The organism is Cedecea sp. AS113 (assembly GCF_037152415.1).
Lineage (GTDB): Bacteria > Pseudomonadota > Gammaproteobacteria > Enterobacterales > Enterobacteriaceae > Cedecea.
The window spans coordinates 1-53,197 of record NZ_JBBCMI010000026.1 but is presented as its reverse complement, the minus strand read 5'-3'; the positions used below and the strand labels follow the sequence as shown (position 1 = coordinate 53,197).

General features: G+C 53.2%; 71 protein-coding genes and 1 pseudogene (1 of these 72 cut by a window edge). 55 read left to right on the top strand and 17 right to left on the bottom strand.

Going from position 1 to position 53,197, the window contains the following annotated elements; all coding sequences use genetic code 11:
- Positions 1 to 498: the 3' portion of a DUF2913 family protein gene (locus tag WFN87_RS22075; RefSeq protein ID WP_336819691.1), read on the top strand. 114 nt of this gene lie to the left of the window's left edge; only the last 498 of its 612 coding nucleotides appear in the window; its start codon lies off the left edge, out of view; it ends in the stop codon at positions 496 to 498.
- Here WFN87_RS22075 and WFN87_RS22070 read toward each other — a convergent pair.
- From WFN87_RS22070 to WFN87_RS22055, 4 genes are all read right to left on the bottom strand, one after another.
- The gene (locus tag WFN87_RS22070; protein WP_336819689.1) at positions 495 to 1,436 is read right to left on the bottom strand and encodes an Rpn family recombination-promoting nuclease/putative transposase; all 942 of its coding nucleotides are present in this window, start codon (positions 1,434 to 1,436) and stop codon (positions 495 to 497) included. The two genes, WFN87_RS22075 and WFN87_RS22070, sit on opposite strands and share 4 nt — an antisense overlap.
- Positions 1,437 to 1,581: 145 nt before the next feature.
- A complete protein-coding gene (locus tag WFN87_RS22065) occupies positions 1,582 to 1,782 on the bottom strand; it encodes a hypothetical protein (protein WP_336819687.1) in 201 nt (66 codons plus the stop codon).
- A gap of 53 nt (positions 1,783 to 1,835) precedes the next feature.
- Positions 1,836 to 2,468 carry a recombinase family protein gene (locus WFN87_RS22060; protein WP_079825338.1) on the bottom strand — a complete coding sequence of 211 codons (633 nt, stop codon included), beginning with the start codon at positions 2,466 to 2,468 and terminating at the stop codon, positions 1,836 to 1,838.
- A gap of 375 nt (positions 2,469 to 2,843) precedes the next feature.
- Entirely contained in the window at positions 2,844 to 2,972 is a 129-nt protein-coding gene (locus WFN87_RS22055; protein WP_336819684.1) for a hypothetical protein, read from the bottom strand.
- 258 nt (positions 2,973 to 3,230) lie between these two features.
- Between WFN87_RS22055 and WFN87_RS22050 the strand changes: the two genes are divergently transcribed.
- Complete coding sequence (locus WFN87_RS22050) at positions 3,231 to 3,776, top strand: hypothetical protein (protein WP_336819682.1); 546 nt, start codon at positions 3,231 to 3,233, stop codon at positions 3,774 to 3,776.
- An 81-nt stretch (positions 3,777 to 3,857) separates the two neighbouring features.
- On the opposite strand, the gene WFN87_RS22045 is transcribed toward WFN87_RS22050, so the two are convergent.
- Entirely contained in the window at positions 3,858 to 4,058 is a 201-nt protein-coding gene (locus WFN87_RS22045; RefSeq protein ID WP_057992171.1) for a hypothetical protein, read from the bottom strand.
- Positions 4,059 to 5,068: 1,010 nt separating this feature from the next.
- Between WFN87_RS22045 and WFN87_RS22040 the strand changes: the two genes are divergently transcribed.
- From WFN87_RS22040 to WFN87_RS22015, 6 genes are all read left to right on the top strand, one after another.
- Positions 5,069 to 5,533, top strand: a complete 465-nt coding sequence (locus WFN87_RS22040; RefSeq protein ID WP_119918944.1) for a hypothetical protein — start codon at positions 5,069 to 5,071, stop codon at positions 5,531 to 5,533.
- A 15-nt stretch (positions 5,534 to 5,548) separates the two neighbouring features.
- Entirely contained in the window at positions 5,549 to 5,800 is a 252-nt protein-coding gene (locus WFN87_RS22035) for a hypothetical protein (protein ID WP_143365062.1), read from the top strand.
- Positions 5,800 to 6,336 carry a type II toxin-antitoxin system RelB/DinJ family antitoxin gene (locus WFN87_RS22030; protein ID WP_336819676.1) on the top strand — a complete coding sequence of 179 codons (537 nt, stop codon included), beginning with the start codon at positions 5,800 to 5,802 and terminating at the stop codon, positions 6,334 to 6,336. Before WFN87_RS22035 ends, WFN87_RS22030 begins: the two co-directional genes overlap by 1 nt.
- A gap of 215 nt (positions 6,337 to 6,551) precedes the next feature.
- Entirely contained in the window at positions 6,552 to 6,953 is a 402-nt protein-coding gene (locus tag WFN87_RS22025) for a hypothetical protein (RefSeq protein ID WP_336819675.1), read from the top strand.
- A gap of 157 nt (positions 6,954 to 7,110) precedes the next feature.
- Positions 7,111 to 7,596 (top strand): hypothetical protein, encoded by a 486-nt coding sequence (locus WFN87_RS22020; RefSeq protein ID WP_238795359.1) that lies wholly within the window; start codon positions 7,111 to 7,113, stop codon positions 7,594 to 7,596.
- Entirely contained in the window at positions 7,593 to 8,030 is a 438-nt protein-coding gene (locus WFN87_RS22015) for a hypothetical protein (RefSeq protein ID WP_336819673.1), read from the top strand. The genes WFN87_RS22020 and WFN87_RS22015 overlap by 4 nt, the downstream gene beginning before the upstream one ends.
- A gap of 270 nt (positions 8,031 to 8,300) precedes the next feature.
- On the opposite strand, the gene WFN87_RS22010 is transcribed toward WFN87_RS22015, so the two are convergent.
- The 7 genes from WFN87_RS22010 to WFN87_RS21980 all read right to left on the bottom strand — a co-directional run bounded on the left by WFN87_RS22010 (position 8,301) and on the right by WFN87_RS21980 (position 10,824).
- On the bottom strand, positions 8,301 to 8,879 hold the full coding sequence (locus WFN87_RS22010) for a hypothetical protein (RefSeq protein ID WP_119918939.1): 579 nt from the start codon (positions 8,877 to 8,879) through the stop codon (positions 8,301 to 8,303).
- Complete coding sequence (locus tag WFN87_RS22005) at positions 8,872 to 9,072, bottom strand: hypothetical protein (RefSeq protein WP_143365061.1); 201 nt, start codon at positions 9,070 to 9,072, stop codon at positions 8,872 to 8,874. The genes WFN87_RS22010 and WFN87_RS22005 overlap by 8 nt, the downstream gene beginning before the upstream one ends.
- 63 nt (positions 9,073 to 9,135) lie before the next feature.
- A complete protein-coding gene (locus WFN87_RS22000) occupies positions 9,136 to 9,303 on the bottom strand; it encodes a hypothetical protein (RefSeq protein ID WP_181654469.1) in 168 nt (55 codons plus the stop codon).
- Positions 9,304 to 9,371: 68 nt separating this feature from the next.
- Entirely contained in the window at positions 9,372 to 9,563 is a 192-nt protein-coding gene (locus WFN87_RS21995; RefSeq protein WP_119918937.1) for a hypothetical protein, read from the bottom strand.
- A 154-nt stretch (positions 9,564 to 9,717) separates the two neighbouring features.
- Complete coding sequence (locus WFN87_RS21990; protein WP_119918936.1) at positions 9,718 to 10,011, bottom strand: hypothetical protein; 294 nt, start codon at positions 10,009 to 10,011, stop codon at positions 9,718 to 9,720.
- Between the two features lie 146 nt (positions 10,012 to 10,157).
- Positions 10,158 to 10,427 carry a hypothetical protein gene (locus WFN87_RS21985; protein ID WP_336819668.1) on the bottom strand — a complete coding sequence of 90 codons (270 nt, stop codon included), beginning with the start codon at positions 10,425 to 10,427 and terminating at the stop codon, positions 10,158 to 10,160.
- Between the two features lie 118 nt (positions 10,428 to 10,545).
- Positions 10,546 to 10,824, bottom strand: coding sequence for a hypothetical protein (locus WFN87_RS21980; RefSeq protein WP_336819666.1), 279 nt, complete (start codon positions 10,822 to 10,824; stop codon positions 10,546 to 10,548).
- A gap of 973 nt (positions 10,825 to 11,797) precedes the next feature.
- Between WFN87_RS21980 and WFN87_RS21975 the strand changes: the two genes are divergently transcribed.
- The 3 genes from WFN87_RS21975 to WFN87_RS21965 all read left to right on the top strand — a co-directional run bounded on the left by WFN87_RS21975 (position 11,798) and on the right by WFN87_RS21965 (position 14,452).
- On the top strand, positions 11,798 to 12,664 hold the full coding sequence (locus WFN87_RS21975) for a ParA family protein (RefSeq protein WP_016247547.1): 867 nt from the start codon (positions 11,798 to 11,800) through the stop codon (positions 12,662 to 12,664).
- Positions 12,664 to 13,695, top strand: a complete 1,032-nt coding sequence (locus tag WFN87_RS21970; protein ID WP_336819744.1) for a ParB/RepB/Spo0J family partition protein — start codon at positions 12,664 to 12,666, stop codon at positions 13,693 to 13,695. Before WFN87_RS21975 ends, WFN87_RS21970 begins: the two co-directional genes overlap by 1 nt.
- Before the next feature lie 433 nt (positions 13,696 to 14,128).
- Positions 14,129 to 14,452 carry a hypothetical protein gene (locus WFN87_RS21965; protein WP_336819743.1) on the top strand — a complete coding sequence of 108 codons (324 nt, stop codon included), beginning with the start codon at positions 14,129 to 14,131 and terminating at the stop codon, positions 14,450 to 14,452.
- Between the two features lie 38 nt (positions 14,453 to 14,490).
- On the opposite strand, the gene WFN87_RS21960 is transcribed toward WFN87_RS21965, so the two are convergent.
- The 3 genes from WFN87_RS21960 to WFN87_RS21950 all read right to left on the bottom strand — a co-directional run bounded on the left by WFN87_RS21960 (position 14,491) and on the right by WFN87_RS21950 (position 17,038).
- On the bottom strand, positions 14,491 to 15,765 hold the full coding sequence (locus WFN87_RS21960; RefSeq protein WP_336819742.1) for a Y-family DNA polymerase: 1,275 nt from the start codon (positions 15,763 to 15,765) through the stop codon (positions 14,491 to 14,493).
- The gene (umuD, locus tag WFN87_RS21955; RefSeq protein WP_336819741.1) at positions 15,765 to 16,187 is read right to left on the bottom strand and encodes a translesion error-prone DNA polymerase V autoproteolytic subunit; all 423 of its coding nucleotides are present in this window, start codon (positions 16,185 to 16,187) and stop codon (positions 15,765 to 15,767) included. The genes WFN87_RS21960 and umuD overlap by 1 nt, the downstream gene beginning before the upstream one ends.
- A gap of 179 nt (positions 16,188 to 16,366) precedes the next feature.
- Positions 16,367 to 17,038 (bottom strand): SOS response-associated peptidase family protein, encoded by a 672-nt coding sequence (locus WFN87_RS21950; RefSeq protein WP_336819740.1) that lies wholly within the window; start codon positions 17,036 to 17,038, stop codon positions 16,367 to 16,369.
- 358 nt (positions 17,039 to 17,396) lie between these two features.
- Between WFN87_RS21950 and WFN87_RS21945 the strand changes: the two genes are divergently transcribed.
- From WFN87_RS21945 to WFN87_RS21930, 4 genes are all read left to right on the top strand, one after another.
- Positions 17,397 to 18,077, top strand: a complete 681-nt coding sequence (locus WFN87_RS21945) for a DNA methylase (protein ID WP_336819739.1) — start codon at positions 17,397 to 17,399, stop codon at positions 18,075 to 18,077.
- Positions 18,074 to 18,298 (top strand): hypothetical protein, encoded by a 225-nt coding sequence (locus WFN87_RS21940; protein WP_336819737.1) that lies wholly within the window; start codon positions 18,074 to 18,076, stop codon positions 18,296 to 18,298. Before WFN87_RS21945 ends, WFN87_RS21940 begins: the two co-directional genes overlap by 4 nt.
- 48 nt (positions 18,299 to 18,346) lie before the next feature.
- Positions 18,347 to 18,763 carry a DUF1380 family protein gene (locus tag WFN87_RS21935; RefSeq protein WP_336819735.1) on the top strand — a complete coding sequence of 139 codons (417 nt, stop codon included), beginning with the start codon at positions 18,347 to 18,349 and terminating at the stop codon, positions 18,761 to 18,763.
- A 410-nt stretch (positions 18,764 to 19,173) separates the two neighbouring features.
- Entirely contained in the window at positions 19,174 to 19,680 is a 507-nt protein-coding gene (locus tag WFN87_RS21930; protein ID WP_336819734.1) for an antirestriction protein ArdA, read from the top strand.
- Between the two features lie 588 nt (positions 19,681 to 20,268).
- On the opposite strand, the gene WFN87_RS24195 is transcribed toward WFN87_RS21930, so the two are convergent.
- Entirely contained in the window at positions 20,269 to 20,418 is a 150-nt protein-coding gene (locus tag WFN87_RS24195; RefSeq protein ID WP_000141695.1) for a hypothetical protein, read from the bottom strand.
- Positions 20,419 to 20,488: 70 nt separating this feature from the next.
- On the opposite strand from WFN87_RS24195, the gene WFN87_RS21920 reads away from it, so the two are divergent.
- The 14 genes from WFN87_RS21920 (at position 20,489) to WFN87_RS21855 (ending at position 31,362) form a co-directional block, all read left to right on the top strand.
- Positions 20,489 to 20,719, top strand: a complete 231-nt coding sequence (locus tag WFN87_RS21920; RefSeq protein ID WP_336819733.1) for a DUF905 domain-containing protein — start codon at positions 20,489 to 20,491, stop codon at positions 20,717 to 20,719.
- 70 nt (positions 20,720 to 20,789) lie between these two features.
- Positions 20,790 to 22,799 (top strand): ParB/RepB/Spo0J family partition protein, encoded by a 2,010-nt coding sequence (locus WFN87_RS21915; RefSeq protein ID WP_336819731.1) that lies wholly within the window; start codon positions 20,790 to 20,792, stop codon positions 22,797 to 22,799.
- 42 nt (positions 22,800 to 22,841) lie between these two features.
- Positions 22,842 to 23,273, top strand: a complete 432-nt coding sequence (gene psiB / locus WFN87_RS21910) for a conjugation system SOS inhibitor PsiB (protein WP_336819730.1) — start codon at positions 22,842 to 22,844, stop codon at positions 23,271 to 23,273.
- Entirely contained in the window at positions 23,270 to 23,998 is a 729-nt protein-coding gene (locus WFN87_RS21905) for a plasmid SOS inhibition protein A (RefSeq protein ID WP_336819729.1), read from the top strand. Before psiB (WFN87_RS21910) ends, WFN87_RS21905 begins: the two co-directional genes overlap by 4 nt.
- Complete coding sequence (locus tag WFN87_RS21900) at positions 23,995 to 24,318, top strand: theronine dehydrogenase (RefSeq protein WP_072271145.1); 324 nt, start codon at positions 23,995 to 23,997, stop codon at positions 24,316 to 24,318. The genes WFN87_RS21905 and WFN87_RS21900 overlap by 4 nt, the downstream gene beginning before the upstream one ends.
- 54 nt (positions 24,319 to 24,372) lie before the next feature.
- The gene (gene psiB / locus WFN87_RS21895; RefSeq protein ID WP_336819728.1) at positions 24,373 to 24,855 is read left to right on the top strand and encodes a conjugation system SOS inhibitor PsiB; all 483 of its coding nucleotides are present in this window, start codon (positions 24,373 to 24,375) and stop codon (positions 24,853 to 24,855) included.
- A gap of 421 nt (positions 24,856 to 25,276) precedes the next feature.
- Positions 25,277 to 25,651, top strand: a complete 375-nt coding sequence (locus tag WFN87_RS21890; protein ID WP_336819727.1) for a hypothetical protein — start codon at positions 25,277 to 25,279, stop codon at positions 25,649 to 25,651.
- A 53-nt stretch (positions 25,652 to 25,704) separates the two neighbouring features.
- The gene (locus tag WFN87_RS21885) at positions 25,705 to 25,992 is read left to right on the top strand and encodes a hypothetical protein (RefSeq protein ID WP_336819726.1); all 288 of its coding nucleotides are present in this window, start codon (positions 25,705 to 25,707) and stop codon (positions 25,990 to 25,992) included.
- Between the two features lie 46 nt (positions 25,993 to 26,038).
- The gene (locus WFN87_RS21880; protein WP_086551391.1) at positions 26,039 to 26,383 is read left to right on the top strand and encodes a hypothetical protein; all 345 of its coding nucleotides are present in this window, start codon (positions 26,039 to 26,041) and stop codon (positions 26,381 to 26,383) included.
- A gap of 85 nt (positions 26,384 to 26,468) precedes the next feature.
- Positions 26,469 to 26,732, top strand: a complete 264-nt coding sequence (locus tag WFN87_RS21875; RefSeq protein WP_008324174.1) for a hypothetical protein — start codon at positions 26,469 to 26,471, stop codon at positions 26,730 to 26,732.
- 44 nt (positions 26,733 to 26,776) lie between these two features.
- Positions 26,777 to 27,607 (top strand): N-6 DNA methylase, encoded by an 831-nt coding sequence (locus tag WFN87_RS21870; protein ID WP_336819725.1) that lies wholly within the window; start codon positions 26,777 to 26,779, stop codon positions 27,605 to 27,607.
- Between the two features lie 400 nt (positions 27,608 to 28,007).
- Positions 28,008 to 29,537 (top strand): IS21 family transposase, encoded by a 1,530-nt coding sequence (istA, locus tag WFN87_RS21865; RefSeq protein ID WP_336819724.1) that lies wholly within the window; start codon positions 28,008 to 28,010, stop codon positions 29,535 to 29,537.
- A gap of 10 nt (positions 29,538 to 29,547) precedes the next feature.
- Positions 29,548 to 30,291, top strand: a complete 744-nt coding sequence (istB, locus tag WFN87_RS21860; protein WP_336819723.1) for an IS21-like element helper ATPase IstB — start codon at positions 29,548 to 29,550, stop codon at positions 30,289 to 30,291.
- Between the two features lie 540 nt (positions 30,292 to 30,831).
- Complete coding sequence (locus tag WFN87_RS21855; RefSeq protein WP_194516974.1) at positions 30,832 to 31,362, top strand: antirestriction protein; 531 nt, start codon at positions 30,832 to 30,834, stop codon at positions 31,360 to 31,362.
- A 46-nt stretch (positions 31,363 to 31,408) separates the two neighbouring features.
- Here the strand turns inward: WFN87_RS21855 and WFN87_RS21850 are convergent, their stop codons facing one another.
- Positions 31,409 to 31,885: a transglycosylase SLT domain-containing protein gene (locus WFN87_RS21850; RefSeq protein WP_058673456.1), complete on the bottom strand. Its 477-nt coding sequence runs from the start codon at positions 31,883 to 31,885 to the stop codon at positions 31,409 to 31,411.
- A gap of 431 nt (positions 31,886 to 32,316) precedes the next feature.
- Here WFN87_RS21850 and traM point away from each other — a divergent pair, with 431 nt between their 5' ends.
- From traM to traG, 26 genes and pseudogenes are all read left to right on the top strand, one after another.
- Complete coding sequence (gene traM / locus WFN87_RS21845; protein WP_336819721.1) at positions 32,317 to 32,712, top strand: conjugal transfer relaxosome DNA-binding protein TraM; 396 nt, start codon at positions 32,317 to 32,319, stop codon at positions 32,710 to 32,712.
- Positions 32,713 to 32,896: 184 nt separating this feature from the next.
- Entirely contained in the window at positions 32,897 to 33,595 is a 699-nt protein-coding gene (locus WFN87_RS21840) for a hypothetical protein (protein ID WP_336819720.1), read from the top strand.
- Entirely contained in the window at positions 33,571 to 34,077 is a 507-nt protein-coding gene (locus WFN87_RS21835) for a TraY domain-containing protein (RefSeq protein WP_336819719.1), read from the top strand. The genes WFN87_RS21840 and WFN87_RS21835 overlap by 25 nt, the downstream gene beginning before the upstream one ends.
- Positions 34,078 to 34,142: 65 nt before the next feature.
- Positions 34,143 to 34,493: a type IV conjugative transfer system pilin TraA gene (gene traA, locus WFN87_RS21830; RefSeq protein WP_336819718.1), complete on the top strand. Its 351-nt coding sequence runs from the start codon at positions 34,143 to 34,145 to the stop codon at positions 34,491 to 34,493.
- Between the two features lie 150 nt (positions 34,494 to 34,643).
- Positions 34,644 to 34,949, top strand: coding sequence for a type IV conjugative transfer system protein TraL (gene traL / locus WFN87_RS21825; RefSeq protein ID WP_060446825.1), 306 nt, complete (start codon positions 34,644 to 34,646; stop codon positions 34,947 to 34,949).
- A 14-nt stretch (positions 34,950 to 34,963) separates the two neighbouring features.
- Positions 34,964 to 35,530 carry a type IV conjugative transfer system protein TraE gene (gene traE, locus WFN87_RS21820; protein ID WP_025759824.1) on the top strand — a complete coding sequence of 189 codons (567 nt, stop codon included), beginning with the start codon at positions 34,964 to 34,966 and terminating at the stop codon, positions 35,528 to 35,530.
- Positions 35,517 to 36,260 (top strand): type-F conjugative transfer system secretin TraK, encoded by a 744-nt coding sequence (gene traK, locus WFN87_RS21815; protein ID WP_045911930.1) that lies wholly within the window; start codon positions 35,517 to 35,519, stop codon positions 36,258 to 36,260. The genes traE and traK overlap by 14 nt, the downstream gene beginning before the upstream one ends.
- Positions 36,247 to 37,641: an F-type conjugal transfer pilus assembly protein TraB gene (gene traB / locus WFN87_RS21810; protein WP_058670648.1), complete on the top strand. Its 1,395-nt coding sequence runs from the start codon at positions 36,247 to 36,249 to the stop codon at positions 37,639 to 37,641. The genes traK and traB overlap by 14 nt, the downstream gene beginning before the upstream one ends.
- Positions 37,642 to 37,662: 21 nt before the next feature.
- On the top strand, positions 37,663 to 38,202 hold the full coding sequence (gene traV / locus WFN87_RS21805) for a type IV conjugative transfer system lipoprotein TraV (RefSeq protein ID WP_125885546.1): 540 nt from the start codon (positions 37,663 to 37,665) through the stop codon (positions 38,200 to 38,202).
- Between the two features lie 119 nt (positions 38,203 to 38,321).
- A complete protein-coding gene (locus tag WFN87_RS21800; protein ID WP_016674195.1) occupies positions 38,322 to 38,546 on the top strand; it encodes a TraR/DksA C4-type zinc finger protein in 225 nt (74 codons plus the stop codon).
- 3 nt (positions 38,547 to 38,549) lie between these two features.
- Entirely contained in the window at positions 38,550 to 38,735 is a 186-nt protein-coding gene (locus WFN87_RS21795; protein ID WP_016674194.1) for a hypothetical protein, read from the top strand.
- Entirely contained in the window at positions 38,719 to 39,123 is a 405-nt protein-coding gene (locus WFN87_RS21790; protein WP_336819716.1) for a hypothetical protein, read from the top strand. The genes WFN87_RS21795 and WFN87_RS21790 overlap by 17 nt, the downstream gene beginning before the upstream one ends.
- Positions 39,113 to 39,679, top strand: coding sequence for a conjugal transfer pilus-stabilizing protein TraP (traP, locus tag WFN87_RS21785; RefSeq protein ID WP_336819715.1), 567 nt, complete (start codon positions 39,113 to 39,115; stop codon positions 39,677 to 39,679). Before WFN87_RS21790 ends, traP begins: the two co-directional genes overlap by 11 nt.
- Positions 39,672 to 42,302, top strand: a complete 2,631-nt coding sequence (traC, locus tag WFN87_RS21780) for a type IV secretion system protein TraC (protein WP_336983738.1) — start codon at positions 39,672 to 39,674, stop codon at positions 42,300 to 42,302. The genes traP and traC overlap by 8 nt, the downstream gene beginning before the upstream one ends.
- Positions 42,299 to 42,646: a type-F conjugative transfer system protein TrbI gene (gene trbI, locus WFN87_RS21775; protein WP_011201813.1), complete on the top strand. Its 348-nt coding sequence runs from the start codon at positions 42,299 to 42,301 to the stop codon at positions 42,644 to 42,646. The genes traC and trbI overlap by 4 nt, the downstream gene beginning before the upstream one ends.
- Positions 42,646 to 43,293 (top strand): type-F conjugative transfer system protein TraW, encoded by a 648-nt coding sequence (traW, locus tag WFN87_RS21770; protein WP_008324132.1) that lies wholly within the window; start codon positions 42,646 to 42,648, stop codon positions 43,291 to 43,293. The genes trbI and traW overlap by 1 nt, the downstream gene beginning before the upstream one ends.
- 2 nt (positions 43,294 to 43,295) lie before the next feature.
- Positions 43,296 to 44,282, top strand: a complete 987-nt coding sequence (gene traU / locus WFN87_RS21765; protein ID WP_336819746.1) for a conjugal transfer pilus assembly protein TraU — start codon at positions 43,296 to 43,298, stop codon at positions 44,280 to 44,282.
- A 15-nt stretch (positions 44,283 to 44,297) separates the two neighbouring features.
- Positions 44,298 to 44,927: a type-F conjugative transfer system pilin assembly protein TrbC gene (gene trbC, locus WFN87_RS21760; RefSeq protein WP_336819713.1), complete on the top strand. Its 630-nt coding sequence runs from the start codon at positions 44,298 to 44,300 to the stop codon at positions 44,925 to 44,927.
- The gene (gene traN / locus WFN87_RS21755) at positions 44,924 to 46,777 is read left to right on the top strand and encodes a type-F conjugative transfer system mating-pair stabilization protein TraN (RefSeq protein WP_336819712.1); all 1,854 of its coding nucleotides are present in this window, start codon (positions 44,924 to 44,926) and stop codon (positions 46,775 to 46,777) included. The genes trbC and traN overlap by 4 nt, the downstream gene beginning before the upstream one ends.
- A 31-nt stretch (positions 46,778 to 46,808) precedes the next feature.
- On the top strand, positions 46,809 to 46,997 hold the full coding sequence (gene trbE / locus WFN87_RS21750; protein WP_165723321.1) for a conjugal transfer protein TrbE: 189 nt from the start codon (positions 46,809 to 46,811) through the stop codon (positions 46,995 to 46,997).
- A gap of 30 nt (positions 46,998 to 47,027) precedes the next feature.
- The gene (gene traF / locus WFN87_RS21745) at positions 47,028 to 47,777 is read left to right on the top strand and encodes a type-F conjugative transfer system pilin assembly protein TraF (RefSeq protein WP_336819711.1); all 750 of its coding nucleotides are present in this window, start codon (positions 47,028 to 47,030) and stop codon (positions 47,775 to 47,777) included.
- A gap of 16 nt (positions 47,778 to 47,793) precedes the next feature.
- Positions 47,794 to 48,042 (top strand): type-F conjugative transfer system pilin chaperone TraQ, encoded by a 249-nt coding sequence (gene traQ / locus WFN87_RS21740; RefSeq protein WP_011901838.1) that lies wholly within the window; start codon positions 47,794 to 47,796, stop codon positions 48,040 to 48,042.
- Positions 48,032 to 48,586 carry a type-F conjugative transfer system pilin assembly thiol-disulfide isomerase TrbB gene (gene trbB, locus WFN87_RS21735; protein WP_336819708.1) on the top strand — a complete coding sequence of 185 codons (555 nt, stop codon included), beginning with the start codon at positions 48,032 to 48,034 and terminating at the stop codon, positions 48,584 to 48,586. The genes traQ and trbB overlap by 11 nt, the downstream gene beginning before the upstream one ends.
- Positions 48,579 to 49,007 carry a conjugal transfer protein TrbF gene (locus WFN87_RS21730; RefSeq protein WP_336819707.1) on the top strand — a complete coding sequence of 143 codons (429 nt, stop codon included), beginning with the start codon at positions 48,579 to 48,581 and terminating at the stop codon, positions 49,005 to 49,007. Before trbB ends, WFN87_RS21730 begins: the two co-directional genes overlap by 8 nt.
- Positions 48,994 to 50,364 (top strand): conjugal transfer pilus assembly protein TraH, encoded by a 1,371-nt coding sequence (traH, locus tag WFN87_RS21725; protein WP_336819706.1) that lies wholly within the window; start codon positions 48,994 to 48,996, stop codon positions 50,362 to 50,364. The genes WFN87_RS21730 and traH overlap by 14 nt, the downstream gene beginning before the upstream one ends.
- Positions 50,364 to 53,087: pseudogene (gene traG / locus WFN87_RS21720) on the top strand (conjugal transfer mating-pair stabilization protein TraG); the annotation flags it as partial. The gene traH and the pseudogene traG, both read left to right, overlap by 1 nt.
- Positions 53,088 to 53,197: the final 110 nt, after the last annotated feature.

The following is a 53,197-nucleotide window of genomic DNA, read 5'->3' as shown; positions in this document are numbered from 1 at the left end:
CGCTGGCTGGCGACTGCGTTGAAGCAACGGCGTTTTTCTCGTGATGTGACGCCCGATATCGAGTGGCTTTTGAAACAGGGACGTCAGATGGGCGTCAGCGCCAAGCTGGCCAGCAAGCTGAATTACCTCTGGCGTTCCTGCACCGGTGAGTTGTCCGAGCAGAACGACTTGTTCCGGCTGACGTATGCTCTGGAAACAGCGAAAGATATGCACTGGAACTACCGTCTGCTGAGCGACCGGGAATGGTCCGGCCGGAATGCTGTGGCGCTCAGTGCGGGCGTGAACGGCATTTATCTCTCACGGGCCAACCTCGATGTCGCTTTTGACGACAGCGGCCGACAGATTAATCCGCTTACAGCACGTCTGACGGGTAACGTAGTGGGGGTGATGAAGGTGTTTAATCGCTGTGGCTGGCAGGCAGAGCCTGACTCTGGTACCTCCCTGCCCCACCAGTATTCGCTGATGGCCGGACAGGGAGTGCCAGGAAAAGGGGATTAGTGGCGGATCTGCGCCAGGTCGTCTTCAGTCAGACCGGTCATTTTCATGACGGTATTGCGGTCAATGCCGTTCTGGAGCATGGTACGGGCTATTTTCAGAGTCGCTTCGCGCTCCCCTTCTGAACGGCCTTTTTCAATACCACGTTGTTCACCGAGCTGAATCCCCTTCTCGATGCCCTTCTGTTCAAGCTGCTGTGCGATGGTCATAAGTGCGTCTCCGTGTTGCGGCACACGCTGTGCCAGTTCGCGTACAAAGGCTTCGGCGTCGGATGTTTCGCCTGCCTGTACTATATAGTGTACCAGCGATATCACCTGCGATGAAGACAAGTATCCCGCCAGCAAGATGGGCGCCAGCCGGTCAACCAGTTCTGCCAGGTCCCGCTGGTGAATATGCTTTTGCAGTAAAGTCAGTGCGGCCATACTGCGATGGCCAGCGATTTCATCATCCGGAATGACCGTAACGTCTACCAGTGGGAAAGCGCTGCTGTAGAGTTTTCCTGCCAGCGACGGATCGTCAAACTCATCCAGCCACCGGGTGGAGTACGGATACGGGCTGCGTTTACCCGTATAGAACAGCACCGGTATCACCAGTGGCAGTTTTTTATGCCCTGCCTCCAGGTGTCGCTGCATGGCAGCCACCGCATAGCGTATCAGGCGGAAAGCCATATGTTTGTCCGGCGTTGACTGGTGCTCGACCAGGACATGAATATATCCGTCGCCGGCTGTGGTTTTCAGGCTGTAGAGGACGTCGCTGAAATACTGGCGGAGATCATCCTCAACGAACGAGCCTGATTCCAGCTTCAGTGTGCTGAGATCGCAGACTGCCCGCAGCTCTGCGGGCAGGTGGATTTCCATGAAATCCCGGGCAATATCCGGTTGCGTCAGGAACTGCCTGAACGTGGCATCGTGAGGAGTGGGTGTGCTGTTTTTCTTCTTCATCTGCCCTGGCTCTGAAAAATGACCCGGAGATGTTATCACAGCCCGGAAAAAGCTAATATTGGCGGTGAACGGAATTGTCATTCCTTCAGGGGACTGTGCCGGGGTGGTTCGGTCCCCTTCCTGAACCATTTTTACTCATCATCAATTACTGCCTTAGCAACTTTCTTCCCTCTCTCAGATATTCTAAAGCCTCTTCTCTCCGTCCTTCTGCGGCAGCTGTATATAATGTCGCGATACCGCTGACAGCCTGATGGCGGGTTATACTGCCTTTACTGAAGTCATCCAGAACAGTACAAAGGAATTCCTCCAACAACTCCTGTTCTCTTTGAGATAGTCTTTCAGCCATATTCGCTCCATAAGCTTAATTGTTTGTTCTGAACCTAACGTGAATAAGTATCGTCAATCAGTATCCTGCTTATGATTGCCGTTACAGACCCTGATTACTGTCATCTTTGATACGCCAGCCAGGCGGGCTGTTTCACGCAGTGACTTTCCGTGGGCCAGACGCAGAGTGCGTATCAATTCATGTTTCTGCGCATCGGCCACCCTGCCCCGGTATTTTCCTTCAGCTTTCGCCTTACTGATACCCTCTGACTGACGACGTCGGCGGTCTTCGTAATCTTTTCGGGCAATAGCTGCGAGCATATCCAGCATCATGCTATTTACGGCCTTCAGCATGCTTCGGGTAAAGTCATCACTTACTGTGCTGGAGAGCGCCAGATGGCTGGTCGGTAGATCAAGACTGACGATGGCCAGCTGCTTATCAGTAATTTGCTTTCTGAGTGTCTCCCAGCCTGCATCATCCAGGCGGGTAAGCCTGTCGACCTGTTCTATGAGAATCACATCACCAGGTTCCGCATCACCAAGAAGCCTGATCAGTTCTGGACGGTTCATTGTCGTACCGGAGACATTATCGATATACCAGCCAGCAATACGGTGGCCATTTTGGTTTGCAAATGCCTTCAGTGCATTTTTTGCCCGGCTGGCATCCTGCTCTGAAGTGGATGCCCGGAGGTAACCAAAAACGAACATATTTTGTCCTTCTGGTAACTTTTAAGTGGTCTTGCTTATGATGGTATCACTTATGTGGTAACAATAACATTCGCCGGTATTTTTTGGATGGTATATATAGAGTATACTCCAATGTGACACGCTGACGCGCCCATCGGGCTTGTCCAACCCCTCCCCTGTTCAGATGTAAGCTCTGAACAGACTCACGGTTTCGGCATCAGGTCAACAAAAATAAATACGAACACCAGAAATATTTTGTGGGCAATTTTTCCGATAGTGCCGAAATGTCCAGGTTAGAAAGCATTTTTTTTCATCTCTGGTGTATGTATGAAAGTTAGTGAGTGAGTAATCGATAGAACCGGACAGAATAACTGTTATGTCTAAGTGCCTGGCGAATTAACCCGGAGCCGGGAACAGGCCAGCGCCGATGGCGACCAGTGCGCGGGGATCTGCCCGGACACGTCGCCCGGAACGCGGGGAATCTTGTTCAAAATTACTGTAGCGGTCGCAGCTGAGAATCGACATGGCCAGCGCATCGAGCGCGTTGCCGGTGTTTCAGTGAATTGTTGTTTTACAGTCACTTAGGTTGTTTGCGGTGCGAAAAATATTGGTGAGTATTTTTGATTGAGTCAGTAACGGCGGTGCGCTACGTGAAATCTGCGATTTGGCGGGAGGGTTTTTTACGGGAGATTACTTATATATTTCTAATTTATTAGATTTTAGTTGACCGCATAGTGAACTTCTAATAAATTAGATTTATCAATACTGAGGGGAAATGACGCTATGCCAACTAAACACATCGACGCAGCACAATGGGAACAGATTGAAGAACTGACGTTAGAGCTTTCAAGACAGAGGAATCAGATAGTAAAAGAATCTGAAGTTATGAAGATTATCATTGATAACGGCCTTAGCAAGACAACTAAAGAAGAAATTACTGCACAGCTTGATTATAAACCAAGCTGTAACGTCATTATAATGTACAAAATAAATGGCACACCAGTTATCGAGAGTATGACTAAACCAACAGTCATGGACGTGATTAACAGAAGCCCAGGCATCCCACGTATGATATTTATTTATGGCAAAACATGTTCTGGCAGAAGCACGTTTATTGAGAAATTAAAAGAACAATGGGATATCATCACTTATGATAACTTACCAGATCCTGAGACTGACATAATAAGTCATGCCAAATGTAATTATGAAAATGGTAATTCTGTAGCCGTGGTCATTCCTGCGACGAATCAGATGGCGGCAATGAAAAAAATATTCCAGGAAGAAGAAAAAATATTAAAACTCGGAGAGGTTTTTGAGCATAAAATTTAAACGGATAGCCACCCTCTGAAAGATATTTAATAAGCCTCTTAAAATGGAGGCTTATTAATAAAAATCCAATGAGTGGATATACTATAAAATTCGTATGACCTTTCCCGTGACAATATCTATCTCTAACACCTGAGCATCATAGTGCCACGCCGAACGTCTAGCATTTGCTTCTTTATCAAAAACTTTAGCGCTTTCAGGAAACTTACAAAAATCCCCACCCCCCATCACATATCCCTCACGAAAATCACTGTAGACAATAAATCCATGATTCGTCTTATCCATTTCCATTTCACCTTCGATGTCATTCAACTATGTAATATGATTGCTGCGACGTATTTTTTTAGACAATATAATAAACCGCCTCATTAACATATAAAGTAAAACAATTTCAACGAAAATTATCGTCACTTCGAAAGCAATAAACAAAATCTGGTTGTTATCATAATCAGGAGTGAATCTACCAACAAAAAAAACAGTAGATAATAGAAAAAATGATTTCAACAAAAGAGATGTGAGTTGATTTCGATGTTTACCCAATGCACAAAAATTTTGTGGTTGTACCATTAGCAATAAATTCTGCATGTCAGTATGTGTGTATGCAGTTATAGCATGGTGGTCTAAAACATTCAATGTGGAAACCAATACCCTTTAGACATAAAGAACCGTACCCCCCGCTTTGCAGCGGGGGCGGTTGTACGGCTAAGGACGTAATGCTTTCTGAGTCCTCGGCGCTGCGGGGCTTCCGGCGCAGAACGCCTCCCATGCGCTCTGCGCATCTACCTGATGGACAGAAGACGCTGTATGTCTAACTGCCGGAGGAATTAACAGAGGGAGAGCGAACACGTCACATTCCGGCACATGCAACATTTTGTGGCGTGTTAACCCGGAGCCGGGAACAGGCCAGCGGCACTGGCGACCCGTGCGCGGCGATCTGCCCGGACACGTCGCCCGGAGCGTCGGGAATCTTGTTCAAAATTACTGTAGCGGTCGCAGTCGTTAAGGAAGTTGGCCAACGCCATCGAGCGATTGCCGTCGTTTCAGTGAATTGTTGTTTTACAGTCACTTAGCTTGTTTGCGGTGCGAAAAATATTGGTGAGTATTTTTGATGGAGTCAGTAACGGCAGTGCGCTACGTGAAATCTGCGATTTTGCGGGAGGGTTTACCGGGGAAAATTTACGGAGCAGCCCCACAAAAAACCGCAAAACGTAACGCATGATTGCTTTACACTTTCGGCAACTGGCGCTATTATAATCTGTAACGCAACTTTGCTTTACGATTACCGGGAGCCGGATATGAAATTCAGACGACAGGAACGTTATTCTTATCACTGGACGCCAGCCAAGGAAGCCGCTTATTTACGCAAACCGCAGCGCGTACAGAATAAACTGGATGCCCGGTATCCTCTTATTGCCGACCAGCTTACAACGCCACAGAGTACGCTGGAAGCAGAAAAACAACGCCGTGAAGAAATGAGCCATAAATCAGAAATGAATATGCGAAACTTCCGCGCTAATCAGTGGCGGCAAGCCCGGAAACTTTATTTTTCATGCGATCAGAATACCCGCGCAATTATTAAAAAATCATGGCAGGACGGCGTATATCCGGCTGATCCAACCTATCTGATTTATGTCATAGAGAAACATAACGGTGACTATCAGCGCCGTTGTGATTTCTACGCCAAACAGCACAGAATATTGCGCGAAGAAACCGCCCGGATTTATAACATCCGTGAAAACCAGATTGATTTATTCCAGTAACCGGAGTGACAAACAATGAAACAATCAGTGTCTGAAAAGTTAATTGCTTTCTATTATACATTAGCCTTGTACGGCATTTTCAATATATCCAGATTTACGAAAGAGGATGCAATGAGAATGAAAGATAACATGGGTGAAACCGTCGCCATGATTTACGCTGTATATGCCAAAATGGTGCTGCCATTTATTACTGTCTTTGCGGGTTACATGGCTGTATATCTGACATTCTGCTTCATTCGCCAGATCACAGCGAAAGGGGGTAAATAATGGCAACGGTCAACGTGAACGTGCGTATTGACGCAGAACTCAAGCAAAGCGCCGATGAAGCGATGCAGATCGCCGGAGCCACACCGACACAGGCTATTACCCTGCTGTATCAGTACATCGCTGAGAACAAGCGTCTGCCCTTTGTGGTCACTACCAGCGTGAAAACGCCGGACGATCTCACCAGTGAAGCGCCAGAGCTATTAGCTACCGCGCTTGCGGTGGCGCTCAACATGGAAGCCGGACTTAAAGACGAAGGACGTATGCCCGGTAAAACCATGCTGGAGTATTACAAGCGCCTTGATTTTCTGTTTACCAGCGCCAAAGAAAAGACGGTACAGCCACAGGAACGGCGTGAACTGACACTCGCGATGAACAATTTAAATAAACTGTTAACCGTCATTGTCGATTTTACGGATTTTGGCTACGGCTATGATCTTGTCAGATTACTTCCATCAGAAAAGAACAAATTTAATATTGCAATTTCGACGTTTGAGCGCAGCATGTTTGAACTGATAAACAAAGAGGCAGAAGAATGAATATTCTGAATATTAAATATATCGCCGCTTTCAACGTAGCACTCAGTGTTATTATGACAGCTTTACTTATTGGCTTCGCATCGCGTGGCACAGGCAACTCAGATTTCGGGATTTTAATGATACTCGTCGCTGCTGATTTTATTACCATATTCACGGCAACACATATGATCCTTTCCATATTAACCCAAAATAAACAGAACCAGTAAGGACAGTAAATGAATAAAATTACCCTAGGCGTATTGCTGGCGTTATCTTTTTCTGGCTATGCCGCAACGGAGCAGGTCACATCAACGCTGATTGATAGCTTTAAAATCGAAAGTAACTTCCACTTTCCCAGAGGGACAAATACACTTAACGTACATCAAAATGTCACTGTATACAGCTTTAGCGCAAAGAGTATCGCCGCCATTAAAAAGACACTAGCGGAGATTGAACAGAAAGGATTTTCAACAGCAACCGCAAGCCTGAGCGGTCTGGAGGAAAACCAGAACAGCACAATTATGGTATTCCGGGCAAATAAAGAAGGACAGCCACTTTCGCCGTCAGTGCTGTCAGAAGCATTACAAAAAAACGTCAGCATTGAGAGTAAGTCAGGGCTGGAAGGTATAATAAATTAGGGCTGCCGGAAAAAGGCGCGATCCTCAACATTATCAGAGTCAGGCCAGATGCTTATATGATTGTATTAACCACGATTTAAAAAGCATCATCTGTAGCCTCCGACAGAGGCTACAGAAAACTTAGAGACAGCGTAAGCCACAGGGAGGCCTCAGGAATATGAAACCACAACGCTATCCCTCCAGTATCATCAAAGTCGGTGCGGTGCTGTATAAAGCTTTTGGCTGGGTAGCTGATGAAGGAAAGTGTCATGTTGATGTTGATGAATGGCATGTTCGCTCAATACAAAACCGGACGGTATCAAAATATTTTGGCACTAAAAAGGTTGTGATCAGCCTGGTACAAAAGCTGGATGATATTACCTGGCAAAAAGGGAAATGGCTTACAAACGTTCCGGTGCATTATCGCCAGAAATTTTATGAAAACGAACCATTACCCAATGGCTTTTATACCACACAAAATATGGCTCTACGTTACGCGCTGGAATCCACCTATATGAGTATTAAGTGGTATGAAGAAGAGAAAGCAGCGGGGTTATGGAGCGCAGAGCATGAAGAAGAATATAATGGAGAGCTAAAGCTCGTAAAAATCATTAAATCCAGAATTACGCGACTGAAAAACATCAAATCAGGAGGCAAGGTATGAAGATTAACACAGAAGATAACCTTGAGAACTGCCCGGACTGCGGCGAGGATATGCCTGGCGGGAACGTTCGGTGTACAAGCTGTCAGCGCCAGTACGAAATTGAAAATATGACCGAGGACGATTACCGCGCACATGAAGCCCTGTTCCCGTCAGCCAGCATTGCGCCACAACTGCCCCTCATTACGTATACCGTGGGCGTGAAATCAGTATCAGATATGCTGACTCAACAGGAACAACAGCGGTATAAAAACGCCATACGCGAGGCGATAAAGGCTGCATATCCTGCCTATGACGTTGTGGTAACACTGGACAGCACCATCGGCGGCGCAGACTGTCAGGTGAGTAATGATCCGTATGGTGAAACGGATATAGCGGAACATACGCATTCTATCGCCCACAGTGTCTGGATAGGGGCAGCGTGGCTGGATAAATAAGGGAACAGCCCAAACAGCCGCGAAAGCGGCTTTTTTGTGGCCGTAGGAGAGACTTACCGTAAACCCGGCTTTGCAGTGTGGGGGATTTTACGGCTAAAAAGCCGTAATGCTTTCTGAGTCCTCGCTGGCGCTGCGGGGCTTCCGGCGTAGACGCCTCCCATGCGCTCTGCGCATCTAACGGGGAATTAAACGAGGAGCGTAAAAAAGGCCACTGGCGCGACCTTTTGCAATATTCATATCATTCACCATCAATATAAGTAAACATTTCCACTAATCATTAAGCCAGAGATTCATTATTAAACGCGCTGGTAATTGTGGTTTTCTTATCTTTTTTTCTCCTGTAACAACCACATTACTAAGACTCATATTAATATTAGCAATGTCACTATAAGAAAATAAATCAGATACTATATAATTAATTTCATCAGTAACAGGTGTTGCTTTAAACTGATAACCATCAACATCAAAATGGCTCTCTGTATCTAACTTAATGCCATGAGCAAGTAGCGTCATATGTGCCAGTTCTAAACATTGACGGGTTGCGCGTTCCTGAATTTCTTTTAACGCATTAATGTAGTGTACTGTCAGTTCTTTTAACTCAGATAGTTCGGTTGATGAATAACCGCTGCTTTCAGCCTTTTTTACACCATTAAGAATAGAATTAACTGACCATTGAATTGACGATTCAAATTCAATAATACTTTGAACAATGTCAGCACATTGATAACGTTTCTTATCCTCAGCATCAGGGGTAAATTTACTGTTCAGATTAACAATCCCATGCGCCACTGACTCTGGCTCCAGTGCATTTTCATCAGCAATCAGCTTTTCAGGCTCGTTATTAACCATAAACCACCTCAAATACACCATGACTGGATGATGCCAGTCGAATAAAAACAGAATCACCCTCATCATCTATAACGTCTACACCCGGTAATGTCAGATGTTCCCGGCTAGCCGTGACCGGATAGGATTTACCTGCCGTAAAGAAATTAACCGCTTCGCCTGGCTCTATGCAAATTACAGAGATGATTGTTGCCATGATTGCCGCCTTTATTATTTTGATAAGATCTAACATGCCCCGTTGTATGGGGCTATTGAATGTTTAAATACCAAGTTGTTTTTTTGTATATTCAATATCTATAAAAGGCGTCCAGTTACCTTTGTAAAATTCAGTGGCAGCTTGTTTAAGAGTAATCAAACCAGCTTCAAAGTCTTTCTTTACTGAATCATGAAAACAAGGAATATCAAATGCTTTTTTCTTGATGCTCATATCATTATCCCGCTGTATGTTTAACTTGAGATAATTATAACACTTGCGTTATATAACACAAGTGTTATTTATGGCTTCTTGAATATTTTCGTTTTGCTCGTCAGCATGATCCAGTCACCATTATCTAACCTCGCGACCTCATAACCTTTTGATACCAGATTATTAAGTTGTTGCACTGAATTAATCCCGGCTGCTTGAGCTGCTTTTTCACGATTACCGTCATAGTAATCATTCACCATCTGGACAATAGAAATACGCATAATGACCTCTCATTAAGAACATCAATAGTATATAACGATTGTGTTATATATCAAGAGTAAGCCATCACATTGAACTGAACTGGACAGAAACACCTGAATGTCCAGGTAAGCAAGGAATTAAACGAGAGGCGTAAAAAAGGCCGCTGGCGCGGCCTTAGTTCGGTAACTGGTGCTGTTTCAGTTTGAACAAGCAGTAACGGAAACCTTTACGACAAAAGACTGCGAGGGCAAAACAAATGGTGGCAAGAACAAAAACCATCCCAGCCCTGATCGCCTCACTGCCTCCGAATGAATACATCCATACTGATGCAAAAAGCCTTACAGCGGCATTGATAACTAAAATGAAGCCTGAAAAGCCAAAGAAGAAGAGTCCTAATGCAGCAAAGAGAGTCGTGGTATTTACGGCATAACCCTTTGGTTCTAATATTTCTTTTGGAAATTTTGGCATAAGACTCACCTTTATTTAATTCCAGGACTAAATGGTTAAAGCCATTCTACTAAGCCAGATCTCCCGCTACAAGCGGAACTGGACAGAATTGCTGATGTGTCCAGCTGCCGGACAGCCGTAGCGCGGCCTGTTAAACCTATCGATGCCTACATGAGTTTATGAGCAATAAACCCGACAACAATGGTAAGTGTGATCAGCGCAAAATTTTTAGCCAGCAATAACCATACTTCATCCTTGCTATTTGATGACGGAACGCCCTTAAACAGACCTGCAAGACAAAGTAACCCAATCGCCCATGCGAATGTAATATCCCGTATTCCAAAAGGAACAATAAACCATGACCAGAGAAGTGTTAATGAATACGCTCCATAGATAACACCAACGACCCATAATGCGATTGGTAAAAATACTAGCATTATTCATTTCCTTTTTAATTTTATTGCAGCCATTCTACCTGGCTAGATCCCTCACTGCCAGCAGAACTAGATAGAATTACTATTGTGTCCAGGTAAGCAGAGAAAGCCGCAGCTCGGCTTATTCATCTAGAATCAGGCAGGTCTCGAACAGATTTCCTGTTTCATCAAAACTAAACCAATATGCGTTATAGTCTTTATCTTCGCAGTTTACATAAAGTTTTCCTGTAAAGTTTAAATCGGTGTAGGTTCCATCCTGATTATCTTTGAGTAACCGTCCTTCTTCGGAAACAACATAGAATGGACAGAAAAACTCTAAATCTTTTGTGCAAAAATTTTCAGAAGTGGCGGCTTCGGGTAGTGGTCTTTTCTTATACGTGATATTATTTACAAAACCCATTATTGTTACCTAATGTTTATGGACTTAAAAACCTGAACGGCCAGGTAAAGAGGAAAAGCCGCAGCGCGGCTTATTCGGATTGGATTAGCTTATTGAAATCCTGCGTCACAGTAATAGTTTTGACTGTACCGTATTGTTGAGCAAGGCGAGCCATTACGCGCTGTTCTTCGGTAATGTCATAATGTCATAATGACAGGATGCTGCAATCGTAGTAACCAGTTCTTCAGGTGTTGGCTGACGTTCGGTGCTCAATGCATTTTTAATAGATTTCACCATTATTCTTTGTCCATTAGCTTTCGATTAAATTTAAATTATTATACTAGGCCAGATCCCATACTGCCAGCAGAACTGGACAGAATAACCTGAGTGTCCAGCGTCGAAGGGATATAAACGGGAGGCGTAAAAAATGCCGCTTATGCGGCATTTCAAAACAAGGAAATTAACACATACGCTGACAACACCAGTCCTCCCAGCGTGGCAAGATGACTGATAAAACCTTTGCAGAAATAAGCTGCACCGACAAGCACCAATAGACCCAACAATACGTAATTGCTGATTTCAGTTTCATTGCCAAACATTAAACCCTCGTCTTAACACAGATTTAAGTAGTTTCAATATACAATGCCAGCCCCCTCGCAGCAAGCAGAACTGGGCAGAATTACCTGAGTGTCCACCCCATTGCGGCGCAAAATCAAATATGATCACCAGAAATACTCAATATGTGATTTCGCATGCGAAATCTATTGCGTATCATTATTGATACTCAATGGTTTTTCTGTATACTGTTTGTGTCGTCCTTAAAGCACGACAATCAACGCAGAGGCAGATAGCTGCTTCTGCATCTGGCGAAACGCCTGACTCATAGGAGTGTGTATGAAATACTGTAATCATCTCATTACATTACTGAAATGCTCTCTCAAGTCGTACCGCCCCTTTTCAAACATTTCGCATGCGAAATCTTAAGGACAGATCCATGACCCTGAAAATTGGACCCATCGGAAAACTCATCGTTGTATGCAGCCAGAAGGGCGGAATCGTTAAATCGCAGTCATCCAGTGAAATTGCACATGACCTTCGTAGTGCTGGCTTTCGTGTGCTTGAAATTGATATGGACTGGACAACTGGTCTGACTGAGAGGGCTTTCCCCGATGACTTACCTTATGAAATTGAACGTGAACCTTTAAGTAACAGTTTTACTCCTGGCGAGGCGAACACATATCAGCTTTTCTTCCCGGATACAGAGGTTCGACCCATTGAACTTCCCGGCGGGCGCTTCTTTATTGGTGCTACCAGTGAACTAAATGAAATTAACTATCGCAACAGCGATTGCATGTTCGACTTCAGAGACCGTATTGAAGAACTGAAGAAGCAGTTTGATTTTATTATTGCCGATTCAGCACCATCATATTCGAATGTCATGATCGCAGCTCATATGTCAGCTGATTACCTTCTGATCCCTACTCTGCTGGAGAAACAGGCCCGTAATGCAGTAGGTAAACAGCTTGCCTATATGCAGAAAATTAAGCGGAACTATAACCCTTCTCTCCAGTTTATGGGGACGTATGTGACACAGACGCAGGTGAAAAATTACAAAAAGCCGCTCAAAGAAGGGTACCTGGGGCCTATTGATACACTGAACCTGAATCTCCTCATCGAGATCCTTCAGGGTAAGGGGTACTCCGAAGAATACATTCTCGCTTATATATCATTTGTACCTGCAGCTGCAAAAGAGGCGATCGAGCTTGGTCTATCCTTTGATGAATATGACCCTAAATGTCTTCCTGCAATCCAGTATAAAGAACTTACACAGAAAATTATTAAGCTCGCTGGAGGTAAGTGATGACTAAGAAACCGTTCATGAAACGACTCCAGGCGCAGCAGGAAATGAAAAAAAATGCGAATGCTGTACCTGATATCGAACATGTCATTGTAAACAAACAGCCAGATGAGCAGAGCCATGATATAGCTGCGCACCAGATTATGGCGGATATAGCACGCCCGGACATCGAACCAGATGGTCAGATAATCCGTGTAGATATAAATCTTGTATATGCTGAAGAACAAGTGCGACCTGAAGAAGACTTCGATGAAGAAGTTATCGAGGGTATGTCTGACACCTTTGAAACTATAGGGATGCTTACCCCACCTCGTTGCTATCCTCGTGACAGGCGCGGCTACCAGATATGGTTAGGCGAAACGCGAGTTCGTACTGCTCGAAAACGTGGTGATACCCATATTGATATTTATGTTGGTAAACCACCGCGGGAAAGAAAAGAACGCATCATCGGCCAGCTCATTGAAAACCTGCAGCAGTCTGGTTTGAAACCATTAGCGACTGCAAAATCGTTTTATGAGCTCAAGCATCAGTTCAACATGACAGGTGAGCAGATCGCAAAAACGATGGGAAAACCTACCTCGTTTGTCAGTAAACACCTTCGTCTCATTGATGCACCAGAAAATGTTACTGCCCTTCTTCGGGATAAAGTTACATCCGATGTCGATCTGGCATACACATTGATTCAGGTGAATGAAAAATCCCCCGAAGAAGCCGAGAAGCTCGTCGCAGCTGCGAGGGAGTCAGGTATTTCACGCGCGCAGGTTAAAGCTGTTCTTGATGAAGTAAAGAACAAAGGCAAAGATAAGATTTCGCATGCGAAATCTAAGGCTCAGAGCAAAAAGCCTGCCAGGCCTGTAGACAGCAATTCAGGTGTAAAACCCTGGCAGGTCGTTGTCGACATAGACGGTCAGCAAGGGACCATAATGACTGACCGCGCGCCAGACGCAGAGGGATATGTGTGGGTGAAACTGGAAATTGGTGAAATTTCAGTTGATGCATCTGAACTCCGTGTTAAAGGGATGCGATCTCAGTAATGAAATCTACTCCGTTCACCGAAATGGCCACGGAATTCCGTGGCCAAATTGTCCGCCTCTGGGCGCTTCAGTATCCCGGAACTCAATCCGAAGCAGCTGCCGCACTAACAGAAGCGGCTATCAAACTTGGGTACGTAACAAGAAGCAGGCCTGTACCCGGAGCAGCGTTAACCACATGGTCCTTGAGCCCGGCAGAAACTCCGTTATGGGCTTCTCAGACGGCATTATCGTTGATGCTCGGCGCCGGCTGGAAGCCAGAAAGTAACCAGGAATGGTGTGGAATGTCGGCGCTTATATTCAGATCTAATCGTACACTTCCACTTGAGCAGCTCATCGCTTCCTTGCCTGAGAACATAGACAGGCGAACCGCTACCGGATGGCTCGTGGCTGCAATCGAAGAGGACGCCCATTACCGTTATAACAGGAAATCCAGATGACCTTTCGGGAGCTTGATGCTTGTATCGCAGGCTCTGGCCGTCGTTCTATAGCTTCAGCGTTGATCGCTTTTATTCTTGATGCGCTTGATGACGGACAGGACGGAGTTGATCTTGATAACTTCCAGGGCCACACACACTTCGTTCGCAATAATGTAACTACGGTAGCCAGCTATCTGCAGTTGCATGGGATTATTCAGGTACTGTATTACCGTGATGGTGCTGCAGAACGTCAGTATGAGCCCGTTAATAATTACGGGCGTTGGGCGAAGCAGCACTATCGGCCCTCTCAGGCACTCATACAGCTGCACAGGCGTGATTAATTCATAAGATTTCGCATGCGAAATCTTTAAGTGTCCGATCACCTTATGATGGCCATCGGTAGTTCGTTCCACCTGGTCGTATATGCCGGAGAAAGCATTTCTCGTTTCATTTGCCATTCAGGTGCGATGCCTCGTCCCGCAAACCACACTTTCCCCAGACCGGAATGGTTAATACCGTCCACGACTTTCATCAGCTGGTTGCTGTTGCTTCGGGGCTGAGTATCATCGAACAGGCTCAGCTGCGAAACCCCCGTGGGAGTGAAATCGTTGAGCATGCAACCCGCTTTTGCATATCGATGCCCATTCACCCAGATCCGATCCAGTGCTTTCACCGCTGCGGCTATGATGTCCCTGGTATCCTGCGTGGGAGTCATCAACTTCTCACTGGCCACATTCCCGTAATACGGTTCGCTCACCGTGAACGGTGACGTTTTCACAAATACAGCAATGTGCCTGCAGAACTGCCGCTCGCCCCGCAGCTTTTCAGCTGCACGCTCAGCGTACTGACAGATGGCCTGGCGCATGGATTCATATGTCGTGACACGCTCCCCAAAGGACCTGCTGCAGACAATCTGCTGCTTCGGCGGAGGGGCTTCTTCAAGAGAAATACAGCTTTCACCGTTGAGTTCCCGGACTGTTCTCTCCAGCACAACGCTGAAATTCTTCCTGATAAATACAGGGTTCGCACGCGCCAGCTGCAGCGCTGTAGTGATGCCCATCGAATTAAGCGTCTTTGAAAGTCTGCGCCCTACTCCCCAGATTTCTTCCACCGGCTGCAGGGAGAGCAGTTTCTCCGTTCGCTTCGGGTTATTTGACGTCAGAGCAAGCACCCCTCCGAACTGCGGCCACTCTTTCGACGCCCATTGTGCAGACTTGGCCAGCGTTTTGGTCGGCCCCATTCCAACACCGATTGTCAGCCCGGTACCGGAGCGCACGTGCTCGCGCAGCTGCCGGCCGAAGTCCTCAAAATCGATGCAGCTGTCTATACCGCGAATGTCCAGAAACATCTCGTCGATGCTGTACTGCTCCACGCGCGGCGCCAGCTGCTCAAGGTGAGACATCACCCTGTTGGACATAGATGCATAGAGCTCGTAATTGCTCGAGAACGTAATGATCGGCTCCGGGAATTGTGCCGTCTTCAGCTGAAACCACGGGATGCCCATCTTAATGCCCAGCCGTTTCGCTTCGGCACTGCGCGCGATGACGCAGCCATCGTTGTTACTGAGTACCACAACGGGCCTGTTACGCAGATCCGGACGGAAAACCTTCTCACAGCTCGCATAGAACGAGTTCACGTCAGCGAGCGCAAACATCAGTTCGTACCCCGCGTCTTGTGTATGAATGCCGTCACCACGCCGAATATCTGCAGTTCCTCCGGGTAGAGGGTGGGGTAGGCGGGATTCATCGGCAGCAGGGCGATACGGGGTTTAAGCTGCAGGCGCTTAACGGTGAATTCGCCATCTGTTTCCGCGATGACAATATCCCCCTGCATGGGTTTTTCGGCTTTATCGACAACCATTAAATCGCCGGAGTGCAGGCCCATGTCTTTCATCGAATCGCCAATGGCCCGGACAAAGTAGGTCGCGCTGGGGCGACGGATACAGTAGGCATTCAGATCCAGTTCGTCTTCGGTATAGTCCGCGGCCGGTGACGGAAAACCTGCCGGACAACGCTCTGTGAAAAGTGGTGCGGTGGACAGTGCTGGTTCAGATGCGGGAGTGACAAAAAGGATCATGGCATACCTCTTAAAATACCTGTTTTTATATACAGTATTATTTAAGATATTTCCCGTCCTGCAAGGAGAATTTTATTTGCTCGTGCCAGGTCATTGTTATGGCGTATAAAACAGGTTGTGGGTTATCCACAGAAACGGTGCATAACCCTGTGAGTGGATGCCAGGTATCTCAGCGTCTGCTAAGCCAGCGGCTCTATAAGTTCCCGGCCCTGGTTCCCCGGATTGCCAACTGCCCGGCTGACGGCGTGCCATGTGAAATCTTCGGCGGAAAGACTGCCCTCACGGGCAATGTCTTCCGCCTCTTTACCGGTTGTGTTTTCGCTGAGCCATTTACGTGCGGCATCAGGTGAGTACACGAGCGGTCGCCGATCGTGAATGTCCAGCAGTCCCTCATCCGCAGCTGCTGTGACGATCAGGAATCCTTCCTGGTCATTGCCGTTTTCAAATGGTTGTTTCCCGATGGCTGCGAGCAGGAGTGGATTTCCGTCCTTACGGTAAATGAAAAACGGCTGTTTCACGCCGTTTTGCTGTTTCCATTCGAACCAGCCGTCGGCAAAAACAATGGCCCGTCCGTGCTCCCAGAGTGGCCTGAACATCCGGCTGTTGGCCGCAGTTTCACTCCGGGCGTTGATAAGAGCGGGCTTGTTCCACCACTCCGGGGCATAACCCCAGAGAACAGGATCAAGATGCAGCTGCGAGTGGCGCTCACTCAGCAGCAATACTCGCGTTCCGGGCGCGACGTTGTAGCGGCCGACGGGCTCCGGATCATACGGAATATCCCGTTCTGCTTCTTCTCCGAGAAAGGCCAGGTACTCCTCGCGGGAGTTGTACTGCGTAAACCGACCGCACATATCGTTTCTCCGGTGAAGATTTCGCATGCGAAATCTGTGTTTTCTTCAGTTCAGAACATAGGCCGTATTTCAGGTTCCTGCCATCGTGTGGCCTCCGTGCCGCTACTGTAGCCGGGACGCTGCGAATGCAAGGGTTCACTCTGTCGGTGTCCTCACCCGGTCGCAGTTAATTTCAGAGGCATTACCCGCTGTCTTCCCGTCGTTTTCCGTCTCAATTTTCGCCGTCAAACCGTCCAGCCAGCGTGGGCTTTTTCACTGCGCTGCGGCTTGCGGCACCGCCCCTGCATTCTCCGCTTTTCGCCCGGCTGTCGTATCGGCACGGCGTAACTGGCGCCGCATTTGAGAAAGGAGAACTACCATGTCCCGATTTATCCAGGGTAATTGCGTCCATATCATGTCCGGCTTTCCGGATAATGCTGTCGATTTCATTCTCACCGACCCGCCATATCTGGTAGGTTTTCGTGACCGTCAGGGGCGTACCATCGCCGGCGATAAAACCGATGAATGGCTGCAACCCGCCTGCCATGAGATGTACCGCGTGCTGAAAAAAGACGCGCTGATGGTGAGCTTCTACGGCTGGAACCGCGTCGATCGCTTTATGGCCGCCTGGAAACAGGCCGGATTCAGCGTTGTTGGCCACCTGGTGTTTACCAAAACCTACACATCGAAGTCCGCATATGTGGACTACCGCCATGAGTGCGCCTACCTGCTGGCAAAAGGCCGTCCGACCCTTCCGCAAAACCCGCTGCCGGACGTGCTGGGCTGGAAATACAGCGGCAACCGCCACCACCCGACCGAAAAACCCGTAACCAGCCTGCAACCGCTGATTGAGTCCTTCACGCATCCCGGTGCGATTGTGCTCGACCCCTTTGCTGGCAGTGGCTCCACCTGCGTGGCCGCACTACAGGCCGGGCGGCGGTACATCGGTATTGAGCTGCTCGAACAGTATCACCGGGCCGGCGTTCAGAGGCTGGCAGCTGTCCGGCGTTCAATGTGCCTGCCCGCTGCCAACGGTGACTGGCTTCCGGAGGCTGCATGACGAATTACGCCGGAAACGAAGCGCTGCGTGCCGACGTTGCCGCCCTGGCAAACAGCATGTGCGATCTGCGCGCCACGCTCAATGCGCTGGAATCCCGCTACCGGTATGACGCGGAGAACCTGACGGAGCGCCTGGCCCGCCAGACAATTTGCCGCATCAACACACTTTATCTTGAAGCATACCGGCAGGCGCTGGAGCTGGACTCCAGCTTTAAAGACTGACACGGGCGGGCGGAAACGCCCGTCAGAAAACGACTCTGGAGAATCAAAATGTACGGAACACGCGAAGAACTCTGCACCCGGCTCGAAAACATGTTCACCCCCGACGAGCCGCTGGTACTGCTGGTATGGACCGAAGAAGCTTTTTATGTCGCCTGCGGTGAACTTGATGTAAAGCCGGAGCCTGCCGAGATTCAGGGACTGATGGAAACAACCGGTAATACGGATATGGCTGTATATCGCAGGGAAGGCGTTACAAATTCCGGCGTATGCGACCTTCTGGTACGACACCGGGAGGCCGTGGCACGCGAGGTAAGCGTTCCCGCGGCGCTGCTCATGCGCGTACTGCGGCGACAGGAAGGTGACCTGGAAAATCTTGTCGGGCAGGCATGGGAGGCGGGCCGACCCACTCCTGAATCCCTCAAACAGGCACTACACGATGTCAGAATGCTGATGGAACGGATCTGATGCAGCCACAGGGCCGGGAGCAATCCTGGCCCTGCCGGTCCAGAAAATCAAAAGGATGTCGCCAGCTCCTCTGTTCCGGCGCGACCTCCACGGCGTTACGGCCGCGCGGTGAGTAACGTTCGTGCGGCCTGCGGCAAACGCCGTGCCTCTACTCTAGCCCGAACGCTGCAAATGCAAGGGTTCACTGACGTCGATGCTTTCACCCGGTCGCCGTTTGTTTAAATGCCTGTCGCGGTTCTTCCCGTCGTTATCTCGCTCAATATTCGCTCGTTAACCGTCCAGACCCTCTCCGCTGTTTACCGGCGCTGCGGCTTCATGCATCGCCCCTGCATTTTTCGCTCCCTGTCGGGCTGTCGTGTCGGCACGGCGTAAGCCGGAACTCAGACGACATCGACCACGGAGGAATTTCTATGAGCATTACGACCACCACGCCCGCTGTCTACGTGGGCACGTATCACAAATACAACTGCGGCAGCATTTTTGGCAAATGGTTTGACCTGACGGAGTTTAACTGCAGGGAGGATTTTTACGAGGCCTGCCAGGCGCTGCACGCCGATGAATGGGATGCCGAGTTTATGTTCCAGGACTGGGAAGGCATTCCGTCGCAGTTCGTCTCTGAATGCTCCATCGACTGGGATTTTATCGCCGCGTACAAACAGGCTGAAGAAGAGGGCAGGGAGGCCGCGTTTATCGCCTGGGCGGAGTATACCGGCGAGTGTGACTATGACGCGTTTGATGATGCGTACCGGGGAGAGGCGGAAAGTGAGGAAGACTATGCGCAGGAGATGGTTGACGATAACGGCCTGCTGAATGAGGTGCCGGAGCCGCTTCGCAGCTACTTCGATTATGAGGCATATGCCCGGGATTTGTTCAGCAGCGGCTATGTGTTCCATAACGGCTATGTCTTCAGTAACTGATTTTACCCGGCAGGCGGTTTAGCCGCCTGTCAGCCTGCGCGAAAAACCCTGGCAGGCTCTGCCTGCCGGTGAAGTACGCTGCGCCTGCGGCGCCGCGTATCTCTGCCAGTGCCTTATGTCCCTGTGGGGTCAGAGTATGAGTATCAATGTGTTGTAGCCGGTCGGCGATATTCCTGTTCTGTTGATAATCTCTGCATTGTCGTTGTCGTTGTCGTTGTCGTTGCCAATAGTGGCCATACCGATGGCGTACTGGCTGATATCGCTGTCCTGTCGGTTTTTCTTCCTGTTGTGTCTGCCTGTGGGCGACTTCCCTGACGGGAACCGGCGCTGTCGTAAACGGAGCCGGTAAACCGTCTCCGCCCTGTCGGGCTTCCATCGCACTGTCGCAGGTTTAACATCACGCTTGCGGCATCCGTCTACGGATGCGCCGCTCTCACCAGCCCGGCGGTAATGCTGCCGGGCCTCTTCGGGGCAACGCCGTTTCGCGCCCGCGCGTTCCGTCGTTGCGGCGGGTTCCTGCTCATTCCCTGCCTGGTTATTTCCCCCTTTTGAGTCCTTTCGCCGGGGCTGAGACAAGCACAGCCGCTGTCAGCTGTCCAGGGTAAATGGCACGCGGTAAACCGCGCCCTGGACATCCGCCATCGCCCGCGCTGGTTTACGCCCCTGCGGCGAACGGCTCTCAAACGGGTGAAGGTAACAACCAGCGGGGGCGTTCAGCAGGTCCCCGCAAAACGTCAAAACCGCGGCCCCGGCAACTCAACGGGTGATGGTTTTTTAAAAGCAAAACAGGTTCAGAAGGAGGAGCAACATGAGCGAGGCACTGGCGGTTTTACCCGACGACACCTTTACCCGCGAACAGGCTGAGGCCGTTGCGGCGCAGTACACCAACGTGGCAATTGAGGACGATCAGGGTACACATTTTCGCCTGGTTGTCCGTAAGGACGGTGAAATGGTCTGGCGCACGTGGAACTTTGAGCCGGGCGGCACGTACTGGCTCAACCGTTATATCGCGGACTACGGTATCCGCAAGCCGCAGTAAGAAAGAGGTGCCCTGCCGGAGTGGGCAACTCCGCAGGGCCGGACAATCATCAATCAGTGAGGTATTAACTATGTCAGTAACCGATGTTAAAGCAAAAGCACCCAAAAAAGCGAGCAGCAAAAAAATCACGAAGGCGCAGGAAGAAGCCCTGAAGGCCGCCCTTGAGGCCGCTGTCATCGAGTATGTTCCGCTGTCCAGTCTCGTTAAATCACCTTTTAACGTGCGCACTATCCCGTATTCCGTAGACAGCGTTCGCGGTCTGGCTGACTCCATCGGGGCGCTCGGGCTGCTTCAGAACCTGATTGTGCATGCGCTGGCCGACGGCAGTTACGGCGTAGCCGCAGGTGGCCGCCGACTGACAGCCATGCAGCTTCTGGCAGAAGAAAACCGTCTCCCGTCCGGTTACACCGTTGCCGTGAAGTGCGTCTCAGACGACATTGCCGCCCTTGCCTCCGTCGCTGAGAACGAGCAGCGCGCCGCCATGCATCCTGCCGAGCAAATCGCAGGTTTCCGTACGCTGGCAGAGCAGGGCAAAACCCCCGCGCAGATTGGCGATGCGCTCGGCTTCGGCTCCCGCCACGTGCAGCGCATGCTGAAGCTGGCAAACCTCTCTCCGTCACTGATGGAGAAGCTCGCACAGGACGAACTGACCGTTGAGCAGTGTCAGGCGCTCTGTCTCGAAGACGATCATGCCCGTCAGGCCGAAATCCTCGATACCGTTAAAGCCAGCTGGTCGAGCGCGCCCGCACACCTGATTAAACGCGCCATTACCGAAACCGAGATGCGCACCGACAACGCCAAATTTCGTTTTATCGGGCGCGATGCCTACGAGGCTGCAGGGGGTTACGTCCGTGAAGATCTGTTCAGCCAGGACGAGGGCGACGGTACGGCTGACTGTGTGCTGGTTGAGCGTCTGGTGCAGGAGAAGCTGGAGCGTATCGCTCTGGACATTCAGCAGCGTGAGGGCTGGGCATGGAGTCGCGGACGCGCAGCCCGCATCTGGTACCACGGCGAAGACGGTAAAGAGTTCGTTCAGCCTGTTGAACCCGAGCCTGTATACACCCCTGAACAACAGCAGCGTCTTGATGCGCTGCGGGAGCAGTACGACACATATGACAGCGTTTGCGACGAGTCGGATGCGATCGAAGCGGACATCCTCGCCATTCAGGAGGCGGCAGAAGTCAGCGCGTGGACTGACGACATGAAGTCAGGCGCGGGGGTGATGGTCAGCCTGTACGAAGGGCAGGTGTACGTCCAGCGCGGTGTGCGCCTGAAAGCGGATATGCCGGAAGAAACCGAAACCAGCAGCGTAACGGTGCCGTTCACCTCACGCCAGCCCGACGCCGCAGAGGGGATCAGCGTTCCGCTGCTCACGAAAATGACCTCCGAGCGTACGCTGGCAGTCCAGGCGGCGCTGATGCAGCAGCCCGAAAAGGCGGTGGCGCTGATGGTCTGGCGCATGTGTACCTGCGTATTTTCAGGCTGTCTGACCACGACTCACCCGTTCCGTATCAGCCTGACCGTGTCCCACGGCAGCCTGACGGAGAACGCCCCGTCCGGTAAGGATGGCGCCGCGTTTGAGATGCTCATGACCGAACAGACAAGGCTGAAAGCCCTGCTGCCGGAAGGGTGGGAGAAGGACTTCACCACCTTCTTTGCCCTTGACGGCGGTGTTCTGATGTCGCTCATGGCCTTCTGCACGGCCTGTTCCGTTGACGGGGTACAGACCCGCGATATGGGACACACCTCGCGCAGTACCCTCGATACGGTCGAGGCGGCAATCGGGTTCCATCTGCGCGACTGGTGGCAGCCGACGAAGGAGAACTACTTCGGCAGCCTGAAACATCCGCAGATTGTGGCCTCCCTGAAAGAGGCGGGGCTGACGGGCGCGGCGGGTGACGCGGAGAAGATGAAGAAGGGCGATGCAGCAGCGCATGCGGAGCACTTCATGCAGCACACCCGCTGGGTTCCGGCATGGCTGAAAGGACCGGAGCCTGCGGCTGAATCCGGTGCTGACGACGCTGTTTCAGATACCGACAGCACTGACAACGACACCACCAACACGGCACACGCCGCCTGATAACGGAGCGCCGCCCTGCGGGGCGGCGATAAGGAGAGACCCATGCGCACTGTTCTGACCCCCGATGTACTGAAAACGATGTCCTGTGATGAGTTTGAGGACTGGCGTGACAGCGGCGAAGACTTCCGCCGCGAACTGACCCACGCCGTCATGCGTGACCTGTCCTGCCCTGAAAACTGGGACATGAACGGCGAGTACCGCAGCGAGTTCGGCGGCTTCTTCCCCGTGCAGGTGCGCTTTACGCCCCCGCACGGCAACTACCATATTGCCGTGTGCAGTCCAGGTGCCATCAGTCCGGCGTGGATGGTGGTGTTCGTTCCCGCCAGCGGTCGCCCGTTCTCCGTTATTCGTACCCTGAGCGGCTACCAGCCGGAGCTTGTCAGCCACACCGTCAGCCTGACGGCGCGTCTCGATGCGGACGGATACAGTCAGGCCAGCATCATCAGCATTCTGGCAGCGGAGGGCGCGGCATGATACCTGCAAACCTGTCACTGGTTCCCTTCAGTCCTGAGCGACGCGCCGCGATGGAGGCCATCGCGGAAGTTGAGCGCAGGCGGTCGCGCGGCGCGGTGTCCACGATGTATCCGTATGCCAGCGCCTTTTTCCGGCGGCTCACGGGCAGCACGCGCATCTCACTCAGGGAAATTAATTATTTTTCGCCGGTGCTGACGGCGCGGGAGCTGCGGGGCAGCAGGGACAGCTGGCTCAGTGCCATCGATGCCCTGATTGAAAGCCGCGGGACGCGTTGCTGGCTGCCGCTTCCTGTTGGTGCCGGTCAGCGCCTCTTTCCGGAGGTGGCCTTTCAGCAGACCGAGCGGGTTCGCTGTCAGGACGCGCTGCGGGATGAAAAATACACCCGCCAGCGCCACAAAGAACGGTGTCAGCGTGAGCGGGCGTACCAGGCGCTGGCGGGGCAGGCGGAGATTGAGCTGGCGTTTCATACCCCGGAAACGGTCAGCAGCTGGAGCGCGCGCTGGTCGGGGACTGAACTGCGTCAGTTCGACCTGGAGGAAATGTTCTGGCGCTGGAGCGAGCGTTTCCCGTCACTGGCGCCAGTGGAGCGCTGGATGACGGAGAGCCAGCCTTTCTGGACTGTTATGGCTGAAACGGATGCGCTGGCGCGGGAAAGCACTGAGTCTGTCAGGCAGCTGGAGCGCTGGATGGTCCCCAACAAGCTGACCGCGCGGAGTCAGGTATGAAGTGGCGTTACTCGCTGCGCTGGAAGCGTCCCGGTCCCTGTCCCGGTGAACCTGAACTGGCGTCAGAAGTGGTGGAGGCAGGGAAGCCCGCCCCTGAGTCCGTGATGTCACTGTGGGTGGCCGGAGCCGGATATGCTGTCTGCGTTGATTTTCTGTGTGACAGACAGATCAGACGCTGGACCGACGAGCGTAAGGCTGCCACCCGCCGACGGAATCTGGCGCGTCGTGTTAACAGAATTGCGCCGCTGTTTGCTGATGAACTCATCGGGCGGGAACTTGCGGCGCGACCGGACTATTATCGAGGGAAGTCTCACCGGTGAGTTTTGTTATTATCCCCTGGAAATCTTCAGGGCTGCAGGAGCCGGAGAGCAGTCGTGGTCTGCAGCCATAAAAGGAGGCTGATTCTGAATAAAGGACTGACATTATCGGCGCTGGTTGCCATGACGCCGGAGGATTATGAGCAGTTTCGCTCTGATGGCTGGTCTTCTCGTCAGGTGCTGACGCAGGCCGTGCTGCGGGAGTTGCTTTTGCCGGAGGGCTGGGTGGTTTCACCCGAGAATCACACTGAATACGGTGGCTTATGGCCCGTTAGCCTGCGGTATGTTCCATCGCATGGCAGACACTGGTTCATGCTGACCAGCCCCGGCGAAGTCTGTGACCACTGGATGCTGTTGCTTCAGTCAGCCAGCGGACAGCGGATTAAATGTCTGCTCAGAATGCCGGTGCTGGATACCTTTCGGATAAACAGCCTGCTGCTGCGGGCTGATGTGCTGGATAAAAAACGGTACACGCTGGCGGGGCTGGCTAATGAACTGGCTGGCATCACCGTTACGGCAATATCCGGGCGTCGTCCCTGACGGGACACGGCTGTCGTGAACAGAGCCAGCAAGCTGTCTCTGCCCTGCGGGCGTCCATCCTGACGCAACGTCAACCCCTGCGCTTGCTGCGTCCGTAAACGGACGCGCCGCTTCACCCTGTCGGCGGTAAACTGCCGACAGTCCTCTGACGCCCCGTCGTTCCGCCGTGTCGGGTGTGTTCATCCTCTCCCCGTACCTCTGGCGAGCCCTCTCCCGTTAAGTCCCCGGGCGGAGGGCTGGTCGTAGCACCGCCGTGTCGTCATCCGAAGGGTGAAATGCACTCCGCCAAAACTTTTTGCGAAGGATCGCAAAAACTTTTGTCTCCGCCCTTCTCCTGCCGCCCCGCCGTTGCTCCTTTGCCCTTTGCCGCCAGGGAACTCACCGAGAGATGGATTAACCACCAGACAGGAGGAAAAGCAGGATGAACACACAAAACGTCAACGTCAAAACCGCCACCAAAGAATCTACCGAAAGATGGGTGAAAATCTCGTCCCTGCGTACTGATGGCTTTGTGCGCAATATCCATTCCCGTAACCCGTTCGATGTTATTCGCGCGGACGTGGTGCTGGCCCGTATGGAAATACAGGCTAACCGGGGGTGTGGCCTGCACTACGAGATTTATGAGTCCCGTCTGCTGGGTATGGCTATGCGTTACCTGGCAGAACTGCCACTGAAAGACCGTCCTGTATTTATCGGCACAGCGGCAAAAAGAGGCTACATGCTGACACTGGCGGAGGAAGAACGCGCACAGGGTGAATGTGACGATCTGATGAACGAGCTGGCGGCAGATTACTGATTACTTAATCGGCTGGCGGCATCCCCTGCCGCCAGCAACAACGGAGAAACATCATGAGCAACGGTAACACGAACAGTACGTTCAGCTTCGACGCATGGGAGAAAAACGCGCTCAGCGAGCTTGATACCCTGCAAAACCACGTCAGTAAAGCCCTGATGAAGTACCAGAGCAATACGGACAAAACCGCGCTGGGCGAGTCTGCAAACCGCTATATGGGCGAACTCAGAACCGCTGTCACGCGCATCCAGAAGGCCACGCCAGCCATTCAGCAGAAAGTCGATGACATTGCCGACATGCTGCACCTGATGGCGCATTTTTCCGGCATCACGTTCGAAGAATAACCACCACGGCGAAATATCAACGCCATTAACCAGAAGGAGATAAACCATGCACTTAAATCTGACCGAATCCTGCGCTGAAGCGGGTATTTATGCGACCAGTGAGGCCGAACGCGCGTACTGGCTGAGCCGCGAAAAGTCATATCTGACCGCGCCCGTCGAAATCGACGTTCACGCCTTCCATGATGCGCTGGGGCTGATGTACCCGATGAACTGGCGCAGCAGTGAGAACGGCGAGTGTGAAACCTTCATGCTGGCGGAAATGGTCTGCGGCAATGTGACCGAAATCTACGCGCGGATCGGTATCCGTTATTACCGGATGCGCGACTACAGCAACCTTGACCACGCGGAGATTCTGGCACGCGTTAAGGAGGGAGTGCAGCGCCAGAAATGAGAAAAGCAGGCTTTCGCCTGCCTTAACCCGCCGGATTTACCCGCTTGCAACGATTAATCCGGCCTTCACCAAAAGGAACAAACCAATGCAATTCAGTGAAGTTTCGATTGTTACACCGACCGCCCTGTATGTCCAGATGCTTGAGGCGGAAAACGCACCCGTAAAAAAACAGGTGCGTATTAAACGCAGTGATATCGACCGTGACGACATCAGCGCCGAAATGCGGGCGCTGGGCCGTCACATAGCGCACTGCCGGAAGAAGGGGCGCGCCGTTCGTATTCCTGCCATGCGCGGGAGTGAGTGGGGGCAGGTGTTACGCACGCTCGAACTGAAGCGGGCATTTAACTGATAACTGAGCCGCTCCTTACGGGGCGGCATTTAAGGAGAGGAACGATGTCTCAACTCAGTTTTGCCCGCTTTTTTGACCAGGCGAAAGAGGCCGCACCAGTAACACCCGATAAACCCGTATTGCCCGCCATGAACGCGCGGCCGATACCGCACCGTATGATGACCATCGGGGAATCCCGCCGCCAGTTTGTCACCGTGTTCATGGACACCGCCCGCAACCTGCGCCGCTGGGAGGTGTTCAGCGACTTTATCACACTGGCGGCCAGTGAACTGGATATGGCGCAGATAAGAACGCTGGAGAACATCGATCGCAGCCGTGAAATTTGTTCGAAGTACGGCGAGAGCGATATCAGCAATCTGCATACGCTTTTCTGCCTGATGGTCTGCGCACTGGAGGCCAAATTCCACGACTTCCTCGGCGCGATCTTCATGGAGCTTGAGCTGGGCGACGACCGCAACGGACAGTATTTCACGCCGTATCACGTCCAGTCACTGCTGGCGAGGCTGCTGATGCCGGACGTCGACGAAACGATACGCCGTGAGGGATTCGTGACCGTCAGCGATCCGGCAAGCGGTGCGGCGGGAATGATTGTGGCGTATGCGGAATATCTGCTGGAGGCGGGCTATAACCCGTCTGAACATATGTTCGGAAGCTGTATCGATATTGATCCTGTTGCGGCCGATATGGCGTTTATTCAGCTTTCCCTGCTTGGTATTCCTGCCGAGGTGGTCACGGGCAATACGCTGACGATGCAGTTAAACAGGGTGCGGTATACGCCTGTGTACTACATCAACAACTTTGGTAAGCGGCTGGACGATCAGCGCCGTATCAGTGCCATGCGCGAATTTTTGCGCTGTATAAATGACGCTGCATAGCTATCCAGAAGGGCAGGGGAGTGTCCTGCCTTTGGTGGCATCAAAGGCCGCGCGCCTGCGGCGCAGAATAAGCAGGCTGCGCTGACGCGCTGCCTGCGTTATTCCGGCGCGAGGTTGTCTGAAGTTCCTGTCTTTTGGTTAGCTGATTACTATTCTTCATTCTCCTGCTGGTGCATATTCCGACCCAAACCGACCATTGATTCCGATGTAATCCGATCGCACTTTCCGATTTAATTCGACCACTGATTCCGATTTGTTCCGGCCAAATCTGGCCATCCATCGGAATCGGTGATCCTGCCTTCGGAATCCGTGATCGGATTGTCGGAATCCCGCGCTTTTCACTTTTAAAACAATGGACAACACTTTCTCCTGATAACGCATCTTCCGGAGGAGTGTCCCCATGGCAAGACTGAGAACGCGGATGAGTAAAATTAAAGAAGTGTTGCGCCTTAAATTTGACTGCCACCTGGCCAACAGAAGTATCTCGGCCTGCCTGAATATAGGCTGCAGCACTATCTCTGACGTAGTGACCCGCTTCAGAGGCAGTCAGCTGGCATGGCCTTTGCCGGAAGACATGACGGAGTCTCAGCTCGAAGCGCTGTTCTATACCGGACGCGCCAGCGACAGCCATAAACACATGCCGGACTTCCCGCTATGCCATCAGGAGCTAAAACGCAAAGGGATGACCAAAATCCTGCTCTGGCAGGAATATCAACAGGTGGCTGGCGAAAACGCCTACGGCTACAGCCAGTTCTGCAACCTCTACAACGACTGGCTGAAGCTACAAAAACGCAGTATGCGCCAGCATCATGTCGCCGGAGAGAAGCTGTTCCTCGACTTCTGCGGGCCCACAATCCCCATCGTTAACCCGGATACAGGGGAAGTGAGACAGGCGCAGATCTTCGTCGCCACGCTGGGTGCCTCAAACTACACCTACGTCGAAGCCTGTGAAAACCAGCGCCAGGAAAGCTGGCTGATGGCACATACCAGAGCCTTCGAGTTCTTCGGCGGCGTTCCCCTGTTGCTGGTCCCGGATAATCTGAAATCGGCAGTCACCCACGCAGACCGCTATGAGCCGGTACTGAACGAGAACTACCGCAAGCTGGCCCGGCACTACAACACAGCAGTACTCCCGGCTCGTCCGCGTAAACCCAAAGATAAACCCAAAGTCGAAAATGCCGTTCAGGTCGTGGAACGCTGGATCCTGATGCGGTTGCGACACGAAGTGTTCCATACGCTGGCCGCGTTGAATCTGGCTATCAGTGAGCTACTGCAGGATCTGAATGAGCGCCCGTTCCGTCGGTTACCTGGTTGCCGAAAAAGCCAGTTCGAACAGCTGGATAAACCTGCGCTGAAAGCGCTGCCGCCATACCCCTATGAATACGTTGATATCCGCAGGGCAAAAGTGGGTCCGGACTACCATGTGCTGTACGGCAAGCATGCGTACTCCGTGCCTCACGCGCTGGTTGGCAGCCATATCGACATCGAAGCCGGTGCCCGGCTCGTGCGCCTCTATCACAAAGGAATACTGGTCGCCCAGCATCCACGGGCCATGCAACAAGGGGGCTTCACCACGCAGACAGAACATATGCCGGAATCTCACCGCCAGCAGCGGTGGAGCCCGGACAGGTTGCTGTCATGGGGTGAGAGTATCGGCAGTGCCACCCGGGCAGTGGTGGCCTGGCATCTGTATCACCGCCCCCACCCTGAGCAGGCTTACCGGACCTGCCTGGGGCTGCTCAATCTCAGCCGGGAATATGGAGAAGCCCGGCTGGAAAATGCCTGTCAACAGGCACTGTTACTGGAACGCCCCTGGCGGCAGGTGATCCTGAATCTGCTGAGAAACCACCGGGACCGGCAGCAGGATGATACGCCGGATGACACACCTGTAGAGCACAGCAACGTACGCGGTGCCGGGTACTACCACTGAGGAAAAAAAGATGCAAAACAACCTGCTGGAACAGATACGCGCCCTGCGGCTGGGGCACATGAGTAACGCACTGGAACTGCAATGGTCACAACCGATGACCTATACCTCACTGAGCTTCGAAGAGCGCCTTAGCCTCCTGCTGGAGCACGAGTTGCTGCAGCGCGAGGTCTCAAAGGTCAACCGACTGCGGAGGCAGTCGAAACTGAGGCTGGACGCCCAGCCGTCACAACTGGACTATCGCCCGGAACGGGGGCTGAACAGGCAACTGCTCTCACAACTGATGACGGGGGCATATGTACACCGTCACGAAAATATCCTGATCACGGGCCCAACAGGATGTGGGAAAACGTATGTAGCCTGCGCCCTGGGGGAGCAGGCATGCCAGCAGCATATCCAGGTGGCGTACCACCGGTTAACGCGACTGCTGGATGATCTGAACATAGGCCATGCTGACGGCAGTTACCAGAAACAGTTGCTGCAGCTATCCAAAAAGGAGTTGCTTATCCTTGATGACTGGGGCCTTGAAAAGCTGAATACGCGACAGGCATCAGACCTGCTGGAAGTGATGGAAGATCGTTACCAGCGAGGAAGCACCATCATCATCAGCCAGTTGCCGGTAAACGAATGGTACAAACTGGTGAGTAACCCGACGGTTGCAGATGCGCTGATGGACAGGCTTCTGCATAACGGTCACCGGGTTGAGCTGAAAGGAGAATCCATGCGAAAACTGGCGCAAACCGATCAGACGAGTTAAAAACTAGAGTAAGAAATAACCAGCGCGAGAAGAGTGATCGGAATCGCCGGAATCACTGACCGAAATCATCGGAATACGCAGCTGGCGATGGTCTTTATTATTCTGTCGCTGATATGGATATTATCCTTTCTTTTCCGGGCGTCGTCCCTGAAGGGACACGGCTGTCGTGAACGGAGCCGGTAAACCGTCTCCGCCCTTCGGGCGTCCATCCTGACGCAAATTCAAATTCATGCTTGCTGCATCCAGAATGGATGCGCCGCTTTCACCGTGGCGGTAATAAATTACCTCCACTCTGAAGCCCGTAACGGTAATTCGTCTTACGCCGATTTTCCGTTACGGGATGTGTGCATTCTCCTGGTGTGACTATCGCCCGATTTCATCAGTTCGCGGAGGGCTGCTTTTAGCATCAGCCAGTAAGGAAATAAAGGGGTATATAAACGCTGCGCGCCCCTTTATTTCCTTACTGTCAGCTGCTCATTGCCCTTCGCCGCTCAGTGATGAAGTCGAACGATGTAATAACCCAATGAGGAGAAAACCAGAATGCACACATTAAACGTCAAAACCGCCACTCGTGAATCAGCCGAACAATTTAAGATCGATGAACGCCAGCGCTACTCTGTTACAGATGGTGATGAACGTCTGGATTTTATTCCTGCGCTCTTTTTTACGCCTTCTGCTGATAACATGATTGCCAGCTGGTTACGTCAGCATTCAGATTATGATGGCGGTTTCTGGAATTACTGGATTATTCCGCAGGGCACCGGAGGAAACGTTGCTCCGAACTGTGTCAGATTCACCACGACGCAAACCGGATATATCGCACCGGAAGGTGAACAGCGCTATAACATGGTTATTCCCGGTAATTACTTTGAAGCAGAGGTCAGTGCCGATGCTGCCGGAATTATTGCGACCCTGATGATCATGAACTGGTTGTCCTGGCAGGTTGCAGATATGGGGCCTGAATATTCGAAAGTCTGTAAACACCTCGTCGCTCGTCAGGATGCACTGAAAGACTACATCAGTATCATAAAACACCCTGAAGCAGATTTAATTTATCGGGCTATTGATTGACGACATAAATACTGGATGAATAAAAAGACCTCCTGTTGAGGTCTTTTTACTGTTTTGCAAGAGTCTGCGCTGCATTTTTATTATTCTTTATCGCCCGATATGTTGCCTCAATTTTTCTGGCATAGACATATCTTCTCTGCGCCTGTTCTTCTGTTTTTCTGAAACCTGCATTATAAGCGCCCACGGCCTGCCAGCTGACTCCCCACTTTTTGAATGCAATTGCAAGATAGTAAGCCCCGGTGTAGATATTCATACACGGATCGGAAATAAGGTGCTCCGGTTTTATTCCATAACGAGCCAGTTCGTTAAAGTGCTGGGAGTCCACCTGCATAAGTCCGGAGCCAAAGCCCGAAACAGGATTGTAGCCTTTAACGTCTGTGCGGAAGTTCGATTCATTCCAGGAGATTGCCCGAAGCAGATCCGGATCTATATGATAATCCCTTCCTGCCAGATCAAAACAATCAGCAGCGTTCAACATTCCAGAAAAAGCCAACATTAAAAACGTAAGAGCAATCCGTTTCATTTCTTCCCTCCGGGCACCATGCCGGAAATACGTTAACCCATCCCATGCCCAGACTCAACTAATATGCACTCCTCACCACCAAAAGCACCACACCCCACGCAAAATTAAAATTTTGCTGATTGGCCTTCCAAGTCATGTACTTATGTTTTTTAAATTCCACTCAGTTCCAGAGTGGAAGTTTATAAGATTCATTTGCGACTACTGTATGAATCATTGGATATTCATTAATGATTCATGTACGATTCACGATATATATTTCATAACGTTGTGTGATGGTGGATTGTCGGCAATTCGCCATGTGAATCGCCGACGATTCGTCATAAAACCACTGGATGAATCGCCTGCAATCCGCCGGATGTATTGACGGTGGGAAGGCGCTATTCGACAGTCAAAATAATATCCTTCCACAGCACAAAAAAAGGAGATGAGCTTTGGCAAAGATACAAGCATATGTAAGCGACGACGTGGTAAATAAAATAAATGCTATCGTCGAACAGCGTCGTGCAGAGGGGGCCAGGAAAGAAGATGTCAGTAGTTCGAGCGTTATATCGATGCTCGTTGAACTAGGTCTGCGTGTCTATGAGGCGCAAATGGAACGTAAGGAGTCGCCGTTCAACCAGATGCTTTTCAATAAAACTATTCTTGAAGCCGTACTTAAAACACAGTTTATTTCCAGTAAGCTTCTCGCAATGGAGTCCATGAGTCCACATATTGCAGGAAACGATAAGTTTGAGTTCAGGAGAATGGTTCAGAATATTCGAGATGATGTTAAAGAGATCGTGGAAACCTTCTTTCCAGAGTCAGGTGAAGAAACCGATAATGATTAACTATATAGATGTCTTAAAAATCACATTTAACTGTGTTTTTTTAATGACAAGTACTGAAGGTAAAGGTATATTTTATCAGTGTCCTAACTAAAATTTGATTGTCGGCAAGTTTTGTCGAATCGCTGGTACCCAGGGATTGAGCCCCTAAGTACCAGCTACCCACACAGCCTAGCAAGGAGGTTATATGAGTGCGCGCGATCTTATGCGTTCTTCTGATTCCAGTCAATCACAACAAGAAGCAACAGGATTCAAAATTTTTGATAATTCTGAAATTCCTATCTGTATCAGAAATTCTTCTGGTGTCTTTGTATATTCAAATCACAATTTTTCGAATGTTATAAAAGGCTGTGAATATGACTCTGCCTTCTGGTTTGAAAAACTCCCTCTTGAAATTAAATGTTTGCTACTTGAGAGTGAAGTAGAGGCTCTTGCAAATGCAGATGTAGCCATGATTAAGAGTGTTATTATAGAGGGGTCTTTTTACTGGTGTGTATTGTTTCAAGTAATCTATATCAATTCTGAGATATTCATTGCATGGAGTTTTTTAAAAGATGTTGTCTTTAGTAGTTTAAATAGCAAATGCATTTCCTATGTTGCGGGAGATGTGAGTTATTTAAAGAACCCTGCATTAGTTCTTGAGCCTGGTGTATATCAGAGTTTCTGTCTTTTCTTTAGCGGCTTTAGCCACGAATTTATTTCAAAATTATTATGCGTCACGTCTGGCACATCTAAGAATAGGATTTCTAAATCCTATTCGATCATGGGCGTGGATAACAAGGACGATATGATCTTATACCTAAAAGCTAACTCATTTTTGCCAAGTGTGCACAGATATGCGTTTGAGTTGATAAGTGCTAAATGCAGCCATTTATTAAAATGGTAGCTTGTTCTGTTATGGATTTGTTAATAAATGCGTTACTTTTAGTATATCGTTCGGACGGTGGCTTTGAGTTATTATGTCTTTATCGTGATTTTAATAAGGAGGTTGTGATGAGGAGATATAGCAGCTCTCCAGCATTGGGAAATACCGTCAGACTCAAACTCGATTCTGTGACAGAGAGTTTATTGCGTTCTGCTACGTCGAGAAGTGGCAGAAGTCGCGGATTCGAGGTTTTTTTTAGGGTCAGAGATCACCTCAATAGATTCCCTATGTTCAGGGTTATGGATAATCCAGACTTTTCTAAGAGTTTTTTTGTGACCGTCAGGTTTGATGAGGAAACTAACTTAAAACTGATCAATGCAAAAAACCGAAGTGGATGGTGTAAGACTTATGAAGTACGGGAAAGGCTTCATGACCATCTGATCAAGTTCCCCGACTTTTACAATGCTGAAATGGTGGAGGTGATACCTAATAATTTCGACTGAATGGCATTAACGAATTATTGGCCTTTTTTATGGCTGTTTCATTAACATTTAAAGGATTAATAAATATGACTGATGTATCTGTTATTCACGCTGTACCCGCGACCCCTGCAAAGAAAAAATTCAGCAAAGTCGCGTTACTCAAAGCGCTGAAGTTTGCCCTGCCTGTCGCAGCCCTTGCTGCGTTTTTCCCTGAAACGGTTCTGGCCTCGACTGCGGGTAAAGATCTGATGGCCAGCGGCAATGAAACCGTTAAAGGAACATTTGGTAAAGATTCCAGTGTGGTTAAGTGGGTTATTCTTGCCGAAGTTCTGGTGGGGGCGGTGATGTATATGACGACCAAGAACCTCAAGTTCCTGGCGGGCTTTGCGATCCTGTCCGTATTCATCGCCGTAGGTATGTCTGTCGCAGGATACTGATATCCAGCGACAGCCGTTCAGAGCCACTTCCGACTATTAAATTCCGGTTTAATTCTGAATGCCCTTCACGAGCATTCACGGGAGGGCTTTGCCTGTAATCCGGCTGGCAGGTATTTCCATACTGCCAGCTGTACCGGAGACGGAACATATATGGCAGATGAATCTCTCAAAAAATATCGCTTTCCCGAAACCTTGACGAATCAGAGCCGCTGGTTTGGCCTTCCTGTGGATGAACTTATTCCGGCCATTATCTGCCTGGGGTGGGGATTCTGGACCCAGCATTATATTCCCGGAATTATCGCTGCCGTACTGGCCTATCTCGGAATCAAAAAGCTCAAGAAAGGGCGGGGCAGTTCATGGCTGCGGGACCTGGTCTACTGGTATATGCCGACCGTTCTTCTCAGGGGAATATTTCACGATGTTCCCGACTCATGCTACCGCCAGTGGATTAAATAGACAGGAATAATCAGATGGAACACGGAGCACGATTAAGTACACAGCGGGTTATTGCCATCGGCTTTATTGCTATGGGGGTGGTTATTCTGGGAAGCATCACCACCAATGTTATTCAGGCCGTCAACAACTACCGCCTTCAGAATGAGCAGAAGTCTATCGTCACGCCAATGCTTTTCAACGCGCCGTTTGCCGTGTCGCAGAACCAGGCGGATGCCTCCTACCTGCAGCAGATGGCCCTGTCGCTTATCGCCCTTCGCCTGAATGTTACCCCGGAAACCGTTGATGCCTCTCATGAGCAGCTGCTGGCCTATGTCAAACCCGCAGCGCAGAACGAGCTGAAAATCCGGCTTGCCGAGGATGCGAAGCGCATTAAGGACAACAACGTTAACTCGTCTTTCTATATGACCAGCGTGAAGGTTTATCCGGCAAGCAGCCGCGTGGACGTGCGGGGCCAGCTGAAGACCTGGATAGGCGACTCGAAACCGTATCCCGAGCTGAAACAGTACGTTCTCAAGTTCGAGCGCGAGGACGGCATCAGCTGGCTCAGTCACTTCGGAGAAATCACCGATGAACAAAAATAGTCGCCGTGCGCTGCTGGCGTTGCTGATGCTCGCGTCCGGTCAGACGGTCGCCGCACCCGCTGCGCTTTCTGCCACGATTGTTCCGCTGACGAACGGCGGACAGGCCAGCATCGCGGTCAGCAACACCGACCCGAACCTTTTCACGGTCGCAGGTGACCGCGTGACGGCCCTGACCAGCCTCGACGGTGAGCTGACGCGCCAGGAACAGACGGCAAGCGGCGGTGTGATTGTCAGCACCCTCAACAAGAAGCCTTTCACGTTTATTCTGGAAACCGAACGCGGCCTCAACTTCTCGGTACAGGCTGTGCCGCGTGCGGGCGCGGGGCGAACCATCCGGCTGGTCAGCGAGCTATCCGGTACGGGCGAAGCGGCGCGCACCTGGGAAGAGTCCTCCCCCTACGAGGCCACGCTGGTTTCCCTGAGCCAGCATCTGCTGGGCGGGCAGCTTCCGTCCGGCTGGCAGGCCATTCCCGTCACGCATGAATCCCTCAACGCTCCCGCCGGACTATCAGCAGTCCCGGAGCGCGTCTGGGTGGGCAATCACCTTAAGGTGGTGCGCTATCGCGTCACCAACAATACCGGAATGGCCCGCAACATCGCGGAAAGCGACTTCTGGCAGAGCGGCATTCGCGGCGTGCTGTTTGGTGAAGCCTCGCGTCAGCTGATGGCGGGCGGCGCCCTGCAGGTCTTCATTATCAGCAGCGGAGGTGCGGCTGATGGCCAGCATTAATTCAGTGGTGAAGCGCAAGCAGTTTATCTGGCTGGGTATCGTGCTGGCGACCGTGGGCGTGGTGGGCGGCGGCGGCTGGTATCTGGCGGATGCACGCTACGAGGGCAGCAGCGATGCGGCAGCCGCCGGCGAGCCTGCGCCCGATATGACCGGCGTGGTGGACAGCACCTTTGACCAGAAGGTGCAGCAGCATGCCACGACCGAGATGCAGGCTACCGCCTCCGAGATGCAGAAGCAGTATGCCGAAATGCGCCGCGAGCTTGAGCTGCTCAGCAAGGGGCAGGCAGGCTATCAGCACCAGATTGACAAACTCAGTCAGGATAATGCGGCGCTTTCCGCTCAGGTCAGCGCGCTGGGGGCGAAACCCGTCACCGCATCGGGCGAGCCTGCCCCGCAGCCGCCAGTGCCTGCGCCGGGGCCTGAAGGTGAGCCGCAGCCGACCGGTTTCCCGCCGCAGACGGGGGCCGTCCCGCCGCCGACCGCGTTCTATCCGGGTAACGGCGTCACGCCGCCGGCGCAGGTACAGTACCAGCCCATTCCCGTACCCAACCAGCTGCGCCGGCAGTCTTTTGCCCGCAGCGACGAGAGCAAAGGTCCGTCCCTGCCGTACATCCCGTCGGGCAGCTTCGCCAAATCGATGCTGATTGAGGGGGCTGATGCCAACGCCTCCGTAACCGGTAACGAGTCCACGGTGCCGATGCAGCTGCGCATTACGGGCAGGGTGGAAATGCCCAACAGCAAAAGCTACGACCTGACCGGCTGCTTCATCGGGCTTGAGGCCTGGGGCGACGTGTCCAGCGAACGCGCCATCGTACGCACCCGCAACATCAGCTGCCTGAAGCACGGCGTCACCATCGACCAGCCCATTGCCGGACACGTGAGCTTCCGGGGTAAAAACGGCATCAAGGGCGAAGTGGTGATGCGAAACGGCAAAATCCTCGGCTGGGCATGGGGTGCGGGTTTTGTTGACGGCATCGGTCAGGGGGTGCAGACCGCGTCCCAGCCTTCGGTCGGACTCGGCGCCACGGCATCCCTCGGCGCGGGTGACGTGATGAAGATGGGGATTGGCGGAGGCGCCTCCAAAGCCGCCCAGACCCTCAGCGACTACTACATCAAACGCGCAGAGCAGTACCACCCCGTCATTCCTATTGGGGCGGGTAACGAAGTGACCGTTGTCTTTCAGGACGGTTTTCAGCTGAAAACCATTGAAGAGCTGGCGCACGAGAATGACAGAAGCAAAGCGGAGGGCAGCGACCGCAGTCCGGTTCCGCCGCCGTCAGTCCCGCAGGGCGGCATGAACGGGTTCAGTACCGACCAGATGCTCAACCAGCTGGGCAGGCTTAACCAGAGCCAGTTTATGCCGAAGGCCGACTCACAGTAACCCCACGTAAAGGAACCGCAAATGAACAAGACAGTGCCTGTTGCGCTCACGCTGGCCAGTCTCCTGACGCTGTCGGGATGTGCCGGTACAACGAGCGATTTTGAGTGTAACGCGACGACATCCGACACCTGCATGACCATCGAGCAGGCCAATGAGAAAGCCAAACGACTGGAGGAGGCCAGCACGGTAAAGCCGGGTGCGACATCGCTGCCACGCCTGGCTGAGGGTGATTTCCGGACCCGGTCCGTGCAGCCCCTCACGCTGGCGGCTGAACCGGTGCATGCCATCGCATCCAGAAATACACCGCTGACGGGTGCGCCAACTCTCCCCCGCCCGCAGCCGCACTCAGCCTCACGGGCGCCGCTCTCCACGGTCACGCCGGTTATTGCGCCGCCGCCAGGGCGCGAGTCCATCGTGGACCCGAGGCCGCTTCGCGTCGGTGAAAAGACGGCCGGGCTGTGGATCGCGCCCTATATCGATACGCAGGACGTTTATCACCAGCCGACGCGGGTGTTTTTTGTTGTGAAACCCTCAGCGTGGGGAACCCCGCGCGTTAACTGAAACCTGAACCGCCACCGCGTGTGGCGCCCATTTTAACAATCCGTCGTTATCACGCGTGCCCTGAAACGTGAAAAGGGATGGGCGGTAGCGTGTCCGGACAGTGTGAGCAGGGAGCGTTGATGGCAGACGAACTCGATCTCCTGCAGGAGCAGGACGAATTGCTGAACCAGCTTCATATACAGGCCGCGAGGCAGCGGTCCTGCCTGGAGGGCAAAAGCCGTAAACGGTGCGAATGCTGTGGCAATCGCATCCCCCTCAGGCGGCAGCAGGCCATCCCGGGCGTACGTACCTGTACGGAATGCCAGCGGGTTCTGGAAATACGACAAAAACAGTATCTGAGGTGACCGATGGGAAGAAGAAAAACCAATGTGATGGTCGTGGGGAAAACCGGTAGCGGTAAGACAGCCATCAGCGTTGATGTTATGCGGACCTTTTTATCAGAACGACAACTCCGCGACTGGCGTGAATTGCGCAAAGACATTCAGAACGATGGCAAAAAACCAGGAGACGAACATCATGACAACCAGGGATAACGCTGGTCCGGGGAAAACCCGTCACCTTAACGATATTACGGCCTGCTGCGAGGCGCAGGGGATGCGTGTCATCTGTGTTAATGCCGCAGAGCGCGACTTCTGGCTTTCAGCGTCTCAGCAGAGCGCTCCCGCCCTAGACGGGAAGGCTGGGATTTCTCAACACATAATGCAACGCCAGCGTGGGCACTGTCTGTTCCTGGGTAAAGCAGGCTCAGGTATGAGCGTAACAAAACAGCAGATGACCCGGGTTTTCCTGGCGAAGTCTGACGTCAGCCGGATTAAAGCGCTGTACAGCGGAGAGGTCGGGGAGAGGCTGGCGGAGGCTATCAGACACAACTGCAGCGTCTGGTTTCCGCTGAATCCCGGAGGTAACGGGAATGATGCTTAAGCTTCTGTCCGTCCTGCTGTATTGCCTTAGATGGCTTGCCTGGGCTTTTCACTATCTGATTATCTGGCCTGCCGCCACGCTGATGCTGCTGGTTGCCATGCTTTTGTGGATGGAGAACACCACGCCCGGAGAGGCGATGGCGCAGGAAATTATAGCCGTCACGCATAACGTCAGCAGTGGCGAGTTTCGTATTGCGGCCTGCCGCGATGAACCTTTAGACCCCTTTATACCTCCAGCCCCGCAGGGCAAGTCCTCCGGCCTCACGCTGCATGATGCTCCCTCAGCTGTCTGCCATAACCGGGGCAGCGTCGTCACCGATGCTAAAGGATATGCCGGTCATGTTGACGGAGCGCTGAGTGCGTTTAAGTTGCTGTGGATTGTGATGGCCATTGTGTTTTCAGGGGCGGCGCTGCTTATGGGATGCCGTCCGTATTTCTGCCTGTACGGTCAGATGCGCTCAGCGCGTTTTCGCTACGGTATCCCTGCCAGCCGCCCGGCCCCTGCGACGGAAACGGTAAAAACGGCCGACAATAAAAAGGGGGATAACCGTGAGTAATCCACTGGATACCGTCACCCGCACGGTCAACTCGCTGCTGACGGCGCTGAAGATGCCCGATGCGTCCTCTGAGGCGAACGATGTCCTCGGGCAGATGCGCTTCCCGCAGTTCAGCCGTGTGCTGCCGTACCGCGACTACGATGCGGAAACCGGCCTCTTCATGAACGAGAAGACGATGGGCTTTATGCTGGAGGCGCAGCCCATCAACGGCGCCAACGAAACTATCGTGTCGTCGCTGGAAAATCTGATGCGCACAAAGCTGCCCCGCGAGGTGCCGGTGGCCGTTCACCTGGTGTCCAGCCATCTGGTGGGTCAGGATATCGAGTATGGCCTGCGCGAGCTCTCATGGACGGGGGAAAAGGCCGATACGTTCAACGCCATCACCCGCGCCTACTATCTCAGGGCCGCAGAAGAAGGGTTCCCGCTACCCGATCACCTCAACCTGCCGCTGACCCTGCGTAACTACCGGGTGTACATCTCCTGCTGCGTCCCCCGCAAGCGCGGGAGCAAGGCCAGCGTAATGGAGATGGAGAACCAGGTGAAAATCATCCGCGCTTCGCTGCAGGGGGCGCAGATAGCCACCCGCAGCGTGGACGCGGATGCCTTTATCCGCATTGCGGGCGAAATGATTAACCATAACCCGGATGCGCTGTATCCCACCGAACGGGAACTGGACCCGCTCAAGGATCTGAACTACCAGTGCGTGGACGATACCTTTGATCTGAAGGTGAAGGCCGACTACATGACGCTGGGGCTGCGCGGTAACGGTCGCAACAGCACCGCGCGCATCATGAACTTTCAGCTGACCAAAAATCCGGAGCTGGCCTTCCTCTGGAATATGGCCGACAACTACAGCAACCTTCTCAACCCGGAACTGTCCGTTTCGTGCCCGTTTATCCTGACGCTCGTCCTCAGCGTGGAAGACCAGGTAAAGGCGCAGAACGAGGCCAACCTGAAGTTCATGGATCTTGAGAAGAAGTCCAAGACCAGCTACGCCAAGTTCTTCCCGGGCGTGGCGCAGGAGGCAAAAGAGTGGGGCGATCTGCGCCAGCGCCTGTCGTCCGGGCAGTCCTCGCTGGCGAGCTATTTTCTGAACGTGACCCTCTTCTGCCGCGATGACCAGGAAACTGCGCTGAAGGTCGAGCAGGACGTGCTGAACAGCTTTCGCAAAAATGGCTTCGAGCTGATTTCCCCGCGCTTTAACCATATGCGCAATTTTCTCGTGAATCTGCCGTTTATGGCGGGCGGCGGCCTCTTTAAGCAGCTGCGCGAGTCCGGCGTGCTGCAGCGCGCCGAAAGCTTTAATGTCGCCAATCTGATGCCGGTGGTGGCGGACAGTCCGCTGGCCACTTCCGGCCTGCTGGCGCCGACCTACCGCAACCAGCTGGCGTTTATCGACCTGTTCAGCCGCGGCATGGGTAACACCAACTTCAATATGGCGGTCTGTGGCACCTCCGGCGCGGGGAAAACCGGGCTTATCCAGCCCCTGATACGCAGCGTCATCGACTCCGGCGGCTTCGCCGTGGTGTTCGACATGGGCGACGGCTACAAGTCCCTGTGCGAGAACATGGGCGGTGTCTACCTCGACGGCGAGACGCTGAAGTTTAACCCGTTCGCTAACGTCACCGACGATACCATCGATGAGATGGCCGAACGCCTGCGGGACCAGCTGTCCGTGATGGCCAGCCCCAACGGCAACCTGGACGAGGTGCACGAAGGTCTGCTGCTCAAGGCGGTGAAGGCCACCTGGCTTACGAAGAAAAACCAGGCGCGCATTGACGACGTGGTGGACTACCTGATGATGGTCCGCGACAGCGAGGAGTACAGCGGATCACCGACCATCCGCAGCCGCCTCGATGAGATGGTGGTGCTGCTGACCCAGTACACCCGCGACGGGGTGTACGGCAGCTACTTCAACTCCGACGAACCGTCCCTGAAGGACGAAGCCCGGATGGTGGTGCTTGAGCTCGGCGGACTGGAGGACAGGCCGTCCCTCCTGGTGGCGGTGATGTTCTCGCTCATTCTCTACATTGAGAACCGCATGTACCGCACGCCGCGCAGCCTGAAGAAGCTCAACGTGATAGACGAAGGCTGGCGCCTGCTGGACTTCAAGAACAACAAGGTCGGGGCGTTTATCGAGAAAGGCTACCGTACCGCCCGCCGCCATACAGGTTCGTACATCACCATTACGCAGAACATCGTCGATTTTGACTCGGAAACGGCTTCCAGCGCCGCCCGCGCGGCATGGGGTAACTCGTCCTACAAAATTATCCTCAAGCAGTCGGCTAAAGAGTTCGCCAAGTACAACCAGCTGTACCCGGACCAGTATTCGCAGTTGCAGCGCGACATGATTAAGGGGTTTGGCAGCGCGAAGGACAACTGGTTCAGCAGCTTTATGCTGTCGGTTGAGCACCTGACGTCCTGGCACCGCCTGTTCGTCGATCCGCTCAGCCGGGCAATGTACTCCTCGGACGGTCCGGACTTTGAGTTTCTGCAGCAGCGACGCCGGGAGGGGCTGAGTATTCACGAAGCCGTCTGGGAGCTGGCGTGGAAAAAATCCGGGCCGGAAATGGCCGCGCTGGAGCGCTGGCTTCACGAGCATGAAGGGAAGACCATCTCATGAAAAAACACGTACTCATTAACGCCGCGCTGATTGCCGGCACGCTGGCTGCGAGCGCAGGCGTCAGCTGGCTGGTCTGCCAGCTTAACCGTCCTGTGGTTGTGGCCTTCAACATGAAATCCACGGTGGATGCCTTCTTTGACAGCGCCGGTCGCCGTTCGCTGGACGAGGCGCAGACAAAAGCACTCTCAGACCGCTTTAACGCGTCACTGGAGGCCAGCCTCCGGGACTGGCAGATCCGCCATCGTGCCCTCATCCTTGTCGCACCTGCCGTGGTGCAGGGGGCGCCGGATATCACGCGTGAAATCCAGACTGACGTGGCCCGCCGGATGAAGGAGGGGGCGTGATGCGCGCCCTTGCCCTGGGCCTGACGCTGCTGACCGGCAGCGTGACGGCCGCTGACCTCGGGACGTGGGGCGATCTCTGGCCGGTGGCGGAGCCGGATATGCTGACCGTTATCGAAAGCCGGCTGCAGACGCTGGCGCAGTCCGGCGAGATGGACAAAAAGATGGCGGAGTTTAAGGCGCGCGTGGTGCGCAACAGCCAGCGCCCGCCTGCCGTTGAGGGAATAACCCGCGCGGTGCGCTACGAGCGGCGCTGGTTTGACCCGAGCGTGCGGGTGGACAAGGCGCTTGCCGACGACAGGGGCAACGTGTTTGCTCAGGCGGGGCAGGTCTTTAATCCGCTTGATGTGGTGCCGTTTAACGAAACCCTGCTGTTTATCAACGGCGACGATGCGGAGCAGCTCGCGTGGGTACAGCGACAGAAGCCTGACACCCTGATCACCCGCATCATTCTGGTTCAGGGCAACATTCCGCAGACGTCGGAGAAGCTCGACAGCCGCATTTTCTTCGACCAGAACGGGGTGCTGACCGCCCGGTTCGGCATAAGCCAGGTGCCGGCGCGGGTAACGGCGGCACCCAGCGGAAAGCGCCTGCAGGTGGAAATCATTCCGCCCGATATGGCGCAGCATGATGCAGGAGGTGTCCGGTGAAAATGCTGACCGTCTCTCTGTTCGGGCTGCTTCTGTGGGGTAACAGCCACATGGCAGCGGCGGACGCCGCCTGCGAAGGGCGTTTCGTCAATCCGATCACCGATATCTGCTGGCGCTGCATGTTCCCCCTGTCGCTCGGCAGCACAAAAGTCACGGGCGGGGATTTACCGGACACGTCCAATCCCGGGAGTCCGATACAGTTTTGTCCCATGCCACCCCCGGTATTTCAGCGCGTAGGCCTGGCAATAGGGTACTGGGAGCCGATGGCCATGACCGATGTGGCGCGTTCACCGGGCTGTATGGTGAACCTCGGCGGATTCACCGTTAATCTCGGGAAAATGGGGATGGGCACCGCCAAAAAAGATGACAAACAGGTCAATGGCGCGTTCTACCATGTGCACTGGTACAAATATCCGCTGACGTACTGGCTCAACATCATCACCTCTCTCGGGTGTTTGCAGGGCGGCGATCTGGATATCGGATACCTGTCTGAAATTGACCCAACATGGGGGGACAGCGCCCTGACCTCCATTCTGAATCCGGAGGCGGTCATTTTTGCTAACCCCATCGCGCAGGGCGCATGTGCCGCCGACGCGGTGGCCAGTGCAGCAAAAACGTCGGTTGACGCGCTGTTCTGGTGCGCCGGATCGCAGGGGTCAATGTATCCCTTTAACGGCTGGGTGAGCAATGAGTCCAGCCCCCTGCAGTCTTCCGTTCTGGTCAGCGAGCGCATGGCGTTCAAGCTGCACCGTCAGGGCCAGATACTGGAGAGCGTGGGGGCGGACCGCGCGGTCTGCTTCGAATACCCGTCTCCCATTATCCCGAAAGAGCGCTGGCGCTATCAGATGGTGAACATGTTCCCGGATGCGGCGCAGTGCCATCCCTTCGGCCGCACCGTCATGCGCTGGGAAACGGGGCGTAACCCGCCGAACACGAAGAAAAACTACGGCTATCTGCTCTGGCGCAAGCGTAACTGCGTCTTCCTCTGAGAAAAGGAAACTTCCATGAAAACTCTGTCCGGTCTGACGGTGGCGCTGCTGCTGTCAGCATATTGTTGCACTGCGCTGGCGTCAGGGGCTGATGATGCGAACCGCGAGTTTATTCGTCAGCAGGAGTCTTTCAGCCAGCAGCTGAGGGGGCAGGACAACGCGCCGCTGCGCCAGATTCTGGAGCAGCAGGTGCGCCAGAACCCTCTTTCAGCAGACGACGCCCGCTTTATCGGGGGGCTGAAACAGCGCCAGCGCGAGGACCAGCAGGATAAACCCACGCACGGTGCCCTGTATTTCGTCTCCTTTGCCATCCCGCAGGCGGGGCTTAAGCGCATGCTGACCGAGGCGCGCCGCTACGATATTCCCGCCACCCTGCGGGGTATGGTCAACAACGACATGAAAAGGACGGCAACCGCCGTGATGGCGCTTGTTCAGGACGGCTCAGCCAGCGGCGTCGCCATCGACCCGACCCGCTTTCGTGAGTACGGGATCACCAGCGTGCCGTCCCTGGTGGTGTACTGCGAGGCGGGCCACGACGTGATTCGCGGCAATCTTCATCTGAAGCAGGCGCTGGAAAAGGTGGTGGAGAAGGGCGAGTGCAGGGATGAGGCGCAACAGCTGCTCAATAAAGGAGATGCCCGATGAAAAGAGCAATACTGATGCCGGTGCTGGCCATTGCCACCACTATGGCGGGCGTGAATGCATTTGCTGATGCTGACGCGCAGTACAGGGCGGGGGCTGATTTTGCCCGTCAGGTACAGGGGCAGGGTGAGAGCAGCCTGAAAAACTTTAACCCCTCAGCGTCTATTCCCAATTATACCGCCTCACCCGGTGAGAAAAAGTACTATGGCGGCGTGACGGCGACCGGTGACGGTGCGCTGAAAGCGGACGGTACCACTGGCTGGACTACTAATGAGGCCACAAAGGCCGTCACCGACTCGTTTGTTAACAACCCGAAGGAGCCCATTTCACCCGACGCGCCGTTTATTAAGGCAAGCCAGGATGTTCAGTCCCGCGCAGATACCATCATCGGCAAAACGGGGCAGACGCAGTGTGAAGCGCAGAATATCAGTCGCAGCGAGTTCACCAACTATACCTGTGAGCGCGATCTGCTGGTTGAGCAGGCCTGTACGCGCACGGCCAGCATTACCGGCCACTATGAAGATACATCTGAAACAAAACAGATTGTTATCCAGTCTCAGAATATTTCGTTTGCTTCCTCCGAAGCAGGATACACAGGAACATGGACTGCGCCGGTGACAGGGAAGGTTGTTGCTGCAACAGCTACCTATTCCTGGAATAAACGTCTGGCGTTCAGTAATCCTAACTGGTTTATGCGAGTAACCACGCCTTTCGGGTTGATTTCCATGGATAACGATACCGGTAGTCTGGCGCTGAGTAGCGGCATGCAGCTGAAGAAAGGCGCAGGGATGGTGTTTTCCATTCGTACCAGGAGAAACAATCCCACTACAGATTCAATCTGGAAGCACAGCAATATGCGCTACAGCTTCACCGTTACGCTCCAGATTGAAATTCCCTCCAAAAAATGGGTACCAGACGTGGTCTGGAACGAATCCTGCCCGTTCAGCAAGAGCGAAGGTACGCTCAAAAAGACGGAATGTATTGAGCCGGGGAGCACAAAAACGGTGGTGGTTGACGGCGTGTCATACCCGGTCACGCAGGCTTGCTGGAAGTACAAAGACACGTATATGACCCAGGCTGCTGACAATGGCACCTGCAAAACCTACATGAACAATCCGGCCTGTACGCTTGCCTCACGCACCTGCGCCTTCACGGCAGAAGACGGCAGCGGCTGCCTGCATGAATACGCGACGTACTCCTGTGAAACACGTACTTCCGGCCAGGTGATGATATGTGGCGGCGACACCTTCTGTCTCGATGGTGACTGTGAGCGGGCGCAGAACGGTAAAAACAACGATTTTGCACCTGTCGTTTCGGCACTCGCCGCGCTGGCCGCTGCGGGCAAGGACGTGGCAGCCATTAACAGCGTTAACGTACGCGCCTTTACCGGCAGCGCGAAGTTCTGCAAGAAGTTTGCGGCAGGCTTCAGCAACTGCTGTAAGGACGGCGGCTGGGGCCAGGACGTCGGGCTTGCCAGGTGCAGCAGCGAGGAGAAAGCGCTGGGCAAGGCCAAAGAGAATAAGCTCACGGTCAGTATCGGTGAGTTCTGTTCAAAAAAAGTGCTCGGCGTCTGTCTGGAGAAGAAGCGCAGCTACTGTCAGTTTGACTCTAAGCTGGCTCAGATAGTGCAGCAGCAGGGACGTAACGGTCAGCTTCACATCGGCTTTGGCAAGGCCAGCAGCCCGGACTGTCGCGGCATCACCCAGACTGAGTTGCAACAAATCAAGTTCGACAAACTCGACTTCTCGAACTTTTTCGACGATCTGCAAAAGAACAAGAAAATCCCGGATAACGACACCCTGACGAAGCGCGTCCGCGAGGAAATCGCCGCGCAGCTGAAGAACAAACAGTAAGCCACTCATTACTCACTCAGGACTCTCCATCATGAAAATTAAAGGATTTACTGGACGCCTTATCATCAGCCTGATTGTCGCCTCACCGGTGCTTTACTGGTGCGGGAATATCGTTGATGAAACATCGCGCATCGATGTGTTTTTTATGGCGCTGATGGTTGTGCTTTTCGTGGCCGGAGTTCTGCTGGCGTGGCTGTTAAACCCGCTTTTCAAACGATAACCGACCTGCTTCGGGATAAGGAAGGTTCCAGTGAAAAAGAGAAAGACAGCGTTAGCGCTGCTGCTTCTTGGCAGCGTTTTTTCCGCCACCGGAAAAGATGCCGGCTGGCAGTGGTACAACGAATCGCACAGAATGCCGGAGGATGACAAATCCTCTTCAGCACAGCCTCAGCAGGCCTCGCCGGACATCATGGATAAGCTTGCCACGCTCCAGCAGGCCACGAAGCGGGCGATGTACGAGGCCATTCTGTATCCGGGCGTGGAGAACTTTACCCGCTACTTCCGCCTGCAGAACTACTGGACGCAGCAGGCGGGGCTGTTCTCGATGAGCGCTAAAAAGGCGATGCTCGAGCACCCCGAACTGGACTACAACCTGCAGCACAGCCACTACAACGGTACCGTGCGCAACCAGCTGGCGGCGGACTTTGCCGACCAGCGCCGCGCCATTGAAACGCTGGCTCAGCACTATGGCGTGATGTTCTTCTACCGCGGACAGGACCCGATCGACGGCCAGCTGGTTCAGGTCATTAAAAACTTCCGCGAGACGTATCACCTCAGCGTCATTCCGGTCTCCGTGGACGGTATCGTGAATCCACTCCTGCCGGATACCCGAATGGACGGTGGACAGGCCAGCCGGCTGGGTATTCGTTACTTCCCGGCGCTGATGCTGGCCGATCCTAAAAGCGGGACGGTCAAACCCGTCTCGTATGGCTTTATCAGCCAGGATGACCTGGCGAAGCAGTTCCTCAACGTTTCCACAGATTTTGCCCCCAACTTTTAATACAGGGAGAGTTCGCATGCGTAAATTCCGTTTTCGCCTGCCTGAGTTCGACGTGCCCGGATTATGGGTGCTGAGCCTCGGGATATGGTTTCACATTGTTTCCCGCCTGGTCCGGCGCGAGCCGGAGATGGCCATTCTTCTGGCGCAGATAATCGGCGTCTCGATGGTGCTCTGGGGGGGATACCGCATTATCAACCGCTGGATTGATGCTGCCCGTGAGGCCGAAAAGGCCCGTGATGCCGGAGGATGCCGACATGAACCTTAGACATACCGTGTTTACCGTGGCGCTCATGACCCTCAGTCTGGCCACACAGGCTTCCACAATGGACGAGATCAAATCGTTATGGCATCCACAGGGGGCGCGAGCGTCGGGATCTCTGCCAGCATCCCCGGAAGACCCTGAAGCTAAGCCACTTCCGGCGAAGCAGCCGGTCTGGTACCGCCTCAGCAACGGGCGTCAGGTCAATCTGGCCGACTGGAAGGTCGTGCTGTTTATGCAGGGACACTGCCCGTACTGCCACCAGTTTGATCCGGTCCTGAAGTCGCTGTCGGCACGGGTGGGGTTTGGGGTGATGGCCTACACCATCGACGGTCAGGGGGATGCGTCCTTTCCCGATGCGCTGCCCGCGCCGCCGGAGGTAATGAAAACCTTTTTCCCTAACCTGCCCGTGGCCACGCCAACCACCTTTCTCGTCAACGTAAACACCCTTGAAGCCCTGCCCCTGCTGCAGGGCGCGACCGACGAACAGGGCTTTATGGCCCGCATGGATACGGTCCTTCAGATGCGCGGAGTGGGTAACAATGGCTGATCAGAACAATGCAGAGGAACACGACATGATGACTTCCGGAATGCTTCAGAGAGCTACGACGCCAGAGTTAATCGCGCTCAGGGAACGGAAAGAGGACGCACGGTTCGGCGTTTATGCTGAGTGGGCGGGCATTTTGCTCATTGCCGGCGTGCTGTCGCGCGTCTTTATGACATACGTTTTCAATGCCTGCGTCGGCGACTGGCTCAGGGACGGTCACCTGCAGCTGAAAGATTTGTGGAACGTGTTGATGTACGTCATTCCACTGATATTTATCGCGCTGAGCGGCGGGCTTGCCGTTGCAGGTGGCGTTTATGCAATCCTGAACTCGCTTTATACGAAAGGGCAAATGTTCATACTAAAACGAAAAATGGGAAAACTCGCCCTGCAGGCGAGCCGGGAGGGTGCCGATGTTCGTCCGTAAACCTCTCTCCATACTGTGTGGCCTCCTTCTTGCGTGTTCAGCGAGCGTGAGTGCCGACGTGAACAGCGACATGAACACCTTCTTTAATAAGCTGGGCTTTGACTCCAATACCAGCCAGCCACAGGTCTGGCAGGGGCAGGCGGCGGGCTATGCTACGGGCGGCTCGCTCTACGCCCGCACGCAGGTAAAAACCGTCCAGCTGGTCTCCATGTCGTTACCCGACATCAACGCCGGGTGCGGGGGCATCGATGCCTACCTCGGCTCGTTCAGCTTCATCAACAGCGACCAGCTGCAGCGCTTTGCCAAGCAGATTATGTCCAACGCGGCGGGCTACTTCTTTGACCTCGCCCTGCAGACCACCGTGCCGGAAATCAAGACCGCAAAAGACTTCCTGCAGAAGATGGCCAGCGACATCAACAGCATGAACCTCAGTTCCTGCCAGGCGGCGCAGGGGATTGTCGGCGGTCTGTTTCCGCGCACCCAGGTCTCCCAGCAGAAGGTCTGCCAGGACATTGCCGGCGAGAGCAACATGTTTGCAGACTGGGCGGCATCCCGCCAGGGCTGCACCGTGGGCGGCAGCCTCGACAAGGTGCGCGACAAGGCCGGTACCGCTGATAAAGAGCGCATCACTAAAAACATCAATATCATCTGGAATGCGCTCGGCAAGAACGGCATGTTCAGCGGGAATAAAGAACTCAGGGAGTTCATCATGACGCTCACCGGCACCCTGATTTTTGACGAGAAGGGTAACATCACGCCGCTGCCTGCCCGCACCACGGATCGTGACATTATTAAGGCCGTGATGGAGGGCGGCACGGCGAAAATTTACCACTGCAACGACAGCGAGAAGTGCCTGAAGGTGGTGGCCGACGCGACCGTCACCATAACCGAAAAGAACGCGCTGAAGAATCAGATCAAGGACATTCTCTCCAGCATCCAGAACAAGGCTGCAACCGACACAAAGCTGACCGAGAAGGAGAAGGGCTTTATCTCCGGCACCACCATCCCGGTGTTCAAGTACCTGGTGGACCCGATGATGCTGGGCGTCTCGGACAGCCTCGTCTACCAGCTGACGGACTACATCGGCTACGACATTCTGCTCCAGTACATCCAGGAGATGGTGCAGCAGGCGCGCGCCCTGATGGCAACGGGCAACTATGACCAGGCCGTTATCGACAGCATCAATAACAACCTCAACGAGGCCACGCGACAGATAGCCTCCTTCCAGGCCCAGGTGCAGGTACAGCAGGATGCGCTGCTGGTTGTTGACCGCCAGATGAGCTACATGCGCCAGCAGGTTTCGGCGCGGATGTTGCAGCGCTATCAGAACAACTATCACTTCGGGGGAGCGCGCTGATGCAGGCGATTTACGTTATCGCGGGCGGCGACTGGCTGAGCCAGACGCTGAACGCCATTGTGGCCTTTATGAACACGGACAACTGGGTCATTATCCGCCGGATCGTGACCGCGCTGTCTGTGCTCGTCGTGGCCATCACCTGGATACGCCGTCACAACGTGATGGATATGCTGGGCTGGATAGGTACCATCGTCCTGATGTCCCTTCTGGTGAGCGTGCGCACGCCGGTACAGATTATCGACAACAGCGATCTGACGAAGGTGTATCAGGTGGACAACGTGCCCGTCGGGCTGGCGTTGCCGGCGTCGCTGACGACCACTATTGGGCACGCGCTGGTGCAGGGCTATGAGATGGTCTTTTCTCAGCCGGACAGCGTGACCTACAGCAAGACCGGGATGCTGTTCGGCGCGAATCTGGTCGCGCGCAGCACCGACTTTTTGTCCAAAAATCCTGAAATCACCACGCTTTTTGCGGACTATGTGCAGAACTGCGTGATGGGCGACATCTTCCTCAACGGGAAGTACACCCTGGACGAGCTGATGAACAGCACCGATCCCTACACCATTATCTTTTCTAAACCCAGTCCGCTGCGTCAGGTACAGAACTATAAGAAGTTTACGACCAGCGGTGATAACGGACAAACGGAGATAAAGGCGTTTTTATCCTGCGAAGAAGCCGCAGTTATCCTCAAACAGAAGCTGGGCCTTGATACCCAGACCGGAGGAAAAAGCTGGAGCTACTACGCACGCTGGCTGTTTGGCGGACGTCCGAATCCCGACCTGCTCCTGAGCCAGATGCTCGGCGAAAGCTATAACTATTTTTATAACTCCGGGCAGAGCGCCTCGCAAATTATCCGCCAGAACGTGACGATGAATGCCCTGCGCGACGGTATCATGGGCTATGCGGCCCGCAACGGCGATACCTCAAGCCTGCTCAACATCGCCACCACGTCCTCAATGGAGAAGCAGCGGCTCGCGCACGCAACGGTCGGGCAGGTGGCCCTGCGCTCGTTGCCCATGTCCCAGACGCTGATAGTCGGTCTGATTATCGGGATATTCCCCCTGATGGTGCTGGGAGGGATGTTTAACGCCGTCACCCTTAACGTGCTGAAGGGGTACGTGCTGGCCATCATGTGGGTGCAGAGCTGGCCGCTGCTTTACGCCATCCTCAACAGCTGCATGACCTTCTATGCGAAAGCCAACGGCTCGCCGGTGGTGCTCTCTGAGCTGTCGCAGGTGCAACTTAAATACTCGGATCTGGCCACCACGGCGGGCTATCTGTCGATGCTTATCCCGCCACTGGCATGGGGGATGCTGAAAGGTCTGGGCTCCAGCTTCTCGAATCTCTACAGCCACCTGGCGTCCTCGGCCATCAGTCCGGCGGCAACGGCGGCGGCAGGGTCAATCGACGGGAACTATTCCTACGCCAACATGCAGACCGAGAACGTGAGCGGCAACAGCTGGAATACCAACAGTTCGACCATGTTCGGCCAGATGAGTCACCAACTTGCCAACGGAGCAACGTCCACACAGATGCGTGATGGCAATACCGTGACTGACTCCACCCAGGCCGCGAGTAAGCTGCCCGTGAGTATTAATTTTGCCCGTCAACTGGCCTCAGCGCAGCAGGAGATGGCACGCGAGGCCCAGACGCAGTCCCAGAGCGCGATGCAGAGCTTTAGTAACAGCATGTCAAGCACATGGCAGACCCTCAGCCAGTTTGGCACCAACCGGGGTAGCAGCGACTCGATGACGCAAGGCGCTGACAGCACGATGAGCGCTCAGGACTCCATGATGGCCAGCAAGATGCGCACTGCGGTCGAGAGTTATGCGAAAGCGCATAACATCAGTAATGATCAGGCGACTCAGGAATTGGCGACCAGAAGCACACGTGATTCACTTGGGATTTACGGCGATGTAAATGCTAAAGGAAGCACGGGGCTCAAGATTTTAGGGAATGGAGTTGAATTAAGCGGCCAGGCTGGTGTTAAGGCCGGTATTGATTTTACTGATGATGACATGCATCAAGCAAGCAGTAGTTCACGTTCAAGTCAGGATGCGCGTCATGATGTAGATGCGAAAGCTTCTCAGGACTTTAAAGAGGCCAGTGATTACTTTACCAGCCGCAAGGTCAGTGAGTCCGGAAGCCATACTGATAACAACGCCGCCTCACGCGCCGACCAGCTGTCTGCGTCACTTAGCTCTGCAAAACAAAGTCTCGAGCAGTACTCGACCAGCCAGGCGCGCAGCAAGGAATATGCTGAAATGGCGTCCCGTACCGAAAGCATGAGTGGTCAGATTAATGAGGACCTGAACCAGCAGTTTGCCCAATACGTTCGTAAGCAGGCACCACATGATGCCGACAGGCTGCTGACAGATACTGCTTCGCCTGAAGTGGCTGGTAAGCGCAGAGAGCTTGCCTGGTCGTTCGTTCAGGAGCAGGTTCAACCAGCTGTTGATACGGCGTATTCCTCAGGACGATCGGAAATTGGGACCTCGATGCAGGGGATTTCATCGGGAGGAAACAAAGAGGCTGTTATGGCTGACCACCAGTCTCACCGGGATGCAATAGAGGAACGCACAATGTCCAGTGGAATAACAGACAACGTTAAAGATAAGGTAGACAACATGGTCTCTGTTAACAATCAAAGTATCGGCGGAACGCACGTTCAAATCACTGGAAAATCAGAAAACATTGAAAATGAGTACAACACCTTAAAAAACGGTGATGCTGCCAACTTACTGATTTAGTGTATGATGGTGTTTTTGAGGTGCTCCAGTGGCTTCCATTTCTATCAGCTGTCCTTCCTGCTCCGCTACTGAAGGCGTGGTGC

Coding starts and splice junctions, on each gene's coding strand:
- WFN87_RS22070 (WP_336819689.1), bottom strand. CDS start 1,436: ATGAAGAAGAAAAACAGCACACCCACTCCTCACGATGCCACGTTCAGG.
- WFN87_RS22065 (WP_336819687.1), bottom strand. CDS start 1,782: ATGGCTGAAAGACTATCTCAAAGAGAACAGGAGTTGTTGGAGGAATTC.
- WFN87_RS22060 (WP_079825338.1), bottom strand. CDS start 2,468: ATGTTCGTTTTTGGTTACCTCCGGGCATCCACTTCAGAGCAGGATGCC.
- WFN87_RS22055 (WP_336819684.1), bottom strand. CDS start 2,972: ATGTCGATTCTCAGCTGCGACCGCTACAGTAATTTTGAACAAGATTCC.
- WFN87_RS22050 (WP_336819682.1), top strand. CDS start 3,231: ATGCCAACTAAACACATCGACGCAGCACAATGGGAACAGATTGAAGAA.
- WFN87_RS22045 (WP_057992171.1), bottom strand. CDS start 4,058: ATGGATAAGACGAATCATGGATTTATTGTCTACAGTGATTTTCGTGAG.
- WFN87_RS22040 (WP_119918944.1), top strand. CDS start 5,069: ATGAAATTCAGACGACAGGAACGTTATTCTTATCACTGGACGCCAGCC.
- WFN87_RS22035 (WP_143365062.1), top strand. CDS start 5,549: ATGAAACAATCAGTGTCTGAAAAGTTAATTGCTTTCTATTATACATTA.
- WFN87_RS22030 (WP_336819676.1), top strand. CDS start 5,800: ATGGCAACGGTCAACGTGAACGTGCGTATTGACGCAGAACTCAAGCAA.
- WFN87_RS22025 (WP_336819675.1), top strand. CDS start 6,552: ATGAATAAAATTACCCTAGGCGTATTGCTGGCGTTATCTTTTTCTGGC.
- WFN87_RS22020 (WP_238795359.1), top strand. CDS start 7,111: ATGAAACCACAACGCTATCCCTCCAGTATCATCAAAGTCGGTGCGGTG.
- WFN87_RS22015 (WP_336819673.1), top strand. CDS start 7,593: ATGAAGATTAACACAGAAGATAACCTTGAGAACTGCCCGGACTGCGGC.
- WFN87_RS22010 (WP_119918939.1), bottom strand. CDS start 8,879: ATGGTTAATAACGAGCCTGAAAAGCTGATTGCTGATGAAAATGCACTG.
- WFN87_RS22005 (WP_143365061.1), bottom strand. CDS start 9,072: ATGGCAACAATCATCTCTGTAATTTGCATAGAGCCAGGCGAAGCGGTT.
- WFN87_RS22000 (WP_181654469.1), bottom strand. CDS start 9,303: ATGAGCATCAAGAAAAAAGCATTTGATATTCCTTGTTTTCATGATTCA.
- WFN87_RS21995 (WP_119918937.1), bottom strand. CDS start 9,563: ATGCGTATTTCTATTGTCCAGATGGTGAATGATTACTATGACGGTAAT.
- WFN87_RS21990 (WP_119918936.1), bottom strand. CDS start 10,011: ATGCCAAAATTTCCAAAAGAAATATTAGAACCAAAGGGTTATGCCGTA.
- WFN87_RS21985 (WP_336819668.1), bottom strand. CDS start 10,427: ATGCTAGTATTTTTACCAATCGCATTATGGGTCGTTGGTGTTATCTAT.
- WFN87_RS21980 (WP_336819666.1), bottom strand. CDS start 10,824: ATGGGTTTTGTAAATAATATCACGTATAAGAAAAGACCACTACCCGAA.
- WFN87_RS21975 (WP_016247547.1), top strand. CDS start 11,798: ATGACCCTGAAAATTGGACCCATCGGAAAACTCATCGTTGTATGCAGC.
- WFN87_RS21970 (WP_336819744.1), top strand. CDS start 12,664: ATGACTAAGAAACCGTTCATGAAACGACTCCAGGCGCAGCAGGAAATG.
- WFN87_RS21965 (WP_336819743.1), top strand. CDS start 14,129: ATGACCTTTCGGGAGCTTGATGCTTGTATCGCAGGCTCTGGCCGTCGT.
- WFN87_RS21960 (WP_336819742.1), bottom strand. CDS start 15,765: ATGTTTGCGCTCGCTGACGTGAACTCGTTCTATGCGAGCTGTGAGAAG.
- umuD (WP_336819741.1), bottom strand. CDS start 16,187: ATGATCCTTTTTGTCACTCCCGCATCTGAACCAGCACTGTCCACCGCA.
- WFN87_RS21950 (WP_336819740.1), bottom strand. CDS start 17,038: ATGTGCGGTCGGTTTACGCAGTACAACTCCCGCGAGGAGTACCTGGCC.
- WFN87_RS21945 (WP_336819739.1), top strand. CDS start 17,397: ATGTCCCGATTTATCCAGGGTAATTGCGTCCATATCATGTCCGGCTTT.
- WFN87_RS21940 (WP_336819737.1), top strand. CDS start 18,074: ATGACGAATTACGCCGGAAACGAAGCGCTGCGTGCCGACGTTGCCGCC.
- WFN87_RS21935 (WP_336819735.1), top strand. CDS start 18,347: ATGTACGGAACACGCGAAGAACTCTGCACCCGGCTCGAAAACATGTTC.
- WFN87_RS21930 (WP_336819734.1), top strand. CDS start 19,174: ATGAGCATTACGACCACCACGCCCGCTGTCTACGTGGGCACGTATCAC.
- WFN87_RS21920 (WP_336819733.1), top strand. CDS start 20,489: ATGAGCGAGGCACTGGCGGTTTTACCCGACGACACCTTTACCCGCGAA.
- WFN87_RS21915 (WP_336819731.1), top strand. CDS start 20,790: ATGTCAGTAACCGATGTTAAAGCAAAAGCACCCAAAAAAGCGAGCAGC.
- psiB (WP_336819730.1), top strand. CDS start 22,842: ATGCGCACTGTTCTGACCCCCGATGTACTGAAAACGATGTCCTGTGAT.
- WFN87_RS21905 (WP_336819729.1), top strand. CDS start 23,270: ATGATACCTGCAAACCTGTCACTGGTTCCCTTCAGTCCTGAGCGACGC.
- WFN87_RS21900 (WP_072271145.1), top strand. CDS start 23,995: ATGAAGTGGCGTTACTCGCTGCGCTGGAAGCGTCCCGGTCCCTGTCCC.
- WFN87_RS21890 (WP_336819727.1), top strand. CDS start 25,277: ATGAACACACAAAACGTCAACGTCAAAACCGCCACCAAAGAATCTACC.
- WFN87_RS21885 (WP_336819726.1), top strand. CDS start 25,705: ATGAGCAACGGTAACACGAACAGTACGTTCAGCTTCGACGCATGGGAG.
- WFN87_RS21880 (WP_086551391.1), top strand. CDS start 26,039: ATGCACTTAAATCTGACCGAATCCTGCGCTGAAGCGGGTATTTATGCG.
- WFN87_RS21875 (WP_008324174.1), top strand. CDS start 26,469: ATGCAATTCAGTGAAGTTTCGATTGTTACACCGACCGCCCTGTATGTC.
- WFN87_RS21870 (WP_336819725.1), top strand. CDS start 26,777: ATGTCTCAACTCAGTTTTGCCCGCTTTTTTGACCAGGCGAAAGAGGCC.
- istA (WP_336819724.1), top strand. CDS start 28,008: ATGGCAAGACTGAGAACGCGGATGAGTAAAATTAAAGAAGTGTTGCGC.
- istB (WP_336819723.1), top strand. CDS start 29,548: ATGCAAAACAACCTGCTGGAACAGATACGCGCCCTGCGGCTGGGGCAC.
- WFN87_RS21855 (WP_194516974.1), top strand. CDS start 30,832: ATGCACACATTAAACGTCAAAACCGCCACTCGTGAATCAGCCGAACAA.
- WFN87_RS21850 (WP_058673456.1), bottom strand. CDS start 31,885: ATGAAACGGATTGCTCTTACGTTTTTAATGTTGGCTTTTTCTGGAATG.
- WFN87_RS21840 (WP_336819720.1), top strand. CDS start 32,897: ATGAGTGCGCGCGATCTTATGCGTTCTTCTGATTCCAGTCAATCACAA.
- WFN87_RS21835 (WP_336819719.1), top strand. CDS start 33,571: ATGCAGCCATTTATTAAAATGGTAGCTTGTTCTGTTATGGATTTGTTA.
- traA (WP_336819718.1), top strand. CDS start 34,143: ATGACTGATGTATCTGTTATTCACGCTGTACCCGCGACCCCTGCAAAG.
- traL (WP_060446825.1), top strand. CDS start 34,644: ATGGCAGATGAATCTCTCAAAAAATATCGCTTTCCCGAAACCTTGACG.
- traE (WP_025759824.1), top strand. CDS start 34,964: ATGGAACACGGAGCACGATTAAGTACACAGCGGGTTATTGCCATCGGC.
- traK (WP_045911930.1), top strand. CDS start 35,517: ATGAACAAAAATAGTCGCCGTGCGCTGCTGGCGTTGCTGATGCTCGCG.
- traB (WP_058670648.1), top strand. CDS start 36,247: ATGGCCAGCATTAATTCAGTGGTGAAGCGCAAGCAGTTTATCTGGCTG.
- traV (WP_125885546.1), top strand. CDS start 37,663: ATGAACAAGACAGTGCCTGTTGCGCTCACGCTGGCCAGTCTCCTGACG.
- WFN87_RS21800 (WP_016674195.1), top strand. CDS start 38,322: ATGGCAGACGAACTCGATCTCCTGCAGGAGCAGGACGAATTGCTGAAC.
- WFN87_RS21795 (WP_016674194.1), top strand. CDS start 38,550: ATGGGAAGAAGAAAAACCAATGTGATGGTCGTGGGGAAAACCGGTAGC.
- WFN87_RS21790 (WP_336819716.1), top strand. CDS start 38,719: ATGACAACCAGGGATAACGCTGGTCCGGGGAAAACCCGTCACCTTAAC.
- traP (WP_336819715.1), top strand. CDS start 39,113: ATGATGCTTAAGCTTCTGTCCGTCCTGCTGTATTGCCTTAGATGGCTT.
- trbI (WP_011201813.1), top strand. CDS start 42,299: ATGAAAAAACACGTACTCATTAACGCCGCGCTGATTGCCGGCACGCTG.
- traW (WP_008324132.1), top strand. CDS start 42,646: ATGCGCGCCCTTGCCCTGGGCCTGACGCTGCTGACCGGCAGCGTGACG.
- traU (WP_336819746.1), top strand. CDS start 43,296: ATGCTGACCGTCTCTCTGTTCGGGCTGCTTCTGTGGGGTAACAGCCAC.
- trbC (WP_336819713.1), top strand. CDS start 44,298: ATGAAAACTCTGTCCGGTCTGACGGTGGCGCTGCTGCTGTCAGCATAT.
- traN (WP_336819712.1), top strand. CDS start 44,924: ATGAAAAGAGCAATACTGATGCCGGTGCTGGCCATTGCCACCACTATG.
- trbE (WP_165723321.1), top strand. CDS start 46,809: ATGAAAATTAAAGGATTTACTGGACGCCTTATCATCAGCCTGATTGTC.
- traQ (WP_011901838.1), top strand. CDS start 47,794: ATGCGTAAATTCCGTTTTCGCCTGCCTGAGTTCGACGTGCCCGGATTA.
- trbB (WP_336819708.1), top strand. CDS start 48,032: ATGAACCTTAGACATACCGTGTTTACCGTGGCGCTCATGACCCTCAGT.
- WFN87_RS21730 (WP_336819707.1), top strand. CDS start 48,579: ATGGCTGATCAGAACAATGCAGAGGAACACGACATGATGACTTCCGGA.
- traH (WP_336819706.1), top strand. CDS start 48,994: ATGTTCGTCCGTAAACCTCTCTCCATACTGTGTGGCCTCCTTCTTGCG.